This is a genomic window from Photobacterium sp. WH24 (assembly GCF_019204055.1).
Taxonomy (GTDB): Bacteria; Pseudomonadota; Gammaproteobacteria; order Enterobacterales; family Vibrionaceae; genus Photobacterium; species Photobacterium arenosum.
In genome coordinates, this window is sequence record NZ_JAGSOZ010000004.1 from 115,343 (window position 1) to 173,013 (window position 57,671).

The window sequence follows — 57,671 nt, forward strand, 5'->3', positions numbered from 1 at the left end:
CCAGCTGGTCTGAGCGCTTTGATGCCGCTAAAAGCGCCATCTGGCCGCTGATGTTTCCGGTGATCATAGTAGGCGGGATTTACGGCGGCATCTTCAGCCCGACGGAAGCCGCAGCCGTGTGCGTGCTTTACGCCGTGTTTCTGGAATTCATTGTTTTTCGCTCACTGGGCAGCAAAGATATTTACGCCATTGCCAAATCCACCGGTTTGATTACCGCGGTTGTTTTCATTCTGGTCGGTGTAGGGAACGGCTTTTCCTGGATCATATCCTTCGCGCAGATTCCGCAAATGATCCTGGAAGCGGTCGGCATTGATGAAATGGGCCCGCTCGGGGTGCTGGCATCCATCTCTGTGGCTTTCTTCATCGCTTGCATGTTCGTCGACCCGATTGTGGTGATTCTGGTGCTGACGCCAATTTTTGCGCCAGCCATCGAAGCCACCAATCTCGATCCGGTTCATGTCGGGATCATTATTACCTTGCAGGTGGCGATCGGCTCCGCCACACCGCCGTTTGGCTGTGACATCTTTACTGCCATTGCGATATTTAAAAAACCCTATTGGGAAGTGGTGCGAGGAACTGGCCCCTTTATTGCCATCTTGCTGCTTTCAGCCACCCTGCTCGTGATCTTCCCTGAAATTGCTTTATTCCTGCGTGACGTTGCGTTCGCAGACTAGCCACCAGCAGGGTAAAGTCCGCGCCCTGCTCAGGTACAGAGCAAAAAAATGGTTCCCGCTTTAAGCACAGACAGTATGTCAGCCAGTCTATTCACGTACGAATGTATTCACGTACTCAGGCTGGCATACTGCCTGCTCTTCTGGGCCTTTTATCCAGCGCCCAAGCACTAACCAAATGCCATCTACTGGCCAGCAAGCGTAATGCTTCCCTGGTTTCTGCCAGACAGCCAAACCCGCCAAAGAAAAGAAACCGGTTACAGAAACCGGTTACATTCTGAAATTGAATGATCTACACTGCACTCAGGATCCAATATTGTTCATGAGATCGTTTTGCCAGCACAAGGGGGTTACAGATGTCACAACAAGGCTTTCCGACTGATTTTCTCTGGGGCGGCGCAGTGGCTGCCCATCAGGTCGAAGGGGGCTGGGATCAGGGAGGCAAAGGCGTCAGCGTGGTCGATGTGCTGACCAAAGGCGCTCATGAAGTGCCGCGAGTGATCACTGAGACGGTAGAAGCGGATCACTTCTATCCCAACCATGAAGCGGTTGATTTCTATCACAGGTACAAAGAAGACATCGCGCTGTTTGCCGAAATGGGCTTCAAATGCTTCCGGACTTCCATTGCCTGGACACGCATTTTTCCCAATGGCGATGAAAAAGAGCCCAATGAAGCCGGGCTGCAGTTCTATGACGATATGTTTGATGAGTTGCTCAAAAACGGCATCGAACCTGTGATCACCCTTTCTCATTTTGAGATGCCGAACCACCTGGTGAAACACTACGGCAGCTGGCTGAACCGTGAGGTTGCGGACTTCTTCGTAACCTTCAGCCAGGTCGTGATGGAGCGTTATAAACACAAGGTGAAATACTGGATCACCTTCAACGAAATCAATAACCAGCGCAACTGGAAACTGCCTATCTGGGGTTACTGCAACTCAGGCATGATCTACAGCGATCATGGCAATCCGGAACAAGTGATGTATCAGGTGCTACACCACCAGTTTCTGGCCAGTGCAAAAGTGGTAAAACTGGGCCATGCCATCAACCCGGATTTCAAAATCGGCAGCATGATTCACATGATGCCGCTCTATCCGGCCACCTGTCATCCTGATGACGTGCTGCTGGCGCAAGAGCTGATGCGTCAGAAATACCTGTTCAGTGACGTTCAGGTACGGGGCTATTATCCCAGCTACCTGCGCAAAGAGTGGGAACGCAATGGCATCGCGGTTGAAATGCAGCCCGGTGATGAGGCCATTTTGCGTGAAGGTTGCGCAGACTATCTGGCCATCAGCTATTACATGACCAACATAGTGTCGGCGAAGAAAGACCCAGACGGCGAAACCACTTCTCTGTTTGAAGACAGTAAGCTGAACCCTTACCTTCCAGCCTCTGACTGGGGCTGGCAGATTGATCCCGATGGCCTGCGCGTCGCGCTGTCTGATCTGTACGAACGCTACCAGAAACCTATCTTCATCGTCGAAAACGGTTTTGGCGCCATTGATCAGGTCGAAGATGATGATTCGATCAATGACGACTACCGGATTGATTACCTGAGTGCGCATATCCGGGCGGTTAAAGAAGCTATAACGATTGAGGGCGTTGATGTCATGGGATACACCCCGTGGGGCTGCATCGACTGCGTGTCTTTCACTACCGGGGAATACCGGAAACGCTACGGCTTTATTTATGTCGATAAACACGATGACGGCAGTGGCACCATGGCACGGTCGAAGAAAAAGAGTTTCTTCTGGTACCAGAACGTCATCGCCACCAAGGGTGAAAGCCTGTAACGACGGATAAAGCATTCTAACAACAGCTAAAGTTCGCTACACTCGCCATCCGGCCGCGGCTTACTGCCCGTGGCCGGATGATAAAGAGGACAGGCAATGGCAACCATAAACGATGTGTGTAAAGCAACAGGCTATTCCAAGGCCACAGTGTCACGTGTTTTAAATGGCACCGGGCAGGTAAAAGCCGCCACCCGCGATGCTGTGCTTTCTGCCATGCAAGCTCTCGGCTATCAGCCCAATGCACTGGCGCAGGCGCTGGCAACCAATACTTCGAATACGATTGGCCTGGTCCTGCCCCACTTTCAGAGCAGCTATTTTGGCAGCATTCTGCACCATGCCGAGCAAAGCACTCAGCAGGCCGGTAAAAAGCTGTTAGTGGTCAACAGCCACAACACAGCAGACGGTGAACAGGAAGCCGTTGCCACCTTAGCCAATCAGCGCTGCGACACGATATTGCTCTACAGCCGCCATCTCAGCGTTTCAGATCTGGCTGCTCTGCAGCAGAGTGTGCTGCCGCCTTTGATCATCCTGAACCGTCAGCTTGAAGATAACACCCTGCACAGTTTTGGTTTGGATCAACGCCAGCTGGCAGAAATTGCGATGCAACATTTGCTGTCTCTCGGTCATCGCCACATTGCTTGCATTACTTCCCCACTGGCAAGCGAAACCGGTCAGATCCGCTATGCGGTGTATCAGCAAATGCTGGAGCAACAGCAGATAACCATGCAGCCCGGCTGGGTTCATGAAGGGACAAATACCCTGGCAAGCGGTTATCAGGCCGTGGAACAGCTCCTCAGCAGCCAGCAGAGCGTCAGTGCCATTTTTGCCTGTAACGATGACATGGCAATCGGTGCCATTCGTGCCTTGTTCGATCACGGTCTGCGCGTGCCACAGGATGTCTCTGTGATGGGTATTGATAACGAACCTGCAGCCGCTTACGCCATTCCCAGCCTGACCACCGTCTCCTTGCCGATTGTTCAGCTCACTCAGGATGCCATGACACTGGCGGTATCCCTAGCCAATAAACAGCACGCCCCAACGCGGCACCAGACCTATAGCGGGGAACTGGTACTGCGTGAATCAACGCAGGCCCTGACGTCGGCTAACTCATCGTACTGAGTGCGACATCTGGTTTAACCGTCTTTCTTTAGCAAAGCAAATTCTGTAGCCAAGCTGATTCTGTAACCAAGCAGGGCAGATATCCTGCTTGCTGGGGTCCAGTATCGAGTTAAGGCTGAATGTTAAACGTGGAAATCACCGGCAGGAAGATGGCGAACACAACCGTCCAAAACCAGCCAAACGGCTTATGCCAGACCTTTAAGTTGCAGATGACACTATCGTCTGTGTTTTTTGTTATTTTCATCTCGTCTGCCATACGTCAAACATCATTGCGCTGTTCTGCCGATGCCGTTTCATCTCTCATTTGACTGGACGTCAGTGTGTATCGCTTTATTTCATAATAATCGGGGCGCTTATCTGTAGCAGGCAATGCACCTTCAAAAGAGGCACGTGATGGATCAATGCCAAGTGCTGTTTTGATAGCCCTATATCTTTCCTCATCCAAATCTTCCAATCCGAAGACGATTCGGACATCCAGATTGCTGGCACGGTAGACCTCAATAATTTGTTTCATCATCTCCGTTAGTTCAGGCGCTTTGGCATCTTGGTCGAATTTTTTTAATCGATATTGAGCGCCAGTTTGATATTCAGACTGGCTATCCAGATCAAACCGATTGGCTTGTGGTTCGAACTCAAGCTCAAACCAGCCGTATTGAGTCATTGTCGTGCCATCTCTTTCTTCCTCAACAGGTTTTTCGTAATACAGAATCACTGCATCGCGCTCTGTCATCTGATGACTGATCTGGCGCCACAGAAAAAATCGCCGAACTCGAAAAGACCACTGACGCTCCCTTTTCCGCCATACCATTTCTTTCTTTCGTAATACGGACCAAAGACTCAGTAAAGCGGTCAGGTACTGCACCGGGAAATAAGGAAACAGCACAATCAATACAACAGATGCCAGGAAAAAGACCAAACCAACTGGCCTGTGCCAGACACTCAAGTTACAGGTGACGATATCGTCGTATTTATTTTTTTGCATTGCTATACCAACCCCACAATTCAAAAGACAGCGTCACTTTCGATGCACTGCCGATGCGATTCAACTTTTCCAGCGCTTCACCGTGACACTTGGTACGCTGAATAATGACTTGAAATAACCCACTCAGAAAACCACTTTCAGGAAGCTTAATCAAAATGAAGGCGACTGGATGAAGCCATTCATTGATTCATATTCCTCAATACGAACGATATTCAGATGCGACATCTTCTTTTAACTGCCTCAGATGCGTCCGATAAACAAATACGCTCGTGAGAACCGACTGGGTTTGACTTGTTCCCATAGGCGATTTGAAACCCTTCTATGGCTTTCCATTGAAAATGGCAAGCATAGAACGCACTCAGATCCAGCAATTCTGCTGTCCCGCTTTCGTTTTCACTGACACTTTCGTTTCACTGAAAAAGCAGGGCAAATGCCCTGCTTGCCAAGATCCAATATGTCATTAAGGCTGGATATTAAACGCGGAAATCACCGGCAGATACATGGCATTGGCGATGTATTTATGGGTTGCTGTAGTTGGGTGTGTTACCCCCCAGAACACATACTTATCCGAACCAAGATACGCACATTCATCGGTAAAGCTGTGGCTGTACAGATAATCCGCCGCGGAATTGCGATTGATATCCAGACAGGCATCTTTGGCATTGGCAAAACCGTGTGATGCAGGATTTGTAGTGATCTGGTCAAACAGTTGGTGCGCATCAAACAACACCACCTTTACGCCTTGGTCCTGATAACGTTTTGCCTCGGCCTTTATGAAAGCGTTGAAGGCCAGAATTTTCGCCTGCACCTTGTCGATCTCTTCCTGCGTCGCGTACTTAAACTGCGGCGCACGGGTGGCATCCGGTAAGGTCATCAACAGAATATTGCTCGCACCAGATGCCGTTAAACGTTGCATAGCCGTGCTGTAATCTGCTTTGGCCTCTTCCACCGTGCGGTCGTAATTCATGAAATCATTCAGCCCGAACTCCAGCGTAAACAGGGTATTGGCCGGATGGTAATTCTGAGCAAGCTGCATGTACGTCAGATACGAGCTCACCTGCTCAGTGACTCCCGTAAGCGCGACATACTGATTAGAACCGGCTGCACCGCCCACTGCCCAGTTGTACAGCGGCAGATTCAGGCTTTCTGCCAGATATTCCGTCCAGACAAAGCCGTTAGAAAAATGGCCGAGGAACCAGGAATTGCGGTTCGGGAACACCCACTGCGATGCATTGAACAGGTTGCCGGTATCCGACAAACTATCACCAAACGCGACCACTTTGTTGATGCCCATCGAGATACCCAGATCGTTGGTCCAGATAGAATGGTTATAAGACAGGCTGTTATCGGCAGCAAAATAGGTCATGTCAGCCGTTTCATGACTGACCCCAAGGGTTTCCGCACAGCGCGCTTTGATCTCAGACTGCGGGGTATGGGTATAGAACATGTTCTTAAACGACAAGGATGACCACCAGTAACCCTTGAGCTGGTAATACTCGCCCTTTTCATCTAACGCCCACTCCCAGCTTGTGGCAGGATCATCGTGAGTCTGCGCCGGACGATACCAGCAACGGACATAAGTATAAGTGTTGCTGCCCTGAACCTGCTCAATCTGCGCCGTCGACAAAGGCTGAGCATAAAGATGGTGTGAGGCAGGCGCTTCTCCACTTTGCGCAGCAGCGGTAAAGGGTAACAGCATGAGGAGTAATAATTTTTTCATAATGAGCCATAGGTTATTGGTAAGAGGTATGACCTATAGTTGACGGTATCGGAATCTGTCAAAGTTGCACTGAAACTACGAGCAATAAAATGGAACCCAGTTCAAACCGAGGTGAATTTGTAAGCGATTAAAACGGTTCGAATCTGGCAGCCATACATAACTCTGCCCATATTATCGTCAGTCCTACACAGGCACACGAAATTTGCCTTCCCGGTTGATATTTTTCTCACTGCAGAATGGGCGGATGCTATATAAAATTCATTGGCTCTATGTTCTTACTTTCATGGCTCAATTTCAGGAACCTCATCAAGAATACCAATTTATTATGTTTTTTAATTCAATAGCAATTTTTATTCAAAGCTTCAACCTTTCAGTTTGGTGAAGATATATACTGAACCACAACCACACTCTTTCATAGTTCGATTTATGACTTTGAAATGTATATGATATAAAGACATAAAAATGGTAAAAATTTTAAAAATCATGCGTTTGTGGAAAATTTATTTCTGGCTGAGTATTTATAACCTCATCATGGCGATTCGTCTTACCTATCAGGATGAAATGACATTTCTGAGTATCATCGACTGTGTTTTTCTATTATTCTCTGTGATTGGCTTACAGGGTTATGTATACCGTATTCAATATTTTTCAGCACAATTTTGGCGGTATTTCTCACCGTTCTTCATGGTATGGCCCTGTCTCGTTACCTTGATGATTATTGATCTGGAAGCGATAGAGGCAAGAGCCATGGCGTTGATCTCATTTTTTATCCTGACCTATATTCCGATGAATGTGGCTCTATATCGTTATAAATCACTCCATCCAACACTGAGTAAAATACAGCAGCCTGACAATTATCAAAAAACACAACCATAAAAAACGGCAGTTTTCACTGCCGTTCTGATTAATGCGCACCTATTGTGCAGCCCAACATCATCATTCAAGCGTTTGCTGCAAGGCCACTTTCAGCTCTTTCTCGGCTTTCGCAATCACTTTTTCGGCCTGTTCGCGTTGCTGACGGCCTTCTTTGACGCGGGATAACGTGTTGTTCAGCGTTTCTATCGTCAATTGGTTAACCGCCTGCAGGGATTCGAGATCCAGGATACCGCGCTGATAGTTTTCAGCAATTTGCTCTTCCAGCACTTTCAGGTGTTCAGCGTTTTTCACGTACTGTTTGTTGGTGTAATCCTTCACAGTGCGGGTGACTCTCAACGCCTTTTCTTTCTCGTAGTTGGAAATCGCAATCAGGAACTGGCGCTTCCACAAAGGAAAGGTGTTATGAACGATATCCTGGATATCTTCCATCAACATTTTATTGCCTTCCTGCGACAAACGGATCTGCGGCGCGGTTTGCACTGCAGCAAGCCGGGTGAGCTCCAGATTATGAACCCGTTTTTCCAGTCGCGCGACGGCCTGACTGGCATCACGGTATTTCTGCGCTTCCAGCGCATCGCCGGATTGAACAGAGGCCGCGTGCAAGGCTGGTAATATATCCACGTTCAACTGATTGAGTTTGTATTTACCCGCGGCAATGAAGTGCTCCAGGCCTTTGAGCAACTCAAGGTTGTTATCGTACAGGCCATCCAATTGCGTGATATCGTGCGCCAGTTTCACTTCCTGCGCTTCCAACTGCTGCGATAGCTGCTCAAGCTGCTGTTTGACTGAATCAAAGCTGCGAGAGAACTTCTTGAAGGAATCAAACAGTTCGCCAATCAGCGGCAGGTTCGCCAGAAAGCTATTGCCTTTGAGGCGGTCAAACGCGGCGCTGTCCATCGACTCCACCATAGATTGCAGGATTTCTCCGGCATCCCCGGTATCACGGACCCGAACTTGTTCAAGCACGTTATCGGAAAACGCGGTGATTTTTTCCAGCGCTTCTTTACCAAAAGTGATGGTTGCAACAGCGTCGAAAGGATCAAAGCTGTCAGACAAGGCAACGATTTCAGGTGTCACTTCCAACTCCAGCAAGTCGGCTGGATTGGCTGAGCGGACAGGCTGCGGCTCCGGGTTCACAATGTCATTCATGTTTGCTCTCCTTAACTCGGCTGATGACAAGGAAAACGCTGCCACAGCTCTTCAAACTGTTGCTCGAACGCTGTCAGAAAACGGCGGTCATCCGTCAGCGTAATGTCTTCCTGGTTGTATCTGGACGCACTGCGTGTCCAGTTGAAACTGCCGTTGATGAGCCGGGTGCCATCAAATACGGCAAACTTATGATGCATATGATAAGCCGTGGTATCAATTTTCACGGCGACGCCTTTACGTGCCAGATAATCAATATCACTGCCAGCGTCATTGAGCTTGTCGTTATCGGTGATCACCCGCACTTGCACGCCACGTTCATGCGCTGCCAGAATGTGTTTAGTCAGTTCATCATCCGCAATCGTAAAGACACAAATATCCACTTTACTGCGCACCTGTCGCAGTTGCTCAATGATGCCGCCCGCACAGGCACGCCCCGGTGAAAACCAACTGGTCGCGACTTGTGCAATGGCAGAGCTGCGGGTGTTATCAAGCACTTTCACTACCCGTTCCAGCCAGCGAAGTACAGCAAGGGGCTCTGCCCCTTCCTGTATGGCTTGTTGCGCCAGTTTGAAGCTCTGGTTGCGCAAAAAAGAACGCTCATCATCCGATAAACCCACTTCCACCAGTGAAACCTGTAATTCACGCCGCTCGTTGTCGTCCAGCCGGCCATCTTCAAGCGACGCTTTCAGCCAGTCGAGCCACTGTTGCTGATTCATTGCAAATCCTCCAGTTTTACAGGTTGAGCGAACCGCGCAACATGCTGATTCAGCATCGCTAATTGCTGAACGACTTGTCCGGCACGGTCACTTTCATCACCCATCATTTGCTTGCGCTGATAGGCCTGTTTGATGTCTTCCCAGCGGGCTTGCTGTTCAGCGCTCATGTTGCCGCGCAGTTCTGCCAGCTTAAGCAGGTTTTCTTCTGTGCCATTGGCCAGCGTCTGCGCTTCGCCCTGATAGTGATCCTGAAGCAAGGTATTGAGTTCATCATCCGTCATCACCGAAGCGATTTTCTCAGCCAGCTTATTCATGTTCCGGTAAGAACCCTGCAACTTAAACGGCGGCTCAACACGGTAATCGTCTGCCGTTGCTGCCGACAGAATGTACTGCTGATTCACCTTCAGAACCGTCTGCTGAACCAGCATAAGTTTCTGCAGCGTCGCCACAATTTCGTTGGCTTCGGTTGATGAATACGAGTGCGACATATCGCTCAGCGCAACGCCATCCCCTTGTGCCATTTTGACAAAACGATACAGATCGTTCAGATCGCGGGTTGCCAGTGGCGCCAGAACCGGATTAGAGGTGAGTGAGTTCTCAATAAAGCTCAGCTCAAACGCATATTGCTGATCCGACAGCATGTCACCCAGGTTATAGATATCGGCCCGGTTGGCCAGCATGTCCGGAATCCGGAACGCTTCACCGGTTTCGGTATACGGGTTCCCGGCCATGACCACAGCGAACTTCTTGCCGCGCATATCATAGGTTTTGGTTTTCCCCTGCCAGGTTCCTTCAATCCGTCGGGTACCGTCACAGAGTGAGATGAATTTCTGCAGCAGTTCCGGGCTGGTGTGCTGAATATCATCCAGATACAACAACACATTGTTGCCCATTTCGAAGGCCAGATTGATCTTCTCGATTTCACGCGCTGAGTTCTGATCCGGCGCATCGGCCGGATCCAGCGAAGTGACCTGATGGCCAATCGACGGGCCGTTGACCTTCATAAAGACCAGTCCCAGCTTATGCGCCACATATTCGATCAGGGTTGTTTTACCGTAGCCAGGCGGAGAAATCAGCAGCAGCATCCCCATCAGGTCCGTCCGCTTCTTGTCGCCGACTGTGCCCATCTGCTTGGCAAAGTTGTCGCCAATCAGGTGCAGGTAGCTGTCGCTGATCAGCTTGTTGCGAACGAAAGAGGTCAGCGGCCGCGGTTTAAACTCGCTCAGCCTGAATTGATCTTTTGCCTGATTCAGTAATGCCGTCCGCTGACTCAGATAAGCCTCAAACTGAGGAACCACTTCGCTGCGGTGATGTTCACAGCGCTGGATGAAATCATCCAGTACCAGGGTTAATGTGCCGCCTTCAACCCGATCGTGCTCGCCCAGCAGTCCCTGTACAGGACAAGCCAGAGAGAAGTCCACAGGACTCAGCAAGCGGTCTGAATGGGTATTACATACCGCAATCGCAGCGGCTTCGACCACAAACGCCTGACCATATTGCTTCTGGGCGGTGTAAGCACTCAGCCATTGCTGGTGATCGGCAAAGGCGACATCCAGCGCCAGTTGCTCGCCGTTCCAGCCCAGACTGCGACGAAATTGCAGGTAATCTTCACTCAGTTCAAAGCCATCCTGACTGACTTCAATCCGCACATCCGTACCCGCCAGTAACCGAATCAGGTAATCGCTGCTTTCCATAGCAGCCTGACCCTGCACCGACTCGGCCAGAGTGTGCTGCAGCGACAAGAATGCATCCGCAGAATTCAGGTGCTCTTTCAGCAGCTGTGCATTTTTCGCTTTTTCCTGCCAGCGATGCAGTTCCGTTTCCTCCTGCATCATCAGCCACAATAACGCATTGGCCCGCGCACGCTGGCTGAATCGCAGCAATCCGGCCTGTTCAAAGGTCGGCAGCACATCCTGCAATATCAGAGCCGCATCGTGATCGTGGATCCCTTTGACATACCCTTCTTTGTAGCGCGGCGCAGAAAAATGCTGAACCAGCGGCAACAAGGATTTGTCACGGCCAGCCTGATAAAGCTGAGCAAGCGACAGATCATCAGCTTTGTTCATGGCACTGTGCAGCATCAGGTACGCCAGGTATTCACCGCGATAAACCGCCTCACTTTCAGACGACACATCAAGGCGCGCGATTTGCTGCAGAGACAGGAAATTTTCATCTGCAATAGGCTGATAAAAATCGGTACCGGAAATATGCGTACAAAGCTGTTTGTTATGCTCCACCAGGCTCAGATCAAGCGCCTGTTGGTTGACACTGAACTTGTGACGACCCAGTCGCAGTACTTTGCCGCCATCTTCGAAGATATCCTGATTATCACGAAGCGAACGCAGCGACTGGTCTTGCAGCGATTTGAGCTTAGCATCCAGACTGTCAGCCTTGACGCTGTCGCCCAGATCACGAATCGACTGCGACAGCTGATGCAGTTTGAGCACCATGGCGTCGGTGGCGAAATAACTGTTCAGCGCTTTCACATCATCAAAGCGGGACACTCGTTTTTCGACGCTGCCCATGGTGACATTGGCAGCCTGCATCAGGTTCTGTACCCGGCGCTGCTGCGCTGCAATCAGCTGTTGCTTGTGATTGTCCAGCGTCGACTGAATCTCATCGCGCTTGGCGTAAATCTCCACCAGAAACTGATCGAAATCTGCAAAACGGGACTCCAGCTTGTCCAGCTGACCAACCAGTTTCGCCAATTGTGTATCACACTCATCCGGCGTGGTCGCCTGCTCCATCGCACTGCTGACCGACTGGCCCAGCAGTTTGAACTGGGCACTGAACTCGGCCTGAGCCTCGTTACTTTGCAGGCTCTGTGATTTGTTTCTCAGCCTGGCCGAGACCGCATTCAGCAACGACGAGACTTCGGTGGTTAAGTCCAGAATCCGGGTCGACTGGGTCGGATCATCGGTTTCAATGTCTGTGACTTCTTCAGACACCAGCTGCAAGTCTGCACGCAGTGTGTCCACCTGCTGCTGAAGCGCCTGAATGTCTGCGGTCTTGCTGACATCCGCCAGCGAAATTTCTATCTCGTGAATCTGTTGCTTAAACGGCTGATACGCCTTTTCTTCCTGTAACAATGCCAGCAGCTGCTGGTTCAACAGCTCACGGTGCTGCTGCAGGTTATCAAGTAAAGCATCAACACTGCCGGTATCCATATAATGCTGCTGACGCAGCGCCATGGTGGCACCCACCTGCGCTTTCAGCTCTGACAGCAAGGACAGCAGGACATTTGCCTGCTCTTTGGGGGCCAGTTTGATCTTCGCAATCAGGTTCGTCACGACCTGCTGATGCTCAGCCAGGCTCTCTTCAGCGTGACGCTGCATCTGAAGAACTTTGGCAAACTCATCAATGATCTTGTTTGCCGTGTCCATCAGACTGTTAATCACTTCCCCCATGCCCAGCGCATAATGATGGTTGAGCCAGTGATAGTGATCCAGCGTGATCTGACATTCTTTCAGCAGCACTTCAAAAGCAGCCTGAGTGACTTCTTCTGACTGCGCCAGCTGGCAGATAGACAACACGGACGACAGCGCCCGAACCAGTTCGGCATTACCCAGGTTAAACAGCGGGCTGGTGTTGTCAGCACTGGCATTCTGCGCGGCATAGTGTTCCGGGGTAGAAAACGGCGTATCCCAGATTCGCAGCGGGTGAATGGTTGACGCTTCCGCATTTTCAGACAACTGGAATACCAGCATCCGGCCATCGGGATAGAGGCTGAATCCGTGGCTCTCCATAGGTGCCGCAAACTTCTTCTCAATCATGTTATAGGTGAAGCCAACGTAATGGCCTTCGAGCATGTTGAAAAAGAAATACAGGATATCTTCACCGTTGGGTGAGGCAATTTTCTGGAAGAACTTCAGGTGCTGCCACGGCATGTCAAACTGCTTGCTTTCGCCGTTTGCCAGCACAAAGCCGTGAGAGTAAAGCACACCATGATCTTCCGGCAGCGCTTTGGCGCTCAGTCCTAACGCATCAGCCCGGGCAACTGACTGGTTGATCGGGTTATAAATAAAATAGCGCGAGTGCTTTTCACGGTGCGGTTTGATTTTTAACGCGATCAGCTCACCAATAAAGGCATACTCAATGAAAGCATCGGCAACACTTTGGTGCGGATCGTCCACCGATTCGCTGTAGATCCCTTTACCGTCATCCGTGTTGTCTTCCACCTTGATGGTCAGATCGCCGCCAATGCATTCGACAAACAACTTGTCGCGGATCGACACATGCGGATGAGCTCCGGCAACCTGATCGTCACGGGTTGTGGCAATCCACTCAAAGTCATGCTGCTGAACGTTTTCCAGCTGTTTGTTACCCAGCGAATCAATATATTCAATTGAGTTTGCATTGAGCTGGAAACGGAAGACTTTGCGGTCTTCAGGACGCATCCCGATCTGGAAGGCAATGTACAGAATGCTTTCCTGACGAGAAATCTGTGTCAGGCGGGCATCGCTGTAGTAAGTAAAAAGTTCGGTAAATTCGTGCAGAAAACGGGCATCCGTCAGAAAACTGTTTTCCAGCGGCAAAGGTTCGATGCGGAACGTGCCGTCCTGCTCGTGTAATTGATATAAACCAAAGACATCCTCCAGGGACGGAGAGGATTTCAGGCCGACATGTACCTGATAACCGAAGAGAAGTTGCTGATTGACCTGCGCCATATCGATGGGAATGGAGCGGGCTTGTGTCTGGACATTCGTTTTACCGACCAGTTGGCTTTCTTGGCCGCCAAAGATTGTCTGACGATTCTGATTAAAGGCTTGAGACAGGGACTTGAGCTGTTTACCTTGCTGAAATAGACGGGATTTCAGTATTTCGTACGCCCCACCCTCGCTCACCGCTTGTTGAGTTGTTTCGGACATGCAATTACCTAATAAATCCCGCCTCCTAAGAGGCGGGAAGCGTGGGATGATTAACGTAAATTACAGTTTGTCTTCTGAGTGAGAGCTCAGTGTACTTTGAATTTTCTTCAGTAATTCTGATGCACCGCCCTGTGAATTCAGCAGACCGGCCAGCGCCACGTTACTCAGGTCGCTGCTTTTCAGATCTGTGTTTTCCAGGATGTCTTTAATGTCCTGAGGCATGCTGCGCAGACCTTCAACATATTCAGAAACCAGTGGATTCAGTACTTTAGACTCGGCAAACTTCGCATCCATTGAAGCGGCATCCATAATGGTACGACGGATTTGCTCCATGCCTTCGCCACCGAACAGCTTGATGTCCGCCTGAGACAGAGCCTGGGCCAGCGCTTTCGCGTTCTCGCCCACCACAGATTTCTGCGCGTCGATACGGGCGATTTCCAGCTCTTTATCCTGTTGCAGCTTCATCACCCACTTATCATGCTCACGTGTGTGCTCATCGTACTGCTGAGCCGCTTCGAAGCGAGCAGTCTGCGCTTCGGCTTCCGCCAGACCTTTCGCACGCAGTGCCTGCGCTTCCGCTTCGCCCGCACTCTGCAGTGCGAAAGCTTCCGCTTCACCCACTTCACGAATCGCCAGCGCACGCTCGCGTTCCACTTCAATTTCAGCCAGACCCGTTGAGCTGATCACTTCTTTCTCAGCTTTCGCCATACGCTCTTTCGCTGCGGCTTCACGCTCTTTCGCGATAAATTCAGCTTCAGCACGTTTGGTCGCTACGATCTGGTCAGCTTCTGCTTCACGAGTCTTCACAGCCAGTGCGTTTTCAGCATCACGGGTCTTAACCTTCAGCGCAGCGTCATTTTCAATCAGCAGACGTTCCGCTTTCTCGCGGGCAGCGTCTTTCTCCGCACGGGCAGCAACCAGCAGCTCCAGCTGTTTCGCTTCTGCAATCGCTTCGGCTTCAGTCAGAGTGACACGTTTCTGACGGTTCACTTGTTCGTGAACACGCAGGTTCTCCGTTTCTTCCTCTTCGCGAGCAATCTTACGTTCAATTTCAACACGTTGAGAACGCATTTCCGCCACAGCTTTGAGCGATTCTTCCACTGTGGTCTCTTTGTGCATTTCTTTCTCTGCCACTTCCGTTGCAGTACGGACTTTCTCGGTTTCAACGGAACGGTTCAGCTCTTCCTGCTGGATTGCCACCTGACGCTGATTGGTAATGCGCGTCATTTCGACTTCCATCTGAACACTTTCGCGTTTCTTGGCAACTTCTTCTTCAGTTTCCAGTTTCGCCAGTTGCGTCACGCGTTCATATTCTTCACGCTTCTCGGAAGACAAAGCTTCTTCCTGCGCTTTGATAATATCAATTTCACGTTTCGCACGAGCAATGCTTTCCTGCTCCTGCTTATCCAGTTGCAAACGGTTGGCTTCCGCTTCAACATTTTTCTTCTTGATGGTTGTGCGCTCGTCCTGACGAATCGCATTGGTTTCGGTATTCTTATGCGCGGTGATCATGGAAATCTTGCGAATACCTTCAACGTCCAGGATGTTGTCCGGGCTGTGCGCGTCCAAAGACGTCTGGTCAATTTTATCGATTACAACGTCATAGATTTTAAAGCCATCCATTTCGCTGCCGATCACTTCAACCACAGCATCACGGAAAGTACGGCGATTAGTCAGCAGTTCTTCAAATTCAAACTGTTTGACGGCCGTTTTCAGTGCTTCAGAAAACTTGGGCTGGAAATGTTCTTTCAGACGTTCAATATTCGATGCTTCATGAGCAGTAAACAGTTTCGCAACACGAACGATATCTTCTTCTTCGTGGTTAACACCGATATAGAAATCCACTTTCAGGTCGGCACGGATATTATCGCGGCAGTGCAGACCTTCGTACTCTTCGCCTTCCTGATCTTTACGACCGCTGCGAATCACAGAAATCTTCTTACGCGTGATATCCATATATTCGTGCTGGTTAATGACCGGCCAGACAAAGGTACCGGTCAGAGAAGCACGGGTGGCATGCAGACCATTGACGATCAGTGCATCACCTTCCCCTCGAACCTTTTTATATCTGGATGTGAGAAAAATTAAAATCAGTAAAAATATACCGACTCCAGCACTAATAAAGATAACGCTTGGAGAGATTTGCATAGCCAACTCCTTATGCTTAGCTATTTTTCGCTACTATATAATGATTTGTTGTTTTATCTTGAGAAACGATGATCACTTCATCGCCATATTCCATTGATATCTCCGGCTCGATCACCCGGACATCAAGTAAGAATTCACTGCCGTTATGCTGCACGACAACTTCACCCCGGTTCTGGTTCACCAAACTGCTGTGAACCCGGCCTTTCAGGCCAATAAAATCAACCTTGGCAAAGCTTTTCTTTTTATCAAACAATGGTGCCAAAGGTTTGAGCAACCATGCAGCAATGAAAAGAGCCAGATAAGCCGTAAATGGAATCGACACGACTTCGACAACCATCATCCAACCGGCTTCTGAGACTGCATTCAGCGCTTGCACCAGATAAAAAGAGACAATGGTTCCGACAAAGAAACTGACACACAAGGCCACCATTAATGGCACTTTCGACAGAATCGGCGGCAGAATCAAACCCGCACCCGGAATATTCTCTGCATCAAACAGATCAACATCCGGTGCGACACTTTCAACAATGTTGAATACCAGATCCACCAGCATGATGACCAAAAAGATGACAAAAGGAACGAAAAAGACATTCGTTGGAAAAGAGAGCAATATCGAGATCATTTCTTGAATGGTCATGCATACCAACTAATTTATAGAGTTATCAATTTAAATTTATTTCAGGAAACCAGTCACATCTTGCGACCGTATATAAGGAAACGTTAAACAAGGTTTCTGGAATTTATCATCCCCTTTCTTTGCCGACAATGACTTTCCCCAATAAGGATGAATTGAAACATGAAGTCGTGAATATGAATAATTCACAACACCATCGGGCATTGTCAGAAAACAGGCTTATTTCTCACTTTTGTTGCTGTTAATTTCACGCTATAGACTGTGATTCTGACAGGTTGACCACTCTCTCAGAGCCGTATCAAACTTTCCCTGTTTGAACCCGAATCTGAAATTCACTTTTCCGTCAGAAAAAATATCTTTCCTCAAATCTCGTTGCTGAAAAACTGCGCAGGAATTGAAGATGAAAAATACATTACCGGCAAACTACACTATCCTTTTGAATGCATTGTTACTCTGTTTTGACAGCGATGTGTCAATTTCAGCAACCTGCTCGGTATGTGACATTTAAAATTGAGATGTCTTAATAAAAATCATGAAATTGATAGATTTGTTATTTTCTTGATGTTCTGGTCCTGATTATATCGAACCGGACTTAAGGTAACAGGACGGAAAGGCGGTCATTTCAGCAAAAAGCCGAAAACTGAAGTCAGCAAACTAATCAATCGTAGGAAAGGTTCGATACTCATCAACTAGACCATTTTTGATGAAAAATACGAGTAAGTATCCTTCACCATACTGGCTGTGAACATTTCCGCCAATGAAATAAGCCAGATCATGATCGTACTCATGATACCCGGTTGGCTCACCAAGCAAATCAATCAAGGTTTCGCTTTTCATTCCGGTAACGCTATATTCTTTGAGAAAAGAATAAACCATCGTCCCTCTGGTTGATTCATCTGCTTCGCTCCAGGCACTCTGGCTGAACGCTTGATCACCTAAGGTTAAAAATGCGTCATTACTTTGCTGCTCAGAGCATGCTGAAAGAACCAGTGCTGCCGTTAGAAGGTAAATTTTTTTCCACATATAACTACCTATTGAATAATCATCAGTTCGCCACCTTGAAGAGCAGCCATACATGCATTGGAAAGAGAGCTATCACTTCCACCTCTTGCTCCGATACGCAGCCCGACATCGTTGTTATGAAGATCCATTTTCTTCTCCATAAAGGGGTTATCCGGGCTGGATTCATGAGCATTTGTGAATCGCTGCGCATTCATATATCCCAGATCGCGAGCCATAAGGGCAGACCAGAAGCAATGTCTGAATGCATCCGACGCATCGTTTCTGCCATTCTTTCTTACCAAATTCTCGATTTGCTTGAGGCGCAAGGCTATCAGTAAAGGGTTTAGTGACACTTTAATCATAATAGCCAATCACTTATCAAGAATTAACATCGGGGTTTCGGTAACAGGAGTCAAACATAGCTGATTAGTAAGATATGGAGAAACTTTAGGGGGCTAATGATTTTTTGCACCAAGTGATTTAAGGCTATTTCGAGTTAAAAATAAATAATATCGTATATATTATTACATCAATTGATCGTGAGCAATAAATTATCTATAACAAACCACGCCAAAAAGCTTTCAGCTCAATTTCTAATCCGTCTATATCGATTCCGTGATTACCTTTACTCATCGCTGTGATCAAGCCATCTTGATGGTTATCACGGATGTCTATAAGAATTTCCTTAGATTTCTCTTTCAAGATATCACGCATATCAAAGCCAAGCAGAAATGCTGTTACGAATTCGACTTTATATCCCAAATCACTTGGGATGTAGTCTTCCCACATCCGATCAATGTGGATAAGCTGATATTTACTGAGTAACAGATAAAAATCACTGGCATCTTTTGGGTTCTCATTACCCCGCTCCCACCAGGCTATCAATTTCATTAGTGCAATTCCTGGTAACGAGGCTACATGAAAAAGAAGATCATCGTATTTTACTTGAATAGAGGATTCATATGCTTCACTGAATCCAACGACCGACATTGTTTCAACATGTTTTGGTGGCCACTGTATGCGCCTTTCAGAATCTTCCAACGTACCAAAAGGCAGAATGTCTACAGGCAATCCTGATTGCGGTTCGGTAAGCCGATGTGCAATATCCGTTGCAATCAGGCCAGATGCAATTAGCTTTCCTCTCATTTCCTCATACTGAGACCAACTATCAACAAATATCGCTGTATCAATATCTCGTGTTGCCCGACCAGGTGTGTGACCAAAAATGCCGTGCAATACAATATCTCTGGCTGTAGCACCAGCAATAAAGTAAGGGATACTCAAAGCATCCGCTGCTTTAACGACAGTGGACAAAGCTTTTAAAAAATCATTATTGAGGGAGTACTTTAATTCGTAAATATCGTTCATTGATTAACTCCGCAACTTCTCGGTTTCTGCCATCATGTGAAGCTAGCAAGTCTCCGATGGTTAACAACGCATGACCTTTCTCGCTTATCTCAAGCTCATTTCCCCAAAAAGGTTTAGTCACATACAGCATTGGTGAATCCTTCGTACCTAATGGATACCTTTGCATCGCTTCTGAGCTATATAACAACAACTCTTGAGGATTTAGGTACTCAGTAAGTTGCAAAGCCGCAACTTCTCCTCCCCATAACTGGCTATCTTTCAATGTGATTTCATTCCAACTTGAAGGCGGTGGATATGGAATGGTGACTCTCTTAGGAATAATCGTTTTTCGGTAACTAATTAGCCATTCATACAATAACTGGTCAACATCGAGCAAACGGCGTGACTTTTTGGCCTGTGGCATGTACCGGTTGTTTATTAAATACTGTATTGCCTTGTTGACCATGCCTAAAGAAACCCCTGCCTTTAACGCAATTTCCTGATACGTTGCGTACAAGAGGTTTGGTTCAGAGTACAGCGCAAATACACACTTTACGATTCCAATACTCATGGTATTGCTATGCGTTGATACCTCAGCTTTGTTACCTAGTCTCTCGATCAATACGTATAGATTATCTTGAACGATCCTTACGCTCCCACTGCCATCGATATAGTTAATACCTAACTTATCGCATTCGCCTTTGAGAAATTGAGACAAAGTATTGGTAATCAACATCCCCGTTTGAGCAGACTGTTCGGAGTAGGTATACAGTGACTCTTTACGATGTACCTGCTTGATCTTCACAGGAAAATATCGCGTATTATCACCAAATTTGAGTGTTAACGTGCCGTCTATGTCATCGTAAGAATATGCCGTGTACTGTGGTTCCCAACTTTCAGGAAGTTGCTTTAAAATTTGATCAATGGTGATTTCAACACTTTTCATAAACCTGACCACTTTCACGATTATCAAATATTTCATGATTCATGAAAATAACTATAATCGTGAAAATAAACCATGTAAAGCACTCAACTGCATTGGTGTGAGAATCGCTACCTATCTCAAACGAATTAACTTATTGGATGTTCATCAGCTAGCTTACAGCAGAGGTAAGCATTGCTGATAAGGAGCCCAAGCAGAAAGACTGATTTATATTCGGAAAAGAAAAACGGCTTACAAGCGTTAGCCTGTAAGCCGTTGATTTTGATGGTGCCCCGGGCCGGACTTGAACCGGCACAACGCGAACGTCGAGGGATTTTAAATCCCTTGTGTCTACCAATTTCACCACCAGGGCACGCAATTCTGGATTGCGATGGGTTAGACACCATCTTTAGTACCGGCAGCTTGCCGTTACTATAAAATTTGGAGCGACACACGAGGTTCGAACTCGTGACCTCAACCTTGGCAAGGTTGCGCTCTACCAACTGAGCTAGTGTCGCAAATGGAGGCGCGTCCCGGAGTCGAACCGAGGTACACGGATTTGCAATCCGCTGCATAGCCACTCTGCCAACGCGCCTTAAACTGATGAACCGATTCGGTTATCGTTTATTACCATGACCGCTTCGTCGTTAGCCTCCGTTGCGGTACGGGATGCATTCTACGCAATGGAGAGATCGAGTCAACTGCAAAATTCATCATTTTGAACTGAGTGATTATTTTGCGTTCAAAACCTGTCTTTCTTCTCGTTTTTTGCCCGTTACGGTATGAGCGTTTGTTGGGTTTTCAGCGCTATAAGAGGGAGTTAGCCCCCTCTGCTGATGAAAACAGCCACCCGACTTTTTTCAATTTACCGATTTTACTGCCACCCGCTCTTACACCATGTCACCTGGCCTCTTGTCATTTCCTTGCAAAAAGCAGAAAATAGCGACCCAGATCACATTCCGATATTGTTATGCGCCGTTTCATCCTTTGCCTTTTTCTTCTGATGGGTTCCTTGCTGGCAGGCTGCACGCCCAGCCTGCAGGATAGCGCTCATCTGCAGGTTCGCTTTCTGACTCAGTTGCCGCCTTCGCCAAGTCAGGCTGATCTTGATCATGTCACCCTGCCCAGCCGTGATGGCATCACCTTTTATTCTGCGCAAAATCCGAATGTGGAACGTCAGCCGTTTTCCTATATCACAGCCATTACTTCTGAAGTACGGGAATACAAAGATTCGGTGAACCTGCTGCCACAGGCGAATTATCCGGTATTGGCGAGCAACATTGATTTTGGGCTGAAGCAGAGTGAGACAGGTGTTTATGCCTATAACCGCTATAAAGGCCGGGCGGACGCGCTGATTCGCTGGTATGGCAATACGCAGGTGGCGTATCTGGCGTTAATCAATCCGTATCATGATCAAACTGACAGCTTGCAGGAACAGGATCTTGAGTTACTGCGCAACAGCGTCGACCGTCTGCAAGTCAAAGGTATCAAAAACATCGTGTTATTAAGCCAGTATCCGGCCAGCGTTTCACCTGTCTTGCTGCAAGCCATTCAGGGCGTTGATGTGGTCATCAGTACTGGCGAACACAGCCAGACACAATTGGCCAAAAACACTTGTATGGCTCAGTTCTCCCAGAATCGGACAGATAACTTAGCCCTGGTGTTTGATACCAAAGGGCATCTGACACAGTGCCGCTTCGATTCATCAGGTTCGGCAACATAACAAAAAATGCCACCCCGTTCACGGAGTGGCACACAACTCAAACAAGAATGAAAGTCGCAACTTAGTCGCGAACCAGCTCGACGGCTTCGCGCACCAGACGACCGATCTCATCCCAGTCGCCATTGTCGATCAGTGCCGGTGACACCATCCAGGTCCCGCCGCAACAAAGCACACGATCAACAGCCAGATAATCACGAACGTTCGCTTTGCTGATGCCGCCGGTTGGCATCAGGCTGACATCAACATAAGGTGCCAGCAGGGATTTCACCATGTTGATACCACCAGACGCTTCTGCCGGGAAGAATTTCAGAAAGTTCAGACCCAGCTCCAGCGCCTGTTCAATCTGGCTTGGGTTATTCACGCCCGGCACCACAGCAATGCCTTTTTCCTGACAATAGCGAACCGTGTTCGGGTTCAGGCCCGGTGCAACAATAAACTCTGCACCGGCAGCTTGTGCGCGATCAACCTGCTCGGCATTCAGCACAGTGCCGGCACCAATACACAGCGACGGATACGCTTCATGCATCAGACGGATCGCTTCCGCCGCAGCGTCGGTACGGAAAGTCACTTCGGCGACAGGCAGGCCATTTTCAACCAGGGTTTTCGCCAGAGGAACGGCCTGTTCAACACTGTTGATCTGAATAACAGGAATGACTTTAAATTGTTTCAGTTTTTCAATCAGGGATTGAGACATTAACTTCTAGCTCCTTACATAATGTCTGTCATAGCTTCAGACGGAATAATCGCGCCTGGGTGTTGAATAACGATTGCGGCCAGTTGATGGCCCAGCTCAGCGGCAACACTGGCGGCTTGCCCGCTTAAGCGTCCCGCCAGGTATCCAGCAGCGAATGAGTCGCCGGCAGCACAGGTATCCACCACATTGCCGACCGGATTGGCCGCTACTTCGCAGGCTTCGGATTGATGGTTTTGCAAACCGGTCACCACCACGCAGGGTGCAGCGCCGCGTTTGATAACCACCTCATGGCAGCCCAGATCGCGGCACCGTTCGATCACGTCACTCTGGCCCCACACTTTGTGATCGTCGTCTTCTGTGATCAGAGCAATATCAACAAATGGCAGCACCTGTTTGTACCAGTATTGTGCCTGTTTCGCCGTCCACAGTTGCGGACGGAAGTTATTATCGAAGACGACTTTGCCACCGTTGGCTTTGTGCTTTTCCAGTAAGGTGATCAGAATGGCTTTGGCTTCTTCAGCCAGAATGGCCAGACTGATACCACTGATATAAAACACATCAAACTCTTTGTTTACAATTGACTTTTCCAATGGCGTCACGTCTGAGGCGAAATAAAACTTCGCCGCACTGTCATTGCGCCAGTAATGAAAATGACGCTCGCCATTAGGTTCGGTTTCAACCAGATACAAACCGGGTAACTTGTCTTCCAGACGTCGCACCAGCCGCGTATCTATATATTCTTCCTGCCAGGCAGACAACATATCCTGACTGATATTGTCTTTTCCGAGCGCTGTCGCATAGCTGACATCCAGTCGGCGGGAACGCCCTAAACGCGACAGATACAGCGCCGTATTTAAGGTGTCTCCCCCAAACGTACGACGCAGTGGCTGGCCGCTTAACTCGACCATACATTCACCAAAAAATGCGATTTTCACACTGGTACCCTTCAATGAGATTGAACACTAGAGCCAGCAAACCTTCTGCGTTGAGGACTGCTTACCGACACCAACAGCACAGGTTAACCGCTTCTAATTAAAGCCTAATTCATGATGCAGGCCTTGGTTCATCACAAAGACCTGCATTTTTACAAGTTTCAGCTAATTATTTCGCACAAGCTGCTTGAGTACCGATGTCCTTCTGAACAGTGTTTTCCATCGCTTCACGTTCTGCATCCAGAATGGCTTTCGCCTGAGCTGGCGTTACCTTGTTGGCAGGTGTGACCAGGCTGACGACAACACCGGCGGCCAGCGCTGTGATCACAGAAGGGATACAGGGGTTGCCCCAGTAAGCGCCCCACTCGGCATTCAGGATAATGGCAAAGGAGGCCGCCGATGCACCGGCCAGTGTCGCCAGCGCGCCTTGCCAGGTGTAACGTTGCCAGAAGCGTCCCAGCATGCCGCAGACAAACATGCCTGACATCACGGTCGAAATCATTTTGGTGATATAGCCGATAATGTCATTGGAGGTCAGGGCAAACAGCAGCGCCATGCCAATCACGATCACCAGCGACAGGCGTGAGTACAGCACCATTTTGTCTTTGGAAGGCACTTTGCCGGTGAACAGGATGAAGACATCGCGCAGCAAGATAGACACCCCGGCGATGGCATCCGAGCTGGCGCTGGACATAGTGGCTGACAGACCGGCAATCAGCACGACCATGCCAATACCGACTGGCAATACCGTTGCTGCAATGTACGGGAAGGCATAATTGGCGTTATTCAGCTCGGGATTGATCGCATGGGCTGACATACCAATGATGGCCGGAATGATAGAGAAAAACAGATACAGCACACCGGACATCACGAAAGAGCGCCGGATGGTAGACACATTCTTGCCGGAGTAAATACGCTGGCGGAAGGACGGCGTGGCTAAGATACCCACACCCACCACAGTGGCCAGAGACAGTGCAGGCAGACCGCCCAGTTTATCAATACCCAACAGGCTGACAGCGGCAGGATCCATGGCTGCGTACAGATTTTCCAGCCCACCGATTTGATTGACTGACAGCACCGCCATCAGGATAAAACCGGCAAACAGAATGACGGCCTGAATGGTATCTGTCCATACCACAGCGGTATACCCACCTATCACCACATAAATTGTAAAGGCAGCAGCGATAATGATTTTGGCGGTGTTCAGGTCGATATCGGCAATCCAGGCCAGATACAGACCACCACCCAGAATATGGGCGCCGAGCCAGCCGATACAAGCGATGAAGATCAGCAATCCGACCACGTTTTTGACCGCTTTGTTAGCGCCCACGTAATAAGCCAGTTCTTCGCTCATGGTCATGAAGTTCAGCTTACGCACCGGCGCAAACCACCAGGCGAGCAGCAGGATACCCAACGCACCACCAATACCGTAAAGCGCACCGGCCCAGCCATTGTTATAGCCGAAACCCACTGCCCCCATACTGGAACCGGTACCGACCATAGTCGCCACTGTTGTCCCTAACATCAGGAATAAAGGAAGACCGCGTCCGCCCAGCAGGAAATCTTCACCCGATTTCTGCGAGCGGGACACAAACCATCCCAACCAGATCATAAACACCACATATGCACCGAATCCGGTGAGAAAGAGTGTACTGTTCATTCCATACCTCTTATAATCCGTCATTGCTTTTATTTGCTTGGGGATAAACCTGCTTGGTTATCCCATGTATTACTGAATTGAGCTTTCATTTCAGTAATTTGCTTTTTACGGGCTGGTGCATTGCCAGCCCTTTTTCTTTGTCTCTGTCTGATATATTCCAGCTCAGAGTGATTGTTTTTGCGATATTTCAGGCTTCAGCGTTTCCGATAAAGCTCAGCCAATTAACGGCGATCTTCACGGTAGCAAGTCACATCCACTTCGACTTTCACATCGACAACCAGATCGCACACCATGCAGATACGCGCCGGCGGATGCTCGCCAAAAAACTCTTTGAAGACTTTATTGAAAGACTGGAAATAGCGTGAATCGGTCAGCACCACTTTCACATGCACCACATCTTCCAGGCCGTAACCGGCTTCAGCCATGATATCGACACAGTTCTGAATCGCCAGACGCGACTGATCAACAATGCCGCCTTCAACCACTTCGCCGTCTGTCATCGGCGTCTGCCCGGACACATACAAAAATCCGCCCGCCTGAGTTGCACGTGCAAAAGGCAAATGCTGACCGCCGGTTCCTGTTCCGCCTTCTACGCCATAACGAATAATCGCCATATTTCTTCTCCAATAATGTTCACTGCTAAAAATTCGGTGTGAGTCAGGATTGTTGTCTGGTCAGAAAACGACCATGACGTTGCGGGCTGACCCGGCCCTGCCGGTAACTTATCTGTCCGTTCACCATCACCAGCTCAATGCCTTCTGCGGCGGCAATCGGGTTTTCGAAACTGGCCGCATCCTTAATGGTGTCCGGGTTAAACAGCACCAGATCAGCATGCGCGCCTTGCGCAATCACGCCGCGGTCTTGCAGGCCGAAACGCTTTGCCGACATGCCCGTCATTTTGTGTACCGCCTGCTCAAGAGAGAACAGCTTGCGCTCTCTGCTGTAATAACCCAGCACGCGGGGGAATGCGCCCCACAACCGCGGATGCGGGTGCGGATCATTGGGCAGACCGTCTGAACCCACCATGGTCAGGCGATACTTCAGTACACGCTCAACATCGGCTTCATCCATACAGTGATACACGGCACCGGCAGGTTGCAGGGCTTTGGCCGCCTCCATCAGCGGCAGGCCCATGTCATTGGCAATGTCTTTAAGCATGGTGCCCGCGTATTGCGGGTGCTTTTCAGTCCAGGTGATAAAGATGTCGATGTCGTCTGTGACCTGATTCAGATCCAGAGTTGATGAACTGGCGGAATACGGATAGCAATCGCAGGCAACATCCTGGCGCTGAGCGGCCGATTCCATTCGCTCCAGCACTTCGACCGTCCGTCCCCAGTTGCCGGCACCGGCACATTTAAGATGAGAAATCACCACAGGCACTTTGGCGTGCTGGCCGGTACGAAACGCTTCATCCATGGCATCAAGGATCTGTTCAAACTCAGTGCGCATGTGGGTGGTATAGATACCACCGAATGCCGCCAGTTCTTCCGCCAGCGCCATCACTTCCTGCGTTGGCGCCTGTTTAGCCGAGGCATAAGCCAGACCGGAGCTCAACCCTAACGCACCGTCTGCCATCGCCTGCTTTAACTGCGCTTTCATTGCAGAGATTTCCTGCTTGCTGGCAGCACGGTACAAGTCATCCATCACGTTATTACGCAAAGTGGTATGGCCGACCAGCGCCGCGACATTGACCGCCGGCTGCGCCTGACGTACGGCGTCTGCGTAAGCGGCAAATGTCGGGTACTTGAAGTCCTGTTGTTTGCCCAACAGGTTCATGGGATCTGGCGGATCCCCGGCCAGAGTCGCAGGAGAAGCACTGATACCACAGTTACCGACAATCACAGTGGTGACACCCTGGCTGATCTTCGGCTGGCAGTCGGGAAAACGAATGACATTGGTGTCGTCATGGGTATGGACATCAATGAAACCCGGAGACAGGGCCAGATGCTGACCATCAATGATCTGAGTTGCCTCACACCCAGCCAGATCACCAATGGCGGCAATGCGGCCATCCTTGATGGCCAGATCAGCCTGATACGCCTCGGCACCTGTGCCATCAACAATGGTGACATGGCGGAATGCGGTCTCAAAATGCATGCGTTTTCCTTCTCTTTGTATGCTTGGATACCACCATGCCGGGATACATCAGGCTGGCGGGCTAGTCTCCCAACGGCTGGCGATCATCGCCGCCCCTGTGGCTGTCTAACGCCAGTTTCAGCCGGCGCAGCCTGTCGCGGGAGCGACGCTTCTGGCTCAGTGCCAGTTCAGTCGACAGCACATCAATCAGTGCCATCATGGCGTACCGCGAGGCCGAGGGCTTATAAATGAAGTCGGTTTCATCCGTGACCAGCGGCAGCACCACATCACTGACCTTTGCCAGCGGTGAATCCGGTGCGGTTATGGCGATCACCTTCAGCCCGTACTGCTTGGCAATAGACGCCGGTTCAACCACTTCAGCCGTATAACCTGTGACTGACAGTGCTACCATCACATCTTTGCTGTCGGCCGTTGAAGCCACCATCCTGGCTAACAGACCATCGTTGTAAGCACTGACGGCAAAGCCAATGCGGAACAAGCGAAACTGCAGCTCCTGAGACAGGATGGTAGAGCCGCCCCCCATCCCGATTGACAACACCTGACGGGCATTAAGCAGCATTTCAACGGCTCGGGCGACATCCGCCTCGTTCACTATTTTGCGGTTGATGTTGATGACGTTCTTAATCGACTCATACACCCCCTGGATCCCCGATTCATCCGGGCTCTCATGGATGAATCTCTGTCCTACCGCCAGTGACTGGGCCAACTTCATTTTCAGGTCGCGCACATTTTTACAGCCCACCGCTTTGGCAAAGCGGGTGATAGTGGCTTCACTGACGCCGGCTTCTTCAGCCAGCTCTGTGATGCTGGCAGACGCTGCACCACTTAAATCGTCCATCACCAGGCGGGCGACTTTTTTTTCTGCTTCTCTTAATTGAGGGAAGCACTCTGTAATTCTGGACACTATGTCCACTTCAATGGTCACGGCTGCCTTTCCTCTATGGGGTGAATACTAGTAAGACGGGCGGTAACAAACAGTGAGAAACCGCACAATTCATCTCGCATTGTTTGATAGTTTCTAACATCAGGGATACTATCAACACGCCACAAGCCATACGTGGCAAGGCCTAAAGGCTATGTTAGGAGAATAACCAATGCCTCAAGCAAACAAAAAGCATGTTAGTAAATACCAAGAATTCGATCACAAAAACTTTCCTGCAGGCACCAAAGGTGTGTGGGTAGATGAAAAAAGTGACGGTCAATACAGCCTGATTAACGAGGAAATCTGCCTTCCTGCTGCCGTGATCCGGAAATCGGCTATCCACAATAACCTGAACTGGATGCAGCAGTTCGCCAATCATCATCAGGTGAAATTGTCGCCGCACGGTAAAACCACAATGACACCGGCGCTGTTTTCAGAGCAGCTGGAAGCCGGTGCCTGGGGAATTACTGTAGCCACTCCCGCTCAGGCCGAGACAGCGGCAATGGCGGGCGCCAGACATATTCTGATGGCCAATCAGTTAGTCGGCAAAGCCAACATGGCACTGATTGCCCGGCTGATGCGCCAGCACGGCGCACAATTCTATTGCTGTGTCGACTCCTGTGAAAACGCCGCTCAGCTGAGCCACTTCTTTTCAGATGCGTCTCTCACGCTGAATGTGCTGATTGAATACGGTGTACCTGGCGGGCGGTGCGGGTGCCGTAATCACGAAGAAGTGGAGACACTGGCCGGTTTCATTCAAGCCGCCAAAGGTCTGACTTTGCACGGGCTGGAGGTTTACGAAGGTGTAATCCACGGCGCGGATGCTGAAGATAAGATCCGGTTATTTCTGCGCGATGCCGTGATGCTGGTCGAGCAACTGGCCGAGAAAAAACTGATCACAGTCGACAGCCCGATTGTCACAGGGGCAGGTTCTGCCTGGTACGACATTGTGGCAGATGAATTTTCATCCCATTCGCACTTAAATGCCATCATACGTCCGGGTTGTTATCTGATCCACGACACAGGTATTTATCAGGATGCTCAGCAGCAGGTCATGTCCCGGGCAAAACACAATCAGGGCTACGCCTGTGAACTGGGCGGCGATCTGGAGTCTGCCCTTGAACTGTGGGCCTATGTATTGTCTGTGCCTGAAGCCTGCAAAGCTGTGATCGGCATGGGTAAACGGGATGTGGCTTTTGATGCCGGGCTGCCCCTTGTCGAGCGCGGATTCCGCGACGGCCAGCCGCTGAATGTGCAGGGACTGGAAGCCACCGCGATCATGGATCAGCATACCTTTGTCAATGTGCCAGCCGATTGCGATCTGAAAGTCGGAGATATTCTGGTGTTCTCGACCTCACACCCCTGCCTGACCTTCGACAAATGGCGTTATATCTGTGTGGCTGACGACACAGATTGCGTCACTCACTTAGTCGATACCCGCTTCTGATTTCTGTTTCTTATGCCTGCCTCAGGTTATAACGCCGCAGCCATCCTCAGGATGGCTGTTTTTACGTCACACCTGCGCCGATGCCATGCTGTGTCGATGCCATGTCTGTATCGAAAATAGAAGACGCGTCAGCAAGCACTCACCTGCCTAGCTTACCCACAATATAGTCGGCAAACAGGCTGACTTTGGCCGGAATATGGCGCGTTGCCGGGTACAGCATCCACAAATCGCCTGTGTAAGCGGTTTCAAATTCCCAGTCCGGCAAGACCTGTATGATGCTGCCATTGGCGATGCCAGCTTCTGCCACAAACACCGGCAGACTGGCTATGCCTATACCCTGCTCCGCCGCTTCCAGCCGCACACGGGAATGGTTAGCCCGGTAGCGGCCGGTAACAGGCACGGTCAAGCGACTTTCGCCCTGCCTGAAGCGCCATTTTGAGTCTGCATCGTTTTCGCCCAGCGAAATACAGCTGTGCTGCGCCAGCGTTTTGGGGTGGGTCGGCGTCCCTCTGAGACTGAGATATTCCGGAGACGCGCAAAGTACATGATCAATCGGCATCAGGCTGCGCCCTATCAGTCCCTGTGGCGGCTGGCGGGTTATTCTGAACAGGATATCAATCTCCTGCTCAATCAGATCCAGCGCCTGATCATCCAGCACCAGATGCACATCTATGTCCGGATACAGACTGAGAAATTCCGCGACATAAGGATGAATCAGCGAATGCGCAACGGCTTTGGGCGCGGCCACTTTCACCACACCGCGGGCAGAGCTGTCCTGGCTTTCGCAAAGTGCTAACACCTCTCTTGCGGTGTCATCCAGTTGCAAACAACGCTCGTACACTGTCCGGCCAGTTTCACTCAACCGCAGTTTGCGTGTGGTGCGCTGCAACAAGCACACCCCCAGTTGCTGCTCCAACTGCTTGATGGAACGACTGACCGCAGAAGGCGACACGCCCAGCAACCTGGCGGACTCGGAAAAGCTGCCGGTTTTCACCACAGACACAAAAATCGCCATATCCTGCATTAAGCCAATGTGTTTGTTACCGCTCATGCCGCCTCTGATTAATGCGCTCTGCGCAAAAGTTATTTGAATTGATGATGGATTATCATGTAGTACAGCCACTATTACAATGGATGACAGACAAGCGGACAGGGAAGCACAACATGACAACACAAGCCTTATACCTGGATTCACATGCCCTTCACTGTGAGGCCGAGTTACTCGCCTGCTATCAGGAAGGCGAACACTGGATTGCCGTGCTGGACAAAACCGTCTTTCATCCGCAAGGCGGTGGCCAGCCCGGCGACACAGGCCGCATTACCACCCATTGCGGTGAACGGGCGCAGGTACTGCACACCAAAAAAGCAGATGACATTATTCAGCATGTGATCAGCCAGCCGCTGCCAACCGGCACAGTCACTATTGCTATGGATAAAGAACCCAGAAATACCCACAGCATACTACACAGTCTGGGTCACCTGATTGGCAATATCGGGCAGCAGAATGGCTGGCAGCCCGAAAAAGCACATCACTGGCCTAACGAGTGCCGGGTCGAATTCTCGCCCCGTGATCATGTGGTCGAGCTGGACGAACACACCCTATTACAGCACCTGACCCGCCTGATTGCGGCCGATCTGCCCATGCGCTCGCACACAAAACCGGATGGTACACGTTGGGTTGCCTTCGGTGATCTGATGGCATGGCCCTGCGGCGGCACCCATGTCGCGACCACCAGCGAGATCCCGGCGAATATCCAGGTTTCAACCAAGCTGAAAAAAGGTAAGCTTCAGGTTCGCTATCAGATTGCTGATAGGGGCTGAGTCTAACAAGCATAAGGATATTGCTGATGTTAAGTGAATACTGGCCTGAATTTATTTCTCTGGCGCTGATCCATTTTATGGCCGTTGTCGCCCCCGGTCCCGATTTTGTCATGACAGTACGCCAGAGCCTCAGGTTTGGCCGCCGACACGGTATAGTGACCGCCTTCGGCATTGGCGCGGGGCTTTCCGTTCACGTGCTCTATACCTTGCTTGGCATCAGCGCCATTATGCACACCTCAGAGTGGCTATTGATCGCCGCCAAACTGCTGGGCGCCGCGTACCTTGTGTATCTCGGTGTGCAATTATGCCGCAGCAAACCGGCCACCAGTGACGCCCCGGCAGTCGATGCCACACCAGAATCCGGCCATCAGACCCTGCGTCGCGCGTTTGGCATAGGTTTTCTGACCAATGCCACCAACCCAAAAGCCACGCTGTTTTTTCTGGCCATTATCACCAATGTGGTCAGCCTGGATACGCCACTGGCTATTCAGATTTTCTATGGTGTCTGGATGTGTGCCATTACCGCCTTGTGGTTTGTTCTGGTCAGCCTGTTGTTTTCCGCCGAAAAAGCCCGGCTGTGGTTTCACCGCCAGATGCACATCATTGAGCGCACTTTAGGCGTGGTCCTGATTGCCTTCGCGGCAAGACTGGCCTTCGTGTGAAAAGCGGCAGACAAACAATCCCTTAGTATTTAACCCCTGATTACATCCTGCGGGATTACACTCGCGGTCAGAAGGTGTATCATTCGCCCCGAAATAACGACCAATCCGGCTAATATGCCGGTTGGTATTAGACGTGCAGTTCGTCCGTTACTGGCTGTCAGCCGGGAAGGCCAACAACAAGCATGCATACACCTTGGGCTCATAAAAGAGGATTGATATGGCGTTTATTGATTTCGTCCAGGCAGGTCTGTTCAGTCTGGGCGTGCTGGCCGTTGCTCTGGCGGGAGGCTGTTTATTCAGCATGCTGACCGTTCAAAAAGAAGAAGTAGATTGTATCGTTGAAAAGCGCGTCGAATACGGCGTTTTTGGCGGGGCTTGTATTATTTTTGCCAGCCTGATTGGCTATGCCCTGTCGTAATCATCTGCAAACTGCGTGACAAGACAACGGGCTACCTGCGTAGCCCGTGCTTAAGCACTGAAAAACGCCCCTTCATTCGCCTTGATACAGCTCTAGCGGCAAACCATCCGGATCACTGAAAAACGTAAAGGCTTTTCCTGTCAGTTCGTCAATACGAACCGGTTCAGTCGCAATGCCCTGCTCATTGAGCCATAGTGCCACGGCCTCTACCGATTCAACGGCAAACGCAAGGTGCCTGAGCCCCTGAGCTTCAGGATAACTCGGCCTGGGCGGAGCGTCGGGAAAAGAGAACAGCTCAATCTGACTGCCGTCCGGCAGGGCTAAGTCGAGCTTCCAGGACTGACGGGCTTCACGGTAATGTTCAGAGACGATATCCAGCCCGAGCAGATCAACGTAAAACGCTTTCGATCTGGCATAGTCAGAACAGATGATCGCTGTATGATGGATCCCTTTCAACATCAGCCCGCTCCGTTGAGGCGGAAATGCCAGTTTTCAAGCTCACCGGTATTCAGGCGTATCTCAACCGTGTTGCGCCAGCTGACCGACAGCGCCTCACACTCTAGCAGCATGCGCAGTTTGTCCAGATTCATCGGGTCATTAAAATACCAATCCAGCACGCGTTTCACCGTGAACCTGTCTTCTCCTTGCTTGATCAGCACCAAAGGTTCATCGCTGCTGACATATCCCGGTGTGATCACCCGGTACAGCCAGCCGCAACGTCCTGTCTGCTGCATAACTTCAGAGAACTCCGGCAATTCCCAGCGACGGCTGAGCTTAAAGCAAGGAGAGCGGGGCTGGCTGATTTCTATCACCGCCTCGCCCCACTGATAGCGATCACCCAGCCGCACATTCTCTTCCGTCATTCCCTGGGTGCTGATGTTCTCTCCCACCCCGGGCGCCGGCCAGTCACGGTCCGGGAACTGCTGCTGCCAGAACGCATAATGTTCCAGCGGATACTGATGCAGTGCTCTTTCTGTGCCGCCATGAAATTTGGGCTCTGCGCATTCATCCCCGTCCAGTCCGGTTGCTGAGAGGTACAGTTTGCCGCTGACCGCCTGCTTGGCCATTGCGGTCCTGATGCCGTATCTCTGCGCCACATTACCGCTGTACAGGCCTGCCAGTGATATGGCCGTATCGAGCTGAATCAATGACTGAACTCCTTTCCATTCAGCCGGACTGTGGTATTCAGGCTGTTAGCAATAAAACAGTTGTCGTGCGCTTTCTGGTGCATTTTTTCCAGCACCTCAGGTGATACCTCTGCGCCATCCACAAATGTGATGACAGGATTGAGATCGATAGCGGCCACTTTGGTTTTTCCGGCGTCGTTCTTACCCAGTTCAGCCGTGACATTGTCCTGATAGCTGGCAACCGGCAATCGTTTGAGGTGAGCAATGGCCAGGAAAGTCAGCATGTGGCAGGAAGACAAAGCCGCCATCAGGCCTTCTTCCGGGTTGACTTTATCGGCACTGCCTTTGAAATCCGGCGCCGACGAAGCATTGAGAGATTGCCCGCTGCCAAACTGGATCTGATGATCCCGGCTGAATTCTTCACCCGGCTGACTGTTACCCTGCCAGGCGACTTTGACGTTAAAACTCATACCGACCTCCTACTGAATGGTTAATCAATAAAGAAAAGGCCCCCAACGGGAGCCTTACCTATCACAATTCGAAATCACCAAGCGCATCGGCTTCAACCTGCCGCTCTAAAAAAGCGACCAGATCATCGTGACCCCCGATATATTTACCGTCCAGGATGATTTGCGGCACAGTGCGTACTGTGGTATTCGCCACTTGCTCGATAAAAGCAATCATCTCGGTTTTTTCCAAATTCTGCCCCAGTACCAGGGTTGTGTAGTCAGTACCGCGATCATCCAGGATAGCTTTTGCTCTCACACAGTAAGGACAGTTTGGTTGGGTAATGACCAGATTCTGAAACTGGTGTAATTCTTCAATAGTCATGCGGACGTTCTCTGTTTGGTACCGGGGAAAAACGGTAAGATAATGCAAAGCGGCACAGGAGTAAAATCTCACTGCCCGGCTTGCTGGTTTTATCCGCTTTCAGGCACGAATTTGGATTGGAATCCTTCTGCGACCAAAGCTGCCATGGTAAGCCGTAAACCGTCCTGCCAGATGAAAACCGCAATGCTGGCAGCAGCCGTTCTCGGTCAGGGAGTAATCGCCCAGAGCATACCAGTTGCGTGAAATCACCCGCTGTCCGCAACCCGGGCAATAGGTGCTGTCACCAGCCTGATCGAAAATATTACCGACATAGACATAACGAAGACCAGCCTCCAGCGCAATCCGTCTGGCCTGCAGGACAGTGGCAGGCGGTGTCGGCGGCGTATCCATCATTTTAAAATCAGGATGAAAGGCACTGAAGTGTAAAGGCACATCCGGGCCAAGGTTGTCCATCAGCCAGCGGGACATCGCTGCAATTTCGGCCGGGCTGTCATTCTCGCCCGGAATCAGCAAAGTGGTAATTTCAAACCACACACGGGTTTCGTGGCGAAGGTATAACAGAGTATCGAGCACAGGGGCCAGATGGCCGCTACAGATTTTATGATAAAAGTGCTCAGTGAAGGCTTTCAGATCGATATTCGCGGCATCCATCTGGCGGTAGAACGCCTGCCGGGGGGCATCACAAATATAGCCCGCACTCACCGCCACGCTGTGGATACCATGAGCATGGCAGGCTTGCGCGCAATCCATGGCGTACTCCATGAAAATAACAGGATCGTTGTAGGTGAAGGCTATAGAATCACAGCCGTACGCCTTGGCCGCCCGGGCAATCTGCTCCGGCATGGCCGTTGCGCCTAAAGTATCGATTTCACGCGATTTGCTGATGCTCCAGTTCTGACAAAATTTACAGCCCAGATTGCAGCCCGCCGTACCGAACGACAACACTGAGCTGCCGGGATAGAAATGATTCAGCGGCTTTTTCTCAATAGGATCGATACAAAAACCGCTCGAACGCCCATAACTGGTCAGCACTATCTGACCATGTTCCGCCATGCGTACAAAGCAGGCGCCGCGCTTACCCTCGCGCAACCGGCAGTGCCGCGGGCAAACGTCACACACCACACGGCCATCATCCAGCTGATGCCAGAATTCGGTTGGCCAGCTTTCAGCTGAGCCGTTTCCTTTTACAATCTGCACTGTCGGTGCCGGTGTTCGTTGTGCCATGGCGGTGATTTCTGTCCGGTTGGGTTGCTGACAATGGTCCGGTAGCTGTTCTGGTAACAGTTCTGGTAACAGTCCGGTCATTATTCCTTCCTATACTTAACTATAGTTGGTGGCGCTCTGTTCTTGCCTGCAAGCAGTGCGTCGCCTTGTTGCAGTAATTACCAAGACAAAGGCCAGACAATGACCATTCGCGCTCCCGCCGTGGCTGGACGGTTTTATCAGGCTTCACCGCTCGGGCTAAGAAAACAGATTCAGCAATGGTTTGCTGAACCCTGTGACGCTGAGCTGATGCCAAGGGCGCTGATCGTGCCGCACGCGGGCTATATGTTCTCCGGAAAAGTGGCGGCCAGTGCTTTTCGCTGGCTGAAAAAAACGCACAGCCCGTATCGCAAAGTCATTTTGATTGGCCCCAGTCATCATTATGCGTTTGACGGTTGTGCCCTGCCTGCTGACCAGTATTTCGCCACACCGTTAGGTGAAGTCAAAATCGACTTACAAGGTGTTGAAAAGCTGTCGCATTTGAATGATATTGAGTTATCAGATCACATACACGAACTGGAGCATTGCCTGGAAGTACAGCTACCCTTCCTGCAAAGCTGCCTTTCTGCGTTTACCCTGCTGCCTATTCTGACCAGCCGCATTGCACCATCCCGGCTGGCACAGATTATCGATCCCCTGTGGCAGGACGACACCCTGCTGGTGATCAGCAGTGATCTGAGCCATTACCACCCCTATGCAGATGCACAGGATATCGATCATCGCACACTGAAAGTGATCGAAACGTTCGACCCCAGTCTGACACCGCAACAAGCCTGCGGCTCGACCGGGATCAACACCTTGTTATTACTGGCGAAGCAAAGAGGCTATTTCTTAACACAAATAGAATACAAAAACTCCGGCGATACAGAAGCCGGAGATAAGGAGAGAGTCGTTGGATATGTCAGTTACCTCGTGTCCGCCACCACCAAAACCGGCCCTGAATAAAGGGGAAATGACCCAACTGCTGGATATTGCCAGAGAGGCCATTCGCAGCCATTTCTCTGAAGCACTGCCGCGACCACCACAACTGGATTTATACAACCGCAAATTGCTCGCCAATGGCGCATGTTTTGTCACCCTGGAAGTCGACGGCGAACTGCAGGGCTGCCTGGGGACAGTGACCGCCAATGAGCCTCTGGTACTTGAAGTGCATAATAAAGCCAGAGACAGCGCCTATCAGGACAGACGCTTCATGCCGCTGACCGAAGAGCAGCTCAGCAGCCTGACCATAGAGATTTCTGTGCTTTCCGATCCTAAACTGCTGCAGGTCGATTCCGAAGAAGCGCTCATCGCCTATCTTGAAGAGCACAAAGTGGGGGTGATCCTGACTGAGCACCATTCGCAGGCGGTCTTTTTACCCCAGGTATGGGATAAACTGGCCTCACCGGCTGCCTTTATCAAAGCACTGAAGCAAAAAGCAGGCTGGCCGATCAACCACTGGTCACCCAATGTCAGAGTGAAAACCTTCACCACGACACAAATCAAAGGGAAGTATTTTTCCCAGTTCGTATAAACGGCCCTTGCCAAACGGATACCACGCCCGATGCTGACACATACCAGCATCGGGTTTATCTGGAACTGATTTACCTGGCAATATTTTACCTGATTATAATTTCTGGCTACGGCCTACTGACCAAACTGGTAACTCAGTGTCAATGTGACCTGGCTGACATCGTTGATATCAATGAAATAACGATTGAATTTCCCTCCGACCCGCCATGCCGGAGTGATGCGATAATCCAACCCGGCGGTCAGATACGGATCGACCCCCCAGTCAGATGAGCTGATTGTCTGCCCCTGAAACGTACTGCTGTAATCTGCTTCCCAGCGGTAAACACCGCCACCGATTAAAAACCGAAAATCATTATCAGACACCACAGGATAACGTATGTCCAGCGCCACCCCCGAGGTCAGCACAGGCGTAGCCTTAACCACACTCTGATGATAGCCATCAGACACAGCACTAGCTGGTTTGAGTGTGGCCTTGCCGTCCCCCTGATCCAAATAACGGGCCGTCAGTAACCAGTGATGACGGGTTTCATAGCCCACACCCAGTGACACAGCCGTATCACTGTCATCTTGTGAAACAAGGGTATCCGCAGGCTGAGTATGTCGCTCACTGGCTTCACTCACGCCCAACTCAGCATCGACAAACCAGGCTGCCTGGCTGTTGAAGCTGATCAGCGCCAATACCAGCACAAGCAGCCGTCCGCCCCAGCGCCGCATGACTCCCAGACCGCCGAGTAATACCAGCATCAGGGCAGTGACAGTCCCTCCTGCCCGGTTTTTCACCACCATGCCTTCACTGAGTGTTGTGGTAACGCGTGCCTGAGCGCTGGCCTCCAGGCCGGTCGCATCCTGAATGTGATAGGTAATGATACTCTCTCCTTCATAACCTGCTTCGGGCGTAAATGTCAGGCTCTGATCTGTGTTTATCGTCACCGATCCTCGGTTTGCCACTGCAGCCACCACTGTCAGACTGTCACCGTCTGCATCTGTGTCATTATCCAGCACAGCAATGACCACGGCCGTTTTATCATCAGTCTGAACAATATCGTTCACCGCAACCGGGTAATCGCTGTTCAGCACTGTCACTTTAGCTTGTGCAATAGCTGTACCGCCTGTCCCGTCTGAAATGCTGTAACTGATGGTCGCGACACCGTAAAAACCATCGGGGGCAGCATAGTGGATCTGATTAGACGTCAGATTCACAACGCCAAAATCCACCGACGCTGCCATCACAGACAAGGGATCATTGTTGGCATCTGTATCATTGGCCAGCACATCTATCATTGTGTTCCCGTTCCGATTAAGCAATACAGCGTCATCCACCGCCGATGGCGACAGATTAGCACTCAGCGGTACGCCAACACCGCCCGGATCCATGACACTGCCATTGGCCAGGCCGTCATCATCATTCGGGCCACCGTCTTGTATGGTTAGCTGCACGCACCAGTGCCCTTCCTGTAATCCTGCCCGCCACTGGCTATCACCCGGAGGCGGACAGTAACCCGCTTCCCCCTGAGCAGATGACACAAAGTTTTGCGCATCTGTGACAAAATTTTTCCAGCCCTGACTCTCAGTGAATTTACGATAAACCGCGTTTGCCGGTATGGGTAAGCGTTGCGGCAGTACCACCTGATAACTCTGACCAACTGTCGGTAAACCATGAGCAATAAAGTCAAACACACCGCCAGTATTTTTGACCTCGGCATCTGGCGGGATTTCACTGTCCAACAGCTGTACGCCTCCCATCTGATTAGCTGCAACCGTCGCGCCTTTGCGCAAACACACACCTGGGTCGCCTTCCAGCAGATAGCGGCCAGATACCAAGGCCTGCTCTTGTATGACGTTACAGTCTGCCGCCATATCCAGATAATCCGGGATGCCGTCGTTATCAGAGTCAATGTAGCCTTCCAGGTCGTCAGGCAGCAGATCGCCATCGCTGTCCTCACCGCCTAACTGCGGCAACTGAGCAACGGCCTCCAGATAAATATGTTTAATCACAGACTGAACAGGTGTACCGTTATCCGTAACAGTCAGTTTAAGGCTGTACACACCCTGCGACAGCGCACCCGGCACAAAGATAAAGTGTTCATCATCTGTGCTGATATTGGCTATCGCACTGTCACTGGCTTCCCACAAATAGTTATGGTTGTCTGCACTGTTCACATCTGTGACTTGTGCACTCACAGTAACCTGACCGCCAGAGGTAGACACAATGTGCCGGGAGTCACCATCCTGAGTAATCTCAGTGCTCACCCTTGGTGCTAAATTCTCTTCAGAGATAGTCAGTGTGTAATCTGACTTACTGCCAAGATTCAACGTGGGTGATAAAGTGACTTCCAGTGTCTCCGGCCCTTCGGGCATACCATCGTTCAGCACATCGAACTCAATCGTAGCACTAGTGCCTTGCTCAATCTCAATCACACCGTCAAGCAAGGTGTGATCACCCGCATCACTGCTGCCTGACACGGTATAAGGAATAGTTACCGGGTAATCAGGCGCAGGACCGTTGAGGTGAACGCTGATACTATGCGTCGTCCCTTCTGTGGTGTGGTCATCTTTAGAGAGTGTGATCAATGGATGCAGAACAACCTGCTGGCTGGCCTGGGTCTCATTGCCTTGCGCATCCACCGCCCGCCAGTAAACTGTATGTATTCCCGGCTTAAAGACAGGTACCTGATCAACCAGAGAGACAGCCAGTGGCCGGCCTTGGCTGTCTTTGGCTTTGGCTACGCCCAGGTTCACTCTGGTAAACAGACCGGTTGCGTTCAGCTCAATATCAACTGGCGGTTGAATCGTCGGAGGCTGGCTGACCGCCGACTCAATAACCACTGTCACCTGACCAATGTGCTGGCCCCCTCCACCATCACTGGCTCCATATTTCAGAGAAAACGTGCCCTGCTGTGTAGTGGTCAGAACTGCCTGACCATTTTGTATGGTGGCTGTCCCTTTCACCGCCGTCACCCAGAGCAGGTTCAGCAGATCCTGATCGATATCCGTGTCGTTACTCAGCACATCCAGTACATAACGGCCCGACGCGCTGGCTTTAAAGTGATACGAATCAGAAACAATCACTGGCTGATCATTCACCGGTGTCACAGCAAGCGAAACAGTATAAATACCGGATAGCGCTTCGCCGTCTGTAACCTGATAACTGAAGCTGTCGACACCGTTAAAGTCGGCATGTGGTGTATACAACCAGCTGCTGCCCTGCGCACTCAGGTTACCGTGCTGCGGCGGATTACCCACCAGCAGACCCAGTGCTGTGCTGTCGACATCTGTCATGGCCGGGGCAATACTCAGGCTGGTATCTTCGGCCAGAGTAAGCGTCAGGTTTTCCCCTTGCGGTGCATCGTTGACATTAATCACACTGATACTGAAGGCTGCCAGAGAGGCCGATTCACTGCCGTCGCTGACGCTGATAACAATGCCGCTGCTGCTGCCGACATGGCTGTTATCCGGTATGCCGGACAGCTCACCTGTCTGCGTATTAAAGCTGGCCCAAACCGGCTTGTTCTCAATGCTGAAGGTCAGCGTATCCGCATCCATATCGGATGCCTGAGGAGTAAAGCTGTACTGAGTGTCTTCAGACACCTGATCCTGAGGCTGCCCGCTGATAACTGGCGCATCGTTAACGTTGTTGACTGTCAGGGTGAACGGCGGCAGCGCTGCGGTTTTATCGCCATCAGTAACGCTGATCACTATGTTGCTGACACTACCGACGGCGCCATTATCTGGTACGCCATACAAACGTCCGGTCTGGGTATCGAAACTCGCCCAGTCAGGCAGATTAGTAATACTGAAGATCAGACCATCGCTTTCTACGTCCGCAGCCACCGGCTGGAACTCGTAGTTCTGGTCCTGATCGACGTTAAGCACTGGCGTACCGCTGATGGTCGGCGCATCATTGACCGTCTCGATCGTCACCGACACAGTGGCTGTATTGGAAACGTCAGCCTCGTTATCAGAAATGGTGTAGCTGAAACTGTCAGTGCCGGATTGATCCGTATCCGGGGTATAGCGCAAGCTACCGTTCCCCAGATCCAGCACCTGACCCAGCTGAGGCGGCGTCAGCACCTGAATGGAGCTCAGATCCAGCGTCCCGTCCAGATCGCTGTCATTACCGCTGACCGCGATATCAACCGGGGTGTCCTCCTGCGTCGTCGCCTGATCGGCATTGGCCACCGGCGCATCATTCACGGCCTGTACCGTCATGGTCACAGTCGCAATATTGGATTCAGCACCCAGATCGTCGCTCACTTTATAAGTGAACTGATCCTCACCGCTGAAATTCGCTGCCGGGGTATAGACCACCGCACCATTGCTTTCAACGGTCACGCTGCCCTCGCCAGGTTGGGTGTCAATCGTCAGTGTTCCGGCCTGAATCGTGCCGTCAATATCCTGATCATTCCCCAGCACATTCACCGTATGAGGCGTATCTTCCAGCAGCGTAGCGGTATCATCCGCGACCACAGGCGCATCGTTGACGCTGGACACCGTGACAGACACCGTTGCTGGCTGGGAGGTCGCCCCCAGGTCGTCCTGCACCACATAGGTGAAGCTGTCGCTGCCGAAGTAATTCGCGTTAGGGGTATAGGTCACCCGTCCATTCGCATCAATGCTGGTCTGCCCGTGCTGGGGCTGAGTGATCACCTGGAGCGTACTGGCATTGAGTGAACCGTCGATATCACTGTCATTGGCCAGCACATCAATCACACCACTTTCATCCTCATTCGTTGCCAGACCATCCGCCACCGTGATCGGGGCATCATTCACCCCTGCCACGTTCACCGTCACCTGAGCGGTATTGGACACCAGCCCAGTGCTGTCCTGTACGGTGTAACTCAGGGTATCCGTACCCACATAATTCGCGCCCGGCTGATAGTGAATCTTGCCGTTCTCAACCGTCGTGGCACCATGGGTCGGCTGTGTTACCACAGTCAGAGAAGCTGCGTTCAGCGTATCCCCTGTATCCACATCGCTGTCGTTCGCCAGCACATCCAGCACCACCAATGTATCTTCATCTGTGCTGCCGACATCAGCCGTTGCCACCGGCGCATCAGCGACAGGTGTCACTGTCACGGTGACTGTCGCCGGAGAAGAGACAGCGCCGTAGATATCCTGAACCTGATAGGTCAAGGTGTCTGTCCCGGCGAAATTCGCATCCGGCGTATACGTTATGGTGCCTGTCCCGGTATTGATGCTGGTGGCACCATGCAAAGGTGCTGTCACGACGGTGACACTGGCTGCATTCAGGCTACTGTCTGCATCGCTGTCGTTCGATAGCACATCAATCGCAATCAGGTTATCTTCCGAAACAGAGACCACATCGTCGGCTGCAACCGGTGCGGCGTTGGCAATGGTGAAGTTATAGACCGAATCACCGCTGATACCGGCAAAGGCATTGCCCGCCATATCGGTTAACGCATCGTTCGTCATAGTGACGTAGTAAGCATGTGTCGGTGTGAAAGTGGTACTCGGATCCACCACCAGCTGATTGCCAGAAATGCTCACCTCGGAATCAGACATCGCGTATGTCACCAGCGTTGTTGCATCCGTGGCATCAATAAGACTCAGTGTGCCTGAGGAATGTCCTATCTGTATGTCTTCGCTGAACGTCAGTGTCAGACTGGTATTTCGGCTGACATCTGTGGCATCATCAGCCGGGCTGAGTGCGCTGATATACGGCGCGATGCCGTCATAGCTCACCGCCAACTGAATCGCAGCCAGATTTCCGTTGCCATTCGGATCAGTAAATTGGCCACTGGCGATATCCAGCGTGATATTCCCGTCGGTGACCGGCGTCAGAGTCGCGCTAAAGCTGCTCCCACTTCCGTTAAAACCCGACAAGGTCCCGCCACTGACCGCAATATCCGTCGCTTCAAAATCTGTACTCTCTTCGGTCAATGTAAAGGTGATGTTCGCAGTTTCACCCTGCTTCAGCACGGATTTGTCCGAGTTGATGGTCACACTTGGCAGAACAGTATCCACACTGATTGCCAACTGAGAAGCGGCTGTGTTCGCGTTCCCTGCGGCGTCGGTAAAGACACCCGCGGCCACATTCACCGTCGCGCCAGCCGTACTATTCGCGTCAGGTGTAAAGGTCGCACTGTAGCTGGCGCCACTGCCGGTGAAATTCGTCAGCGCCCCCCCGGAAACAATCACATCTCCGGCGGAAAAATCGCTGCTGCTTTCGCTCAGCGTAAAGGTCAGGGCCGCGGTTTCGCCCTGCTTCAAAGCTGTTTTATCGCTGGAGAAATTCACCGTCGGCTGAACCGTATCCACTGCAATACTGAGTTGCGTTGCCGCCGTATTACCGTTCCCTGCGGCGTCGGTAAACTGACTGGCTGACACGTTGACTGTTCCACTGGTGGCATTCACGGCGGGTGTGTAAGTAGCGGTATAGACCATGCCGCTGCCGCTAAAGTTCGACAGGGTGCCTCCGGCAGTTGTGACATCAGCGGAAGCAAAGTCAGCACTGCTTTCACTCAATGTGAAAGTCAGCGTCGCGCTTTCTCCGGCTTTCAGGGCTTGCTTATCGCTGGTCATCGCCACGGTTGGCCGCGCGGTATCAACCGTAATCGACACTTGCGTGGCCGCTGTATTGGCGTTCCCTGCAGCATCGGTAAAGATACCGGCAGGTAAATCCAGGGTTGCTGTGGTTTCTGTGTCCGGATCGGGCGTAAAGATCGCAGAGTAATTCAGTCCAACGCCTGTGAAATTAGACAGAGAACCACCGGAAACAACAACATCAGACACAATAAAATTAGAACTGATCTCACTGAGCGTGACTGATATCAGTGACGTTTCTCCGGATCTCAATGTGTTTTTGCTGCTGGTAAAACCTGAGATGCCGGGCTGAAGCGTATCCAGCGTTGCAGTATTCGTCACGGCTGAAGCCGTATTCCCTGCGCTATCCGAGAGCGTGGCAGATAACGTCAGCAAACCGTCGGACAAACCACTCAGATTCAGTCCCGTGACAGACTGGGCTGCATTGCTGATCGACCCCGATCCGGTCACGTTCGATCCGCCACCACTGGAACTGATGGTATAAGCGAAATCGGTGCCTACCTCCGCAGAGGCAAAGGTAAAAGATGCCGCAGCCACATCGGCACTGGTGTAAAACAGCTGACCAAAGACGACGCTTTGCCCGGTCGGCGCAACCTGATCAATGGTGACATTCAGGGCGGAAGATGCCGGACTGTCATTGATCCCATCCGTCGCCGTGGCCGTGAATGCATGCGTGACGTTCGATGCCAGAGCGCTGGTGGTGATGATCCAGTTCCCTCCGATGGCAGTCGCTGAGCCGATCTCTGCTCCCACTGACTGGTTACTGAAAAGCTTCACTGTACTGCCGGCTTCCGCAGTACCAGTAAAGGTCAGCGTGGTGAGATTCGTGAGGTTATCACTGTTGGAAGTACCGCTGTCTGATCCCGAGGACAAATCCGGTGTGGAAGGTGCCGGAGGTGCGACATCATCTGCCACGGTAACCGGGAAGGTTTTTTGAAAGGTCGTCGTGCCATCGTAAGTCTGTATACAAACGTTGTAGTTCCCTGCCGACAAAGCACTCCCGGTTTCCAGTGTCGCACTATTGATTTGAAACTGGCTGTTCGCTGCATCTGAGGTACAACTGCCGGACGCACTGTTCCCTTGCGAAACCAGCGAATAACTGTGGGTGTCCCCGCTGTCTGCATCTGTCGTCGACAAGGTGCCCACATCGGTGCCAAATGCCGTCACAGACTGATTGATGCTGGTTGACGTCAGGCTGATATTTGTCGGCGCACTGTTGGATGGCCCTCCATTACAATCCGCATCCGTTGAACAGGAGTGGCCGTTTGAAATCGGACCATCGTAACAATACCCAAAATAACATTCCCAGGCTGCTGTCATGGCTTCACCGCTGCGACCATCCGCTCGGCTTCCCGGCCCGGCTGACAAGGGGGAGAGTTCCCCAACAACCCGCTTCGCAGTCTGAACGCCGTTTTTGAGGTGTTGGGTTTGTGCCAGAAAACTATCCAGATCAAAATTCTGTTCGTCTGAGTGCTGAGACTCAGGCTGTGCATCATCCGGTGCAGGATTTGGGAACTCGCGTGATAACGTCTGAATTTTCGATGGCATTCCGGATACGTCGGTTCCGGCATAGACTGGCATGAAAATCAAGGGACTGGCAGCCAACCCGATCGCCAGGGAAACCACCCAGCGGGTGGGCTCTTTTTTTACCGACGCAATCGAATCACAGAATGGGAGCACTTCATCCGTCCGTGTGAAGTGCTGACGCGTCGCACGGGCTAATCGCGACAAGATCAGGTCGTTCGTCATACTCTGCCTGCAAGTTTATGATGCAAAAGGTGCGGTTCACCCGGCGACTTCCCGACACCGGATAAAACCTCCACACAAAAAATAAAAAAATTAATGCAACTCGTAGCAATTGAAACAGAGCTTTGACAATGTGCAAGCAGATGCTCTCAAAAATATGACATATAAGAATATTTTACTATGCAATAAACTGCTATTGCTTTCATTCAGAGTATAAATAGATCCGACAATTCCACTGATTCAGCATCCACAATCCATGGCGTCGTGCTGCCTTTCAGCACTTCGACATCATAAATCTGATTTAAATCGCCGGAAAACGTGAGGTTTGCGATCACTTCACCACTTCGCAGATCCAGCACCACCACACCCGAAGACAAGGGTTCCCGCAACTGATGTAAGGGCATGTCTGCATGCCGCGCTGAGCCATCTTTCGGGCGACGCACCACAGACAAACCGACGAAGGCCACATCCCCCATCAGCGATAATCCCCGCGTGAACCCATTCAGTTCCGCCACCAGCTCCAGATCCGTCCGAGAGGCCGGAAGCCGATCTTCCAGGCAGCGCCACAACCGTCCGGTACCGGATTCACAAAAGTACAGATAACCGTCATGAATACGGGGAGAATGCGGCAGACACAAGCCGGTCACCACAGGCTGATGCGTCGTAACAGACATAATTTCTCCGCTAAAACTGCTCGCTTGGCGCCAGCTGTAAGGGCTGTTTACTTGCGAGAAATACGACACATATGCCGGACGTCCATCTTTCATTGCCAGTCCATTCAAATGGCACCGATCTTCAGGCACCAATTCAGAAATAAAAGGTGGCATCCAGACCACCTCAAAACTTTTTCCGTCGGTCGGTTTGGCAATGCAATTAAAACGGGTATTCACCATGTACAGACCATCCGTGCCCCAGGCCATATCATGCGTATTCAGATGCCCGGTAACGGTCGAGCCGCAAGGCGAATAGACAGCATCTTTCCCGGCAACAATGTGCGTTGACTCACCCACAAGAGCGGCGGGGTCAACCCGCCGGTAATCCCAGATTTGCTGATACGACGCCAGCGATAAGCGTTGCTGATCGTCACTCAGTGCAATCCCCAGTAATCTGGGCTGGCGGACATGTTCAACGACAAGCGACTCTCCGCACCCTCGGATGACAAACAGGCAGTCAAGATTATGCGCACTCACCAGCAGGCTACAGCGCATTGCATTCAGCAGCAGTGGAAACCGCGCACAGCTGCTCATCACATAATTCAAGGTATTATCGTCACTCGCATTCATGGATAACTTCCGCAGAGAAACACAGGATCACGTCGGCATACCGGCATACAGCGGCTGGACACTGGGCGGATACCAGATCATCCGCTCATAAGGCGGTTCAATCCGGGTGACACTAAATCCCAGCCGGAGGTAAAGTTGCCGGGCATGCTGATTGATTTGCTGAACCGACAATGTCATCGGCGCTTTCAACTGGTTCGCGGAATACATAAAGGAACGGATCACCGCTTCTCCCAGCCCGTGCCCTCTGGCCTGTCGGGTAAACACGATATCGATCAGATGAACCTGATCCTGCGAGAAGTCCAGCACAGCGCGGCCAACCGGCGACTGATGATATTCAATGATAAAGTACAGCGCGTTGGGGAACTGTTCCCCGTAGCCCTGATTCATCGCCTGAAACTGCATGTCGATTAAGGATTCGATGAAATCTTGCTCGCCCTCGATCAGTCGCAAGTCATCCCGGCGCTCTCGATGGAGCTTTTCGAGAAAGATCCGATCCGTCGCCGACGAATTGGATGGGCGAACATGCAACCCGCCCGGTAATTTCAAATCCTGTTTGTCCATCTTGTTCACATCCTTGTTATCGAAACCGGATCAATGCTGTGCAGAACGCTGAAAGTGCTGCATCAGGCCTTGCGCATCAAACACAGGCTGGCTGTATTGACGCACAAGCCGGTGTAAGTCCGCGGCGGTCAGTGCAGGCTGCTCACTCAGTACCGCGGCCAGAACGCCGGCTACGGCAGTGGCCGCCGCCGATGTGTTCGAAAATGTCAGACTGTACCGGCCTGTCTCCTGTGAAAAAGTCAGATAAGGCACGGGAACCTGAGTCGCGATCGGTTCGCCGATCACAGGCCAGACAGTGCCCTGACTTTCGGCATTGACTGTCAGAACCTGTGGCTGAGCTGCCAGTGAGAAGCTCTGATTCAGGTTCTCTCTGAAATTTCCTGCCGCAGCAATCAGAAGCGTTCCTTTCCCTTGTCGGCCATTTTCAGCCACAAACGTCAGTGCATCAGACAAGGCCTGCTGGGTCAGAGGTAAAGTCCACGCGGCCAATATCAAGTCAGCCTGGCTGAGATAGGCCAATTGCAAAGCAACCAGAATATCTGACGTCCAGTTAGTATCCCGGCGCAGCAGCACTGCATCAGCCGCAAAGGCCAGTCCTTGAGTGTCCGGGTGCCTTGACCAAAGGGTCGCCAGTGTTGCATCACCATGGAACGAATCATAGCCATTCACTGCAATTTCACTGGGTTCCAGCGGCAAAGGGCGACGTTGATCAATATCGTAATGCAGTTTTGGTAAAAAAGGCTGCAAAGCCGGATCAGCCAGGCCGAATGCACTGTCGATCACAGCGAGAGTCACCTCTGCACCCGGTGTTGCGGGCCATTGTTCAATGCTCAGCTGCTGACGGACAGGTTTCGGAGGGGGCATGGGTAACCGCCCTGTTTCACCGCCCTGCGTCCCCAGACGAATTTGCAGCAGATCCGGTTCAGCCATCACAATCCCTGGTAAGCTTTGTAATTGCTGCACCAGCGCAAGCGATGCCAGTGGACTTTGTGTCTCCATCACAGACCAATAATACGCCTCCAACTCAAACACAACCGCCGAACTGACAATCAGATGGTGACGTAAGTTGGCCAACTTCAGCGCTTTTTCATGCTTTACTAACACCCGCGTCCCGACTTGCAGGGCTTTGGTTCCCAACCATGGATGAATGTATACCGGAGCACCGGTCGCTTGTGGAAGGAAGCGGAATTGGACGTTTTTCTCCTGCACCCGAAGGGTTAAAGATTCCGGCCAAACCTGGGTCTGCGCCAACGCAGTAAAGGTCAGCGCAATGACATAGAACATCAGCTTCATGAACAACCTGAATCACTGAAACTGCTGTTCAGGCACCGACAACCCAACAGTGCCTGATACATTACGACCTTGACGGAAAAATACCGTCCATACAAATACAAAAGTTCACGCCCAGATAAGGCTGCATATTCTCATGGGATTGCGATCCGCCAGAAACTGCCATTGCCTGAGCACTTAACAGATTATCCGGGTCGCCTGTGTAATACCGAGCCTCGGCAACACCGCTTGCATTCAGAATCCCCACCCCTGCGTTCTGACCACTTTCAGCATCCGCACTGTTATTCACCGCTTGCATCGCATGGTTGTGTAACGGAATTTCCGTGACGTCCAGTGTAATCATATCTTCGCCAGACCTTTCTGCCAGGACTCTGGGCGTCAGTCCTGGCCCATTGCCCGTCCCCATAGGTGCGCGGGCACGCAGGTCAGGTAATTGAAATGTACTCGGGCTGGAGCGACCAAAGCTATATTCAATCACAGCAAACAGCACTTGGTTTTGCTGAATGTTGAGTGTTTGTCCGTTACAAAATGCCCAAAATCGTGGTGCAAACGTATAAGGCATCATCATAATTTCGCCGTAAAAAGCTTCACTCATCTGATTTTCCTCAGCTTCTTTGCGGGTAAATACCTGCGGTGCAAATAATAAAGTTCAATGCCAGTGAGGGCGCGACATTCAAATGACGCTCTCCACCTCCGGTGGTATTCACTGCATCTTGCTGTAACGCAACCCAATCAGTTGCAACAGGGGAAGCAACGAACTGACTGGCCTTACCCACCACCAGGTTTGATGCAGGCTCAGAAGACGTCGCCGGGGTATCGGCAGCCATCAGTGAATGCCGGTGTTCAGGCAATTGATTCAGCGTCAGGGTAACGTATTCCTGCCCCATTCTTTGACCGAGATTGCGGGGTGTCAGTCCATTACCGCCCCCTCGCCCCACCGGTACACGGCCTCTCAGATCCGGTAAACTAAATGTTGTTCTGCCGTCACCGCCATACAGGGTCCCAAGCAGTGAATACAAAGCTTCATTGGATGAAACCGGTAATAAAGAGCCCGCACAGTAAGCCCAACGTTGCGGTGCATAACTCCCTGCGAAAAGGGTAATTTCAGATAAATAACGTTCAGACATTCCTGATCTCCTAATCTCTTTCCGGGAAGATACCGGTCAGGGCTATACAAAAATTGATAACAGCTGAAGGCTGCATATTTTCATGCCCGGCCCCATGACCTGCTGCGCCCACCGCTTCAGGATTCATCGCTTCAAGATTCTGCGGCACAGCGTAAACCGGTGTATCTCCGGCGGCGGCAGCAAGGACTGTCGCTTTTTGCTGCCTGAGCAAATAAGGACGAAATGAATCGCCAGATTGGGATGAAACTGCGATGCCATGGGTGTGTGCTGGCATTTCGGCTTCCGTCAACGCGACTTGCTCCAAGCCACCCGTTTTCGCCTGCGTGATGGGCCGTTGAGAAGGGAAAGCAACACCTGGCTGAACCGGCATTCTGCCGCGAAAATCTGGCAACTTGAAATCCGTCTGACCATTACCGCCAAACTGATTTCCAACTAATGCAAACAAAGCCCCGTTCTGGCTGACCGGCAGCACCTGCCCGTCACAAAAGGCATAACCTCTCGGTGCAAAGTTTGCACCGAACATTTGAATATTACCGATATAAGGTTCCATGCTGACCTCTGATGGTTATGAGTGAGTAACCTTGCGGGAAAAAATCACTTCCAGCTCTTTGGCAGAATTAGGTGAAACAAACAAAGGAGCTTCACCTAAGCTTTCGTGACCGAAAAGATAAGTGCCTTGTTCAACTGCGCCATTCAGACCACTGCAATCGAGGTACAATGCAAAAGACTCCCATGTGTTACTGTGCGTGCCAGTTCGTTTTACCCCGGTAATTTCCACTTCGCAGGATGCCCCTTTATCAAGAGTCATCGACATTTTATCGCCAACTAATTTTTCCAACTTTTCAAATGTAAACTGCTCCATACCTGCTTCCTTAAATAGGGGTAATTCCCTTTATCCATCTATTTCCCACTCGTAAGGTTTATAGCATTGGGCTGACACGAACAAATAACAGACTGAAAACTTGATGATTGATCATAAAAATAATTTAAATTTATTTTCACGACATTGCGAAAGCAAAACAAACACACAACAATAATGATATATTTGTTATTAGTGTATTTTTAGCTACGCCCGAGACAGCTAGATCACTTTACAGGGATAGCCGTTGTTACGGGCATATTCTTCAAATTCGCTGACTTTATAAGGGTCAATAATGTAGCGTAAAAAACAAGTCACCATGATTCATTCCTTTGTTGTGGTTCAATCGTTTGATGCAGAGAAACCAGCTGGCTGTTATGCCAGCGAGACAGCATGAGCGTCGCGCACAGCGCTCCGACTAATGCGAATGCCATATCAGACTGGGTATCCCAGACATAACCCTGTGTACCCAAAAAAGCCTCTGCGTTTTCACCTGTCGCCAGCGCCACCCACCATTCAATCAATTCATAGAATGCGCTGAATGCCAGGCAAATCGATACGGCGATCACGCCAACCCAAATACGACCATTGACGATGTGCTTCCGGATTAAAATTTCCCGAGCCAGAATAGCCGGAACAAATCCCTGAAAAAAATGGCCGACTTTATCGTAGTTATTTCTTTGCGCCCCGAACAGATTGTCGAATAAAGGGACTTCTGCATAGGTGTAATGGCCCCCCACCATTAACACAATACAATGCAGTAAAATCAGTCCATACAGTAGCGGGGTGAGCCTGAAAGTATTGTAAGTAAGCGCAATCAGCACAAGGCCAATCAGCGCAGGCAACACTTCAAGAAACCAGGTAAAAGTATCTTTCGGCTCAATGCCAGACCAGAGAAGAACCGCCGTAAAAACAGATAGCCAGATATATTTCAAATGCTTGTCCTTTTATACATCTTATTCGTTACGTTGCCTTTCCCGCCCGAGCTCATTAATCAACTTGTACGGGCAAGTTCGGGTTTTCAAAATGCTCGAACATCATGACGATATCTTCGGTAAGTACCCGGCTTTGTGACAAAGGTGGAATAGTGTCTCGAGCAAAAAAATCAATCGCTGAAATTTCGATATTCTCTTTTGGCTCACCGGACACAAAGTGGCAGAGAAAGAAGAGTTTATAAATGTGGTAGGGATAGTCGGGCTGGTAGGGGTGAACCGCTCGGTCTTTTATCGCAATCAGTTTGGGCTGACTGACGACCAAACCGGACTCTTCCAACACTTCGCGGACAATACCCTCAGAAGGGGTTTCACAGACATCGGCCCACCCTCCGGGCAATGTCCAGCCGCCATCCTCACGTTCTTTGACCAGCAGAATTTTATTATCGCGAATCACTCCGGCTCGCAGATCAACTTTCGGTGTGGGATAACCCTCTTCGGGTATAAACAGATGCTGCACTTTACTGAGTGGCTGACCACTGAGCTGCGCAAACATTTGATACGAAATGTCGGTAATCTGATCAAAACGTTCAAGATCGTATGGATCGTGACTATAAGCTTTACCGGCTTGTGCAATAGCCTGAAGTTGCCTGGCCCATGTTAATCCGTCTTTCATCGTAGTGCAGTTCTCATTCAGGGAATCATATTCACTCACCCTATATAAACCAATACACATAATCAATCAGGTTTCATTGGCCTAATGCTGTGGCACCAAACCATAAGGTAAGCTCTCAAACATGGCCGGTTGGTTGATGACTGTCGGGGCGGCATGTACGCCACGCCAGTCCAGTAACATGATAGCCAGCGTGTTGCGATGCTCACCGTCATACAGCTCGCTTTCACCTTTTACCGACGGCACCATACCCGTTTGCCGGTCGATCGATGTCTGGATGAACTGGCGCGTTTTTTCTACCACAGGGTCATCCGATAAGCCGGCCAGCAGGAAGCTGATACCGACTTCGGCCACCACATCTTCCTTGGTATGCAGCAGAATGTCGTCGATATGGCGGCGAAAGTGATCATAAATCCACTGAAAATCGCTTTCCTTGAGCTGATACTGATAATACGAGGATGCCGCAAAGATAATATGGGTCATGCCGTATATCTTATTCATGTACTGCTGCTCGCTGAGCTGCTTATCCTGGCTGTCAGGATAAGTTGCCCGGAAAGCGGCAATAAAAGGCTCAACCACATCCTGCTCGCCGAGCTGACGCAACCAGTAAACCTGATTGGCAAGCTGTGCTGCCCAGGCGCGAATCATTTCAGGGTCAGTGGCATAACGGGCAAAGTCATAGCGGCGGATGATGTCGCGCAATTTGTGATCTTCCCTGTGTTTAAGTCCGTACTCATTGGCGCGCGCCATAGAGCCAAGCAAATCGACGCCCAAAAAGTAATACTCAGGGTAATCACGGGTGGCCAGATAACGTAAATCGCTGCGGGCATCATCTTTGCGCTGATATCTGGCTTCACGGGCAGCCGAATAGGCTTTTATCTGTGCCGGTGTGTAAATCTCTGTCGTCACGGCATTGAGCCGGCTGGCCACACGTGCCAAATCTGACCACACGGCCGCCCGGTATTTGGGATCCATCGTCTGGCGATACATCCTCAGGCCATAATGGCCCATTTTAAATGCCGGTAATGTAAACAGCTGGGTTTCAAAGGTTTGCCGAATCAACGCGGCATCATCCGCATAGGATGGCAATACCTGTTGCTGTACAGTCGGTTCCGCAGGTCTGGGCGAAATTTGCATCGCCGCCCAGCCAGGCAGTGAAAGAAGAGTAATCAGAAGATAAACAACAAAACGACGAATGTTCATAGCAACCCCGCAACCATTTAACAACACAATCATAGCAAAGGCGTCGCTGTACACGTCAGCCTGTTGTCATTTAAGCCAGTGGAATATCAGCATTTTTAATTCTGCGGTGCTAAGCAGTTACGTATTAATCCACCGATAAGTCAGATTAATACGTTCATTAAGAGACTGAGATGTCTTTGGCACGCAGTGCACCCAGTGCGACTGGGTCTGCCCTGCCATGATGAGCAGAGAGCCGTGACTGAGCTGAAAATCAATTTTCTGCCCGGTGTGGCGATGTTTCAGCAAAAAACGCCGGGTATCGCCCAATGTCACCGATGCAATCACCGGCTCCGGGCCGAGTTCGGGCTCGTTATCCTGATGCCAGCCCATACTGTCCTGCCCGTTACGGTACAGGTTGGCCAGCACCGAATTAAAACGCGTATTAGCCACTTGCTCGCAGGCGGACTTGATCTGCTGTAAGGCTGACGTCCACGGGTCCGGCTGCATGGTCAGCCCTGAGTAGGTATAGGATGCCTCACCGCACCATGCCTGCAAACGCGGTTGCATAACCCGACGGCCATACAGTGTGATGGCTTCCTGCTGCCAGTCGAGCGACTGGCGCAGATCACTGAAATAACGGTCTGAGTCGGAAACGGTAAAGAAAGCCGGCGCCCAGAACAGCAAACCGTCATCAATAGCGAGCCACTCGCCCGGCCCGCTCGCTTCACCGAATAAGTCGAAATTGTGCATAACTTTGACTAGTCCTTCACCGCTGGCAAACGTATATCGACCCATACTAGCCGGTGATCAGAGCTGATATCGGCCCGCTCTTTGCCGTCTTCGCCAGTAACCAGTCTGCGCAGTGGATCTTTTTTATCCGGCCAGAACACGCCGCTGTTGAGGACATCAAAATCAGCAGAGGGCAGCACGTAATCCAGTCGCAGTCCGCTCAGGTGTGTCCATTCCGAACTTCTGCCCCGGCGCAATTTCCAGGGCCGGAAAAAACGCCCGCCAAGGCTTTTCGGGGTCAGTTTACCTTCACTGACAGCCCGGTGAACCCGAGGGTGATACAGCAGGTGCCGCAGTGCCAGTACCATACCTTCGCCGTCATGCAAATCGGCATTGAGATCCCCCAGCAACACAAAAGGCGCGTTTTTAGCCAGACCGCCCGAATTGCCCTGATCATCCATCAGATACGCTTCGTCATTGATGATATCCGTCAAAAGGCGCAGCTCATCATGGTTACGGCGGGCATTACGCCGTTCAGGTCCGTCAAACACAGGCGGTGTCGGGTGGGCGCAAAGCAGCTGAAATCGCTGATGACCGACCTGTACCGGCAGTAAAAGATGATTTTTCGAAGAGACCCTGAGCTGTGCCATCGCTTCCGGGCTGTAATAGCCTTCAGGCATATGGTTATCCGGCATCTGCTGCCACAACAGGGTCTGCCAGCTGCGGATATCCTCTTCAATCAGCGGATAACGCGACAGCACCACGAAGCTGAAATGACCATGATGAAACCCATAGCCCTGGCCATCCTGCGGCAGGGTTCGTTCGCCGTCCCCGTCCAGATCTGCCTCGCACAGCAAGCCGGTATTCGTGGGGGGACAATAACGGTAAGGATAATCAATCGCGACCTGGCCATGTTGCGGCTCGGCCAGATAATAGCGGCAAAAGTCAGTCAGGCCGCCGTCATCGCCTCCCTCGCCGGGGTGATCAAATTCGCACAGTAGCAGGACATCAGGCTGCACATGCTGAATCATGGCTGCCAGCCGGGCAATTCTGGCGTGGCCCGGCTCCGACAGCTTCTGCCGTATCCGGCCGGGAACAGGATCGGACAAGGCGATATTAAATACCGCAACTCTTAAGGTAGGTGTTGGCACAACGCACTCCCAACAGACTGAAATTCAATAGCCTGTATTGATTGTACGCTGTGTTGTTCAGTTGCTCCAGCGCCTGTCGTCAGCCTGGAATATTCACCAGACTGCTGATGGCCTGATAAATCTGCCTGGCGTCATGCATGGCTCTGTGCCTTGCCGGGCCGAGCTCTTCCAGCGCACGCTGAAACCGGGCTCTTTCTATGCCGTTCTCCTGCTGCAGCCAATGGCCGATTTCTGTCAATGTAAAGGATGGCCGCATATGGGCAGCATGATAAAGCCGCCCCAGCCAGAACAAGTCCCACTGGCTGTCACAAAACACATAATCCAGCTGCCCCAGCACGCTGTTCAAATGCTGGCAGACTTCCAGCACCTGCATACCATGCTGTTCCAGTTCAGAGCGGGGGATCCGGTGAATACGTTGCTCGGCGTAGCTGTCCCAAAACTGCCAGACATCGCCGGCGGTCAGCGGATTGATCAGGATACTTTGCCCACTGCCGTCAGGAAGTACATAACCCACTTCTATGGGGTAGGATTGATCCGATAAACCTGACGCTTCAAAATCTAATGTTGCCCACATTGCACTCTCCCTGATGCTTATGTCGTCCACGGCTCAGCCCTTCTGGTTCCTTCCTTACCGGCAAATCCAGACTGCCGGTAAGCTGAGCCGGACATCTCTCAGTGCGCACAGCATACCTGCAGACAACTCTCATACCCTGAGAGCACAGCGACACTGGCTACCTTCTCATTAACTGTAGACCCGGGATAAGACTTTACCCGCTATTTCATCTGCTTGACGCAGGATTGATACACTTAGTCAGACCGCAGCAAGCTGTGGTAAATGTCGGCATCTTCCTGGCTGAAACAGACAAAGTACACTTTGTCCGGCGTGCTTTGTCCTTCCAGAGACTGGCGGACTGTCTGCACGGCAATACCGGCCGCCTGCTGTGTCGGGAAACCGTATATCCCGGTACTGATGCAGGGAAAAGCCATCGTTCTGGCGCCCACTTCATCCGCCAGCGCCAGGCAGTGCCGGTAACAACTGGCCAGTAATTCGGCCTCATTACGCGCACCGTCCTGCCACACCGGCCCCACAGTGTGAATCACCCAGCGGGCCGGCAGTCGGTATCCGGGAGTGATTTTTGCTTCCCCTGTCGGGCAGCCCTGCAAGCGCCGGCACTCTTCCAGCAACTGCGGGCCCGCCGCTTTGTGAATGGCACCATCCACACCGCCGCCGCCCAATAAGCTGTTGCTCGCGGCGTTGACTATCGCATCCACATTCAAGGTTGTTATGTCACCCTGCCATACTAATAAATCTGCCATCTCGCTCTCCGGTTTGATCTGACACAGCAAAACGCCAGGGTCCCGGCCAAGGTACTGTGTCGGCACTGACTATCATGTTATTTTAGTGCCAATCTTCCATTAACAGACCAAAGACTGACTATGGCACCCGTTATCGGTTTCGCTGGTTTCAGCGGCTCAGGAAAAACCACATTAATTGAGCAGGTTATCCCGTATTTAAAACAACACGGATTGCGTGTTGGTCTGCTGAAACACAGTCATCATAATGTTGAGCCGGATACCCCGGGAAAAGACAGCTATCGTCTGCGCCATGCCGGCAGCGATCAGCTCTTGCTGGCAACGCCGCATCGGCACATTCTGTTTTTTGAATACCCGGACGATGAAGATCGTGAGCCGGCGCTGGAAGATTGTCTGGAGCAGCTGGATCACAGTCGGCTGGACATAGTGCTGGTAGAAGGGTTTCGCGACCAGCCAATCACCAAAATTGAGATTCACAGGCCGGATTACGGCAAACCTTTGCTGTATCGCAAAGATACCAGCATAGTGGCGATAGCCACCAGCGAACCGGGCGACACTCACCCGATTCCTGTGCTGGATTTAAACCAGCCTGCCAGTGTGGCGGCGTTTATTTTGACGTGGCTTGAAAGCGCCGAACCGGCGCGGGACTAACAGCAACTATCGGTTTTGACCACAAAGAGATAACAGTCACTGCAGTCGGCATTATTCAGAACATCAGGCGTTTGCGGCCGGTCTGTTGATCGGCATCTTTGCCAATCGTTGCAGACTTACCTGTATTGGCCTTCTTCTTAGCGGCTTTGCTCGCCGACTGATTTTTAGCTGACGGCTTTTTACCCGACTTAGCCGGGCTATGGCTCGCCTGCTGTTCTTTTTTCGGTTTCGCGGCTGTAGGTTTGGCAACAGGCTCACTGACCGCTTCTGTCACTGGCTGATCACAGAGCACAACATAAAACTCACTGTTAAACTCTATGACGTCGCCGTCATAAATCTTACAGCGTTTACGCAGTTCAATTTCACCATTCACGGCGACATAGCCTTCAGAGATCGCCATTTTGGCCTCGCCACCACCTCCGACGGCATTGGCAATTTTCAGCACTTTATATAACTCGATGGGTTGAACAGAAACTTCTATCCCAAGTGCTTCAACTTCTATTTCCTGATCCTGACTCACGGTGCTCGACCTGTTATTACTGAGAATGCTGTG

At 51.0% G+C, this 57,671-nt stretch carries 51 protein-coding genes and 3 tRNA genes (1 of these 54 cut by a window edge); 12 read left to right on the forward strand and 42 right to left on the reverse strand.

The features are described 5' to 3' along the window. The 3 genes from KCG43_RS06760 to KCG43_RS06770 form a co-directional block, all read left to right on the forward strand. On the forward strand, positions 1–674 hold the 3' portion of the coding sequence (locus KCG43_RS06760; protein WP_192014911.1) for a TRAP transporter large permease. 613 nt of this gene lie to the left of the window's left edge; 674 of the gene's 1,287 nt are visible here — the last part of the coding sequence; its start codon lies off the left edge, out of view; it ends in the stop codon at positions 672–674. A 353-nt stretch (positions 675–1,027) separates the two neighbouring features. Then, positions 1,028–2,464 (forward strand): 6-phospho-beta-glucosidase, encoded by a 1,437-nt coding sequence (locus KCG43_RS06765; RefSeq protein ID WP_218384053.1) that lies wholly within the window; start codon positions 1,028–1,030, stop codon positions 2,462–2,464. 96 nt (positions 2,465–2,560) lie between these two features. Beyond that, on the forward strand, positions 2,561–3,583 hold the full coding sequence (locus KCG43_RS06770) for a LacI family DNA-binding transcriptional regulator (protein ID WP_218384055.1): 1,023 nt from the start codon (positions 2,561–2,563) through the stop codon (positions 3,581–3,583). Between the two features lie 259 nt (positions 3,584–3,842). Here the strand turns inward: KCG43_RS06770 and KCG43_RS06775 are convergent, their stop codons facing one another. Next, the gene (locus KCG43_RS06775) at positions 3,843–4,565 is read right to left on the reverse strand and encodes a hypothetical protein (RefSeq protein WP_218384057.1); all 723 of its coding nucleotides are present in this window, start codon (positions 4,563–4,565) and stop codon (positions 3,843–3,845) included. 460 nt (positions 4,566–5,025) lie between these two features. After that, positions 5,026–6,285 carry an SGNH/GDSL hydrolase family protein gene (locus KCG43_RS06780; RefSeq protein WP_192014906.1) on the reverse strand — a complete coding sequence of 420 codons (1,260 nt, stop codon included), beginning with the start codon at positions 6,283–6,285 and terminating at the stop codon, positions 5,026–5,028. 462 nt (positions 6,286–6,747) lie between these two features. Between KCG43_RS06780 and KCG43_RS06785 the strand changes: the two genes are divergently transcribed. Continuing rightward, positions 6,748–7,161, forward strand: coding sequence for a hypothetical protein (locus KCG43_RS06785; protein ID WP_192014905.1), 414 nt, complete (start codon positions 6,748–6,750; stop codon positions 7,159–7,161). Positions 7,162–7,221: 60 nt separating this feature from the next. On the opposite strand, the gene KCG43_RS06790 is transcribed toward KCG43_RS06785, so the two are convergent. The 12 genes from KCG43_RS06790 to KCG43_RS06845 all read right to left on the reverse strand — a co-directional run bounded on the left by KCG43_RS06790 (position 7,222) and on the right by KCG43_RS06845 (position 20,542). Continuing rightward, positions 7,222–8,310 carry a toxic anion resistance protein gene (locus KCG43_RS06790; RefSeq protein ID WP_192014904.1) on the reverse strand — a complete coding sequence of 363 codons (1,089 nt, stop codon included), beginning with the start codon at positions 8,308–8,310 and terminating at the stop codon, positions 7,222–7,224. Positions 8,311–8,321: 11 nt separating this feature from the next. Further along, complete coding sequence (locus KCG43_RS06795; protein ID WP_192014903.1) at positions 8,322–9,026, reverse strand: phospholipase D-like domain-containing protein; 705 nt, start codon at positions 9,024–9,026, stop codon at positions 8,322–8,324. Then, complete coding sequence (locus KCG43_RS06800; RefSeq protein WP_218384059.1) at positions 9,023–13,894, reverse strand: DNA repair ATPase; 4,872 nt, start codon at positions 13,892–13,894, stop codon at positions 9,023–9,025. Before KCG43_RS06800 ends, KCG43_RS06795 begins: the two co-directional genes overlap by 4 nt. Before the next feature lie 60 nt (positions 13,895–13,954). After that, a complete protein-coding gene (locus KCG43_RS06805; protein ID WP_192014901.1) occupies positions 13,955–16,042 on the reverse strand; it encodes a peptidase in 2,088 nt (695 codons plus the stop codon). A 16-nt stretch (positions 16,043–16,058) separates the two neighbouring features. Beyond that, positions 16,059–16,679 carry a DUF1449 domain-containing protein gene (locus KCG43_RS06810; RefSeq protein WP_255557887.1) on the reverse strand — a complete coding sequence of 207 codons (621 nt, stop codon included), beginning with the start codon at positions 16,677–16,679 and terminating at the stop codon, positions 16,059–16,061. Positions 16,680–17,330: 651 nt separating this feature from the next. Beyond that, entirely contained in the window at positions 17,331–17,699 is a 369-nt protein-coding gene (locus KCG43_RS06815) for a hypothetical protein (RefSeq protein WP_218384062.1), read from the reverse strand. Positions 17,700–17,707: 8 nt separating this feature from the next. Further along, the gene (locus tag KCG43_RS06820; protein ID WP_192014899.1) at positions 17,708–18,040 is read right to left on the reverse strand and encodes a hypothetical protein; all 333 of its coding nucleotides are present in this window, start codon (positions 18,038–18,040) and stop codon (positions 17,708–17,710) included. A gap of 193 nt (positions 18,041–18,233) precedes the next feature. Further along, positions 18,234–19,046: a nucleotidyl transferase AbiEii/AbiGii toxin family protein gene (locus KCG43_RS06825; RefSeq protein ID WP_192014898.1), complete on the reverse strand. Its 813-nt coding sequence runs from the start codon at positions 19,044–19,046 to the stop codon at positions 18,234–18,236. Next, the gene (locus tag KCG43_RS06830; protein WP_192014897.1) at positions 19,009–19,971 is read right to left on the reverse strand and encodes a type IV toxin-antitoxin system AbiEi family antitoxin; all 963 of its coding nucleotides are present in this window, start codon (positions 19,969–19,971) and stop codon (positions 19,009–19,011) included. Before KCG43_RS06830 ends, KCG43_RS06825 begins: the two co-directional genes overlap by 38 nt. Positions 19,972–20,233: 262 nt before the next feature. After that, positions 20,234–20,320 (reverse strand) — tRNA-Leu (locus tag KCG43_RS06835). A gap of 69 nt (positions 20,321–20,389) precedes the next feature. Beyond that, positions 20,390–20,465, reverse strand: a tRNA-Gly gene (locus tag KCG43_RS06840). A 3-nt stretch (positions 20,466–20,468) separates the two neighbouring features. Beyond that, a tRNA-Cys gene (locus KCG43_RS06845) sits at positions 20,469–20,542 on the reverse strand. 375 nt (positions 20,543–20,917) lie between these two features. On the opposite strand from KCG43_RS06845, the gene KCG43_RS06850 reads away from it, so the two are divergent. Beyond that, positions 20,918–21,670, forward strand: coding sequence for a hypothetical protein (locus KCG43_RS06850; RefSeq protein ID WP_218384064.1), 753 nt, complete (start codon positions 20,918–20,920; stop codon positions 21,668–21,670). A 61-nt stretch (positions 21,671–21,731) separates the two neighbouring features. On the opposite strand, the gene KCG43_RS06855 is transcribed toward KCG43_RS06850, so the two are convergent. The 6 genes from KCG43_RS06855 to KCG43_RS06880 all read right to left on the reverse strand — a co-directional run bounded on the left by KCG43_RS06855 (position 21,732) and on the right by KCG43_RS06880 (position 27,978). Next, complete coding sequence (locus tag KCG43_RS06855) at positions 21,732–22,364, reverse strand: bifunctional 4-hydroxy-2-oxoglutarate aldolase/2-dehydro-3-deoxy-phosphogluconate aldolase (protein WP_046219344.1); 633 nt, start codon at positions 22,362–22,364, stop codon at positions 21,732–21,734. A gap of 14 nt (positions 22,365–22,378) precedes the next feature. After that, positions 22,379–23,299 (reverse strand): sugar kinase, encoded by a 921-nt coding sequence (locus tag KCG43_RS06860; RefSeq protein ID WP_218384065.1) that lies wholly within the window; start codon positions 23,297–23,299, stop codon positions 22,379–22,381. 166 nt (positions 23,300–23,465) lie between these two features. Then, a complete protein-coding gene (locus tag KCG43_RS06865; RefSeq protein WP_192014894.1) occupies positions 23,466–24,956 on the reverse strand; it encodes a sodium:solute symporter family protein in 1,491 nt (496 codons plus the stop codon). A 221-nt stretch (positions 24,957–25,177) separates the two neighbouring features. Further along, positions 25,178–25,570, reverse strand: coding sequence for a RidA family protein (locus tag KCG43_RS06870; protein ID WP_192014893.1), 393 nt, complete (start codon positions 25,568–25,570; stop codon positions 25,178–25,180). Between the two features lie 43 nt (positions 25,571–25,613). Next, positions 25,614–27,053 (reverse strand): amidohydrolase family protein, encoded by a 1,440-nt coding sequence (locus KCG43_RS06875; protein WP_218384066.1) that lies wholly within the window; start codon positions 27,051–27,053, stop codon positions 25,614–25,616. A 61-nt stretch (positions 27,054–27,114) separates the two neighbouring features. After that, a complete protein-coding gene (locus KCG43_RS06880; protein WP_192014891.1) occupies positions 27,115–27,978 on the reverse strand; it encodes a MurR/RpiR family transcriptional regulator in 864 nt (287 codons plus the stop codon). A 169-nt stretch (positions 27,979–28,147) separates the two neighbouring features. Between KCG43_RS06880 and KCG43_RS06885 the strand changes: the two genes are divergently transcribed. Then, complete coding sequence (locus KCG43_RS06885; RefSeq protein ID WP_218384067.1) at positions 28,148–29,422, forward strand: amino acid deaminase; 1,275 nt, start codon at positions 28,148–28,150, stop codon at positions 29,420–29,422. Positions 29,423–29,561: 139 nt separating this feature from the next. On the opposite strand, the gene KCG43_RS06890 is transcribed toward KCG43_RS06885, so the two are convergent. Further along, positions 29,562–30,473: a LysR family transcriptional regulator gene (locus KCG43_RS06890; RefSeq protein WP_218384069.1), complete on the reverse strand. Its 912-nt coding sequence runs from the start codon at positions 30,471–30,473 to the stop codon at positions 29,562–29,564. A 113-nt stretch (positions 30,474–30,586) separates the two neighbouring features. On the opposite strand from KCG43_RS06890, the gene KCG43_RS06895 reads away from it, so the two are divergent. From KCG43_RS06895 to KCG43_RS06905, 3 genes are all read left to right on the forward strand, one after another. After that, complete coding sequence (locus KCG43_RS06895; RefSeq protein ID WP_192014888.1) at positions 30,587–31,243, forward strand: alanine--tRNA ligase-related protein; 657 nt, start codon at positions 30,587–30,589, stop codon at positions 31,241–31,243. 26 nt (positions 31,244–31,269) lie between these two features. Next, on the forward strand, positions 31,270–31,905 hold the full coding sequence (locus KCG43_RS06900) for a LysE family translocator (RefSeq protein ID WP_218384072.1): 636 nt from the start codon (positions 31,270–31,272) through the stop codon (positions 31,903–31,905). Positions 31,906–32,122: 217 nt separating this feature from the next. Next, on the forward strand, positions 32,123–32,323 hold the full coding sequence (locus tag KCG43_RS06905; protein WP_027252583.1) for a hypothetical protein: 201 nt from the start codon (positions 32,123–32,125) through the stop codon (positions 32,321–32,323). Between the two features lie 72 nt (positions 32,324–32,395). On the opposite strand, the gene KCG43_RS06910 is transcribed toward KCG43_RS06905, so the two are convergent. The 5 genes from KCG43_RS06910 to amrS all read right to left on the reverse strand — a co-directional run bounded on the left by KCG43_RS06910 (position 32,396) and on the right by amrS (position 35,586). Next, positions 32,396–32,782: a VOC family protein gene (locus KCG43_RS06910; RefSeq protein WP_218384073.1), complete on the reverse strand. Its 387-nt coding sequence runs from the start codon at positions 32,780–32,782 to the stop codon at positions 32,396–32,398. Continuing rightward, a complete protein-coding gene (locus tag KCG43_RS06915) occupies positions 32,782–33,471 on the reverse strand; it encodes an MOSC domain-containing protein (protein WP_255557889.1) in 690 nt (229 codons plus the stop codon). Before KCG43_RS06915 ends, KCG43_RS06910 begins: the two co-directional genes overlap by 1 nt. Further along, positions 33,468–33,920, reverse strand: a complete 453-nt coding sequence (locus KCG43_RS06920; RefSeq protein WP_218384074.1) for an OsmC family protein — start codon at positions 33,918–33,920, stop codon at positions 33,468–33,470. Before KCG43_RS06920 ends, KCG43_RS06915 begins: the two co-directional genes overlap by 4 nt. A 61-nt stretch (positions 33,921–33,981) precedes the next feature. Then, positions 33,982–34,281 carry a glutaredoxin domain-containing protein gene (locus KCG43_RS06925; protein ID WP_192014885.1) on the reverse strand — a complete coding sequence of 100 codons (300 nt, stop codon included), beginning with the start codon at positions 34,279–34,281 and terminating at the stop codon, positions 33,982–33,984. 99 nt (positions 34,282–34,380) lie between these two features. Continuing rightward, positions 34,381–35,586 (reverse strand): AmmeMemoRadiSam system radical SAM enzyme, encoded by a 1,206-nt coding sequence (gene amrS, locus KCG43_RS06930; RefSeq protein WP_255557890.1) that lies wholly within the window; start codon positions 35,584–35,586, stop codon positions 34,381–34,383. A 99-nt stretch (positions 35,587–35,685) separates the two neighbouring features. On the opposite strand from amrS, the gene amrB reads away from it, so the two are divergent. After that, the gene (gene amrB / locus KCG43_RS06935; protein WP_218384075.1) at positions 35,686–36,489 is read left to right on the forward strand and encodes an AmmeMemoRadiSam system protein B; all 804 of its coding nucleotides are present in this window, start codon (positions 35,686–35,688) and stop codon (positions 36,487–36,489) included. Continuing rightward, positions 36,443–37,057: an AmmeMemoRadiSam system protein A gene (gene amrA / locus KCG43_RS06940; protein ID WP_120510459.1), complete on the forward strand. Its 615-nt coding sequence runs from the start codon at positions 36,443–36,445 to the stop codon at positions 37,055–37,057. The genes amrB and amrA overlap by 47 nt, the downstream gene beginning before the upstream one ends. A gap of 113 nt (positions 37,058–37,170) precedes the next feature. Here amrA and KCG43_RS06945 read toward each other — a convergent pair whose 3' ends face one another. From KCG43_RS06945 to KCG43_RS07015, 15 genes are all read right to left on the reverse strand, one after another. Next, positions 37,171–45,369 carry a tandem-95 repeat protein gene (locus tag KCG43_RS06945; RefSeq protein ID WP_218384076.1) on the reverse strand — a complete coding sequence of 2,733 codons (8,199 nt, stop codon included), beginning with the start codon at positions 45,367–45,369 and terminating at the stop codon, positions 37,171–37,173. A 203-nt stretch (positions 45,370–45,572) separates the two neighbouring features. Then, positions 45,573–46,649: a TIGR03032 family protein gene (locus KCG43_RS06950; RefSeq protein WP_218384078.1), complete on the reverse strand. Its 1,077-nt coding sequence runs from the start codon at positions 46,647–46,649 to the stop codon at positions 45,573–45,575. A 27-nt stretch (positions 46,650–46,676) separates the two neighbouring features. After that, positions 46,677–47,210 carry an N-acetyltransferase gene (locus KCG43_RS06955; protein WP_192014881.1) on the reverse strand — a complete coding sequence of 178 codons (534 nt, stop codon included), beginning with the start codon at positions 47,208–47,210 and terminating at the stop codon, positions 46,677–46,679. Between the two features lie 30 nt (positions 47,211–47,240). Next, positions 47,241–48,503, reverse strand: a complete 1,263-nt coding sequence (locus KCG43_RS06960) for a S8 family serine peptidase (protein WP_218384080.1) — start codon at positions 48,501–48,503, stop codon at positions 47,241–47,243. A gap of 61 nt (positions 48,504–48,564) precedes the next feature. Then, positions 48,565–49,095: a phage tail protein gene (locus KCG43_RS06965; protein WP_192014879.1), complete on the reverse strand. Its 531-nt coding sequence runs from the start codon at positions 49,093–49,095 to the stop codon at positions 48,565–48,567. 10 nt (positions 49,096–49,105) lie between these two features. Further along, positions 49,106–49,627, reverse strand: a complete 522-nt coding sequence (locus tag KCG43_RS06970) for a phage tail protein (RefSeq protein WP_192014878.1) — start codon at positions 49,625–49,627, stop codon at positions 49,106–49,108. A 10-nt stretch (positions 49,628–49,637) separates the two neighbouring features. After that, the gene (locus KCG43_RS06975) at positions 49,638–50,177 is read right to left on the reverse strand and encodes a phage tail protein (RefSeq protein ID WP_192014877.1); all 540 of its coding nucleotides are present in this window, start codon (positions 50,175–50,177) and stop codon (positions 49,638–49,640) included. Positions 50,178–50,192: 15 nt separating this feature from the next. Then, positions 50,193–50,489: a hypothetical protein gene (locus KCG43_RS06980; protein WP_218384083.1), complete on the reverse strand. Its 297-nt coding sequence runs from the start codon at positions 50,487–50,489 to the stop codon at positions 50,193–50,195. A 311-nt stretch (positions 50,490–50,800) separates the two neighbouring features. Then, positions 50,801–51,421 carry a DUF2238 domain-containing protein gene (locus KCG43_RS06985; RefSeq protein WP_218384085.1) on the reverse strand — a complete coding sequence of 207 codons (621 nt, stop codon included), beginning with the start codon at positions 51,419–51,421 and terminating at the stop codon, positions 50,801–50,803. Between the two features lie 55 nt (positions 51,422–51,476). Further along, on the reverse strand, positions 51,477–52,094 hold the full coding sequence (locus tag KCG43_RS06990) for an NUDIX hydrolase (protein ID WP_192014874.1): 618 nt from the start codon (positions 52,092–52,094) through the stop codon (positions 51,477–51,479). 81 nt (positions 52,095–52,175) lie between these two features. Continuing rightward, complete coding sequence (locus KCG43_RS06995; protein ID WP_218384087.1) at positions 52,176–53,294, reverse strand: DUF3541 domain-containing protein; 1,119 nt, start codon at positions 53,292–53,294, stop codon at positions 52,176–52,178. Positions 53,295–53,411: 117 nt separating this feature from the next. Continuing rightward, the gene (locus tag KCG43_RS07000; RefSeq protein WP_218384089.1) at positions 53,412–54,023 is read right to left on the reverse strand and encodes an alpha-ketoglutarate-dependent dioxygenase AlkB; all 612 of its coding nucleotides are present in this window, start codon (positions 54,021–54,023) and stop codon (positions 53,412–53,414) included. Between the two features lie 8 nt (positions 54,024–54,031). Next, a complete protein-coding gene (locus KCG43_RS07005; protein WP_237794310.1) occupies positions 54,032–55,153 on the reverse strand; it encodes an endonuclease/exonuclease/phosphatase family protein in 1,122 nt (373 codons plus the stop codon). A gap of 79 nt (positions 55,154–55,232) precedes the next feature. Continuing rightward, positions 55,233–55,727 (reverse strand): hypothetical protein, encoded by a 495-nt coding sequence (locus tag KCG43_RS07010; RefSeq protein WP_192014871.1) that lies wholly within the window; start codon positions 55,725–55,727, stop codon positions 55,233–55,235. 233 nt (positions 55,728–55,960) lie between these two features. Further along, positions 55,961–56,470 (reverse strand): O-acetyl-ADP-ribose deacetylase, encoded by a 510-nt coding sequence (locus tag KCG43_RS07015; RefSeq protein WP_218384091.1) that lies wholly within the window; start codon positions 56,468–56,470, stop codon positions 55,961–55,963. A 120-nt stretch (positions 56,471–56,590) separates the two neighbouring features. Between KCG43_RS07015 and mobB the strand changes: the two genes are divergently transcribed. Further along, complete coding sequence (mobB, locus tag KCG43_RS07020) at positions 56,591–57,118, forward strand: molybdopterin-guanine dinucleotide biosynthesis protein B (protein ID WP_218384093.1); 528 nt, start codon at positions 56,591–56,593, stop codon at positions 57,116–57,118. Between the two features lie 55 nt (positions 57,119–57,173). Here mobB and KCG43_RS07025 read toward each other — a convergent pair whose 3' ends face one another. Beyond that, positions 57,174–57,638: an RNA-binding S4 domain-containing protein gene (locus KCG43_RS07025; protein ID WP_370630670.1), complete on the reverse strand. Its 465-nt coding sequence runs from the start codon at positions 57,636–57,638 to the stop codon at positions 57,174–57,176. Positions 57,639–57,671 lie beyond the last annotated feature (33 nt).

What these genes read in the sequence shown, in the direction of transcription:
- KCG43_RS06965 (WP_192014879.1), bottom strand. Translation starts at nt 49,095, where the DNA reads ATGAGTGAAGCTTTTTACGGCGAAATTATGATGATGCCTTATACGTTT.
- KCG43_RS06885 (WP_218384067.1), top strand. Translation starts at nt 28,148, where the DNA reads ATGCCTCAAGCAAACAAAAAGCATGTTAGTAAATACCAAGAATTCGAT.
- KCG43_RS06945 (WP_218384076.1), bottom strand. Translation starts at nt 45,369, where the DNA reads ATGACGAACGACCTGATCTTGTCGCGATTAGCCCGTGCGACGCGTCAG.
- KCG43_RS06805 (WP_192014901.1), bottom strand. Translation starts at nt 16,042, where the DNA reads ATGCAAATCTCTCCAAGCGTTATCTTTATTAGTGCTGGAGTCGGTATA.
- KCG43_RS06785 (WP_192014905.1), top strand. Translation starts at nt 6,748, where the DNA reads ATGGTAAAAATTTTAAAAATCATGCGTTTGTGGAAAATTTATTTCTGG.
- KCG43_RS06950 (WP_218384078.1), bottom strand. Translation starts at nt 46,649, where the DNA reads ATGAATGCGAGTGACGATAATACCTTGAATTATGTGATGAGCAGCTGT.
- KCG43_RS07010 (WP_192014871.1), bottom strand. Translation starts at nt 55,727, where the DNA reads ATGTGGGCAACATTAGATTTTGAAGCGTCAGGTTTATCGGATCAATCC.
- KCG43_RS06995 (WP_218384087.1), bottom strand. Translation starts at nt 53,294, where the DNA reads ATGAACATTCGTCGTTTTGTTGTTTATCTTCTGATTACTCTTCTTTCA.
- KCG43_RS06795 (WP_192014903.1), bottom strand. Translation starts at nt 9,026, where the DNA reads ATGAATCAGCAACAGTGGCTCGACTGGCTGAAAGCGTCGCTTGAAGAT.
- KCG43_RS06810 (WP_255557887.1), bottom strand. Translation starts at nt 16,679, where the DNA reads ATGACCATTCAAGAAATGATCTCGATATTGCTCTCTTTTCCAACGAAT.
- KCG43_RS06920 (WP_218384074.1), bottom strand. Translation starts at nt 33,920, where the DNA reads ATGAGTTTTAACGTCAAAGTCGCCTGGCAGGGTAACAGTCAGCCGGGT.
- KCG43_RS06765 (WP_218384053.1), top strand. Translation starts at nt 1,028, where the DNA reads ATGTCACAACAAGGCTTTCCGACTGATTTTCTCTGGGGCGGCGCAGTG.
- KCG43_RS06790 (WP_192014904.1), bottom strand. Translation starts at nt 8,310, where the DNA reads ATGAATGACATTGTGAACCCGGAGCCGCAGCCTGTCCGCTCAGCCAAT.
- KCG43_RS07015 (WP_218384091.1), bottom strand. Translation starts at nt 56,470, where the DNA reads ATGGCAGATTTATTAGTATGGCAGGGTGACATAACAACCTTGAATGTG.
- KCG43_RS06890 (WP_218384069.1), bottom strand. Translation starts at nt 30,473, where the DNA reads ATGAGCGGTAACAAACACATTGGCTTAATGCAGGATATGGCGATTTTT.
- KCG43_RS06980 (WP_218384083.1), bottom strand. Translation starts at nt 50,489, where the DNA reads ATGGAGCAGTTTACATTTGAAAAGTTGGAAAAATTAGTTGGCGATAAA.
- KCG43_RS06875 (WP_218384066.1), bottom strand. Translation starts at nt 27,053, where the DNA reads ATGCATTTTGAGACCGCATTCCGCCATGTCACCATTGTTGATGGCACA.
- KCG43_RS06830 (WP_192014897.1), bottom strand. Translation starts at nt 19,971, where the DNA reads ATGAAAAGTGTTGAAATCACCATTGATCAAATTTTAAAGCAACTTCCT.
- KCG43_RS06855 (WP_046219344.1), bottom strand. Translation starts at nt 22,364, where the DNA reads ATGTCTCAATCCCTGATTGAAAAACTGAAACAATTTAAAGTCATTCCT.
- KCG43_RS06905 (WP_027252583.1), top strand. Translation starts at nt 32,123, where the DNA reads ATGGCGTTTATTGATTTCGTCCAGGCAGGTCTGTTCAGTCTGGGCGTG.
- KCG43_RS06770 (WP_218384055.1), top strand. Translation starts at nt 2,561, where the DNA reads ATGGCAACCATAAACGATGTGTGTAAAGCAACAGGCTATTCCAAGGCC.
- KCG43_RS06955 (WP_192014881.1), bottom strand. Translation starts at nt 47,210, where the DNA reads ATGGACAAACAGGATTTGAAATTACCGGGCGGGTTGCATGTTCGCCCA.
- KCG43_RS06895 (WP_192014888.1), top strand. Translation starts at nt 30,587, where the DNA reads ATGACAACACAAGCCTTATACCTGGATTCACATGCCCTTCACTGTGAG.
- KCG43_RS06850 (WP_218384064.1), top strand. Translation starts at nt 20,918, where the DNA reads ATGCGCCGTTTCATCCTTTGCCTTTTTCTTCTGATGGGTTCCTTGCTG.
- amrA (WP_120510459.1), top strand. Translation starts at nt 36,443, where the DNA reads ATGTCAGTTACCTCGTGTCCGCCACCACCAAAACCGGCCCTGAATAAA.
- KCG43_RS06780 (WP_192014906.1), bottom strand. Translation starts at nt 6,285, where the DNA reads ATGAAAAAATTATTACTCCTCATGCTGTTACCCTTTACCGCTGCTGCG.
- amrB (WP_218384075.1), top strand. Translation starts at nt 35,686, where the DNA reads ATGACCATTCGCGCTCCCGCCGTGGCTGGACGGTTTTATCAGGCTTCA.
- KCG43_RS07000 (WP_218384089.1), bottom strand. Translation starts at nt 54,023, where the DNA reads ATGCACAATTTCGACTTATTCGGTGAAGCGAGCGGGCCGGGCGAGTGG.
- KCG43_RS06975 (WP_192014877.1), bottom strand. Translation starts at nt 50,177, where the DNA reads ATGGAACCTTATATCGGTAATATTCAAATGTTCGGTGCAAACTTTGCA.
- KCG43_RS06900 (WP_218384072.1), top strand. Translation starts at nt 31,270, where the DNA reads ATGTTAAGTGAATACTGGCCTGAATTTATTTCTCTGGCGCTGATCCAT.
- KCG43_RS06815 (WP_218384062.1), bottom strand. Translation starts at nt 17,699, where the DNA reads ATGTGGAAAAAAATTTACCTTCTAACGGCAGCACTGGTTCTTTCAGCA.
- KCG43_RS06910 (WP_218384073.1), bottom strand. Translation starts at nt 32,782, where the DNA reads ATGTTGAAAGGGATCCATCATACAGCGATCATCTGTTCTGACTATGCC.
- KCG43_RS06800 (WP_218384059.1), bottom strand. Translation starts at nt 13,894, where the DNA reads ATGTCCGAAACAACTCAACAAGCGGTGAGCGAGGGTGGGGCGTACGAA.
- KCG43_RS06825 (WP_192014898.1), bottom strand. Translation starts at nt 19,046, where the DNA reads ATGAACGATATTTACGAATTAAAGTACTCCCTCAATAATGATTTTTTA.
- KCG43_RS06870 (WP_192014893.1), bottom strand. Translation starts at nt 25,570, where the DNA reads ATGGCGATTATTCGTTATGGCGTAGAAGGCGGAACAGGAACCGGCGGT.
- KCG43_RS06820 (WP_192014899.1), bottom strand. Translation starts at nt 18,040, where the DNA reads ATGATTAAAGTGTCACTAAACCCTTTACTGATAGCCTTGCGCCTCAAG.
- amrS (WP_255557890.1), bottom strand. Translation starts at nt 35,586, where the DNA reads ATGACCGGACTGTTACCAGAACTGTTACCAGAACAGCTACCGGACCAT.
- mobB (WP_218384093.1), top strand. Translation starts at nt 56,591, where the DNA reads ATGGCACCCGTTATCGGTTTCGCTGGTTTCAGCGGCTCAGGAAAAACC.
- KCG43_RS06960 (WP_218384080.1), bottom strand. Translation starts at nt 48,503, where the DNA reads ATGAAGCTGATGTTCTATGTCATTGCGCTGACCTTTACTGCGTTGGCG.
- KCG43_RS06925 (WP_192014885.1), bottom strand. Translation starts at nt 34,281, where the DNA reads ATGACTATTGAAGAATTACACCAGTTTCAGAATCTGGTCATTACCCAA.
- KCG43_RS06970 (WP_192014878.1), bottom strand. Translation starts at nt 49,627, where the DNA reads ATGTCTGAACGTTATTTATCTGAAATTACCCTTTTCGCAGGGAGTTAT.
- KCG43_RS06775 (WP_218384057.1), bottom strand. Translation starts at nt 4,565, where the DNA reads ATGCAAAAAAATAAATACGACGATATCGTCACCTGTAACTTGAGTGTC.
- KCG43_RS06990 (WP_192014874.1), bottom strand. Translation starts at nt 52,094, where the DNA reads ATGAAAGACGGATTAACATGGGCCAGGCAACTTCAGGCTATTGCACAA.
- KCG43_RS06865 (WP_192014894.1), bottom strand. Translation starts at nt 24,956, where the DNA reads ATGAACAGTACACTCTTTCTCACCGGATTCGGTGCATATGTGGTGTTT.